Annotated in this window: 40 protein-coding genes and 1 tRNA gene; 32 read left to right on the forward strand and 9 right to left on the reverse strand. The window is 60.9% G+C overall.

From position 1 onward, the window contains the following. Positions 1-770, reverse strand: a 770-nt coding sequence (locus DW925_RS07020) for a GntR family transcriptional regulator (protein WP_199577054.1), incomplete at its 3' end; no start/stop codon positions are given. Positions 771-1,078: 308 nt separating this feature from the next. Here DW925_RS07020 and DW925_RS07025 point away from each other — a divergent pair. From DW925_RS07025 to DW925_RS07065, 9 genes are all read left to right on the forward strand, one after another. Beyond that, positions 1,079-1,513 carry a PTS sugar transporter subunit IIA gene (locus DW925_RS07025; protein ID WP_117735846.1) on the forward strand — a complete coding sequence of 145 codons (435 nt, stop codon included), beginning with the start codon at positions 1,079-1,081 and terminating at the stop codon, positions 1,511-1,513. 82 nt (positions 1,514-1,595) lie between these two features. Further along, positions 1,596-2,084: a PTS sugar transporter subunit IIB gene (locus tag DW925_RS07030; RefSeq protein ID WP_117716198.1), complete on the forward strand. Its 489-nt coding sequence runs from the start codon at positions 1,596-1,598 to the stop codon at positions 2,082-2,084. Between the two features lie 72 nt (positions 2,085-2,156). Then, entirely contained in the window at positions 2,157-3,014 is an 858-nt protein-coding gene (locus tag DW925_RS07035) for a PTS sugar transporter subunit IIC (protein WP_089572605.1), read from the forward strand. Continuing rightward, positions 3,014-3,841 (forward strand): PTS system mannose/fructose/sorbose family transporter subunit IID, encoded by an 828-nt coding sequence (locus DW925_RS07040; protein ID WP_117646152.1) that lies wholly within the window; start codon positions 3,014-3,016, stop codon positions 3,839-3,841. The genes DW925_RS07035 and DW925_RS07040 overlap by 1 nt, the downstream gene beginning before the upstream one ends. A 195-nt stretch (positions 3,842-4,036) precedes the next feature. Then, the gene (locus DW925_RS07045) at positions 4,037-4,363 is read left to right on the forward strand and encodes a hypothetical protein (protein WP_117646153.1); all 327 of its coding nucleotides are present in this window, start codon (positions 4,037-4,039) and stop codon (positions 4,361-4,363) included. Positions 4,364-4,467: 104 nt separating this feature from the next. Continuing rightward, the gene (locus tag DW925_RS07050; protein WP_158550938.1) at positions 4,468-4,908 is read left to right on the forward strand and encodes a MarR family winged helix-turn-helix transcriptional regulator; all 441 of its coding nucleotides are present in this window, start codon (positions 4,468-4,470) and stop codon (positions 4,906-4,908) included. 312 nt (positions 4,909-5,220) lie between these two features. Continuing rightward, positions 5,221-5,685, forward strand: coding sequence for a 5-(carboxyamino)imidazole ribonucleotide mutase (purE, locus tag DW925_RS07055; RefSeq protein ID WP_006235810.1), 465 nt, complete (start codon positions 5,221-5,223; stop codon positions 5,683-5,685). 36 nt (positions 5,686-5,721) lie between these two features. Continuing rightward, entirely contained in the window at positions 5,722-6,720 is a 999-nt protein-coding gene (locus DW925_RS07060) for a class B sortase (protein ID WP_117790685.1), read from the forward strand. A 65-nt stretch (positions 6,721-6,785) separates the two neighbouring features. Further along, the gene (locus DW925_RS07065; protein WP_233540254.1) at positions 6,786-7,205 is read left to right on the forward strand and encodes a molybdenum cofactor biosynthesis protein MoaE; all 420 of its coding nucleotides are present in this window, start codon (positions 6,786-6,788) and stop codon (positions 7,203-7,205) included. Positions 7,206-7,293: 88 nt separating this feature from the next. Here the strand turns inward: DW925_RS07065 and DW925_RS07070 are convergent, their stop codons facing one another. Continuing rightward, entirely contained in the window at positions 7,294-8,523 is a 1,230-nt protein-coding gene (locus DW925_RS07070; RefSeq protein ID WP_117790687.1) for a putative ABC transporter permease, read from the reverse strand. Positions 8,524-8,861: 338 nt separating this feature from the next. On the opposite strand from DW925_RS07070, the gene DW925_RS07075 reads away from it, so the two are divergent. The 13 genes from DW925_RS07075 (at position 8,862) to DW925_RS07135 (ending at position 19,815) form a co-directional block, all read left to right on the forward strand. Then, a complete protein-coding gene (locus DW925_RS07075) occupies positions 8,862-10,478 on the forward strand; it encodes an amidophosphoribosyltransferase (protein ID WP_369831923.1) in 1,617 nt (538 codons plus the stop codon). 157 nt (positions 10,479-10,635) lie between these two features. Further along, complete coding sequence (gene purM, locus DW925_RS07080; protein WP_117790689.1) at positions 10,636-11,739, forward strand: phosphoribosylformylglycinamidine cyclo-ligase; 1,104 nt, start codon at positions 10,636-10,638, stop codon at positions 11,737-11,739. Beyond that, positions 11,729-12,427 (forward strand): phosphoribosylglycinamide formyltransferase, encoded by a 699-nt coding sequence (gene purN / locus DW925_RS07085; RefSeq protein ID WP_117790690.1) that lies wholly within the window; start codon positions 11,729-11,731, stop codon positions 12,425-12,427. The genes purM and purN overlap by 11 nt, the downstream gene beginning before the upstream one ends. A 144-nt stretch (positions 12,428-12,571) precedes the next feature. Then, positions 12,572-12,916, forward strand: a complete 345-nt coding sequence (locus DW925_RS07090; protein ID WP_117776588.1) for a type II toxin-antitoxin system RelB/DinJ family antitoxin — start codon at positions 12,572-12,574, stop codon at positions 12,914-12,916. Beyond that, positions 12,913-13,380, forward strand: coding sequence for a PIN domain-containing protein (locus tag DW925_RS07095; RefSeq protein WP_199574312.1), 468 nt, complete (start codon positions 12,913-12,915; stop codon positions 13,378-13,380). The genes DW925_RS07090 and DW925_RS07095 overlap by 4 nt, the downstream gene beginning before the upstream one ends. 65 nt (positions 13,381-13,445) lie before the next feature. Continuing rightward, positions 13,446-13,910 (forward strand): PTS sugar transporter subunit IIA, encoded by a 465-nt coding sequence (locus DW925_RS07100; protein WP_117790691.1) that lies wholly within the window; start codon positions 13,446-13,448, stop codon positions 13,908-13,910. Positions 13,911-14,044: 134 nt separating this feature from the next. Further along, a complete protein-coding gene (locus DW925_RS07105; RefSeq protein ID WP_117790692.1) occupies positions 14,045-15,265 on the forward strand; it encodes a peptidylprolyl isomerase in 1,221 nt (406 codons plus the stop codon). A gap of 54 nt (positions 15,266-15,319) precedes the next feature. Further along, positions 15,320-15,763: a GatB/YqeY domain-containing protein gene (locus DW925_RS07110; RefSeq protein ID WP_117786186.1), complete on the forward strand. Its 444-nt coding sequence runs from the start codon at positions 15,320-15,322 to the stop codon at positions 15,761-15,763. A gap of 350 nt (positions 15,764-16,113) precedes the next feature. Next, positions 16,114-16,845: an amino acid ABC transporter ATP-binding protein gene (locus tag DW925_RS07115; RefSeq protein ID WP_055251548.1), complete on the forward strand. Its 732-nt coding sequence runs from the start codon at positions 16,114-16,116 to the stop codon at positions 16,843-16,845. An 8-nt stretch (positions 16,846-16,853) separates the two neighbouring features. Then, the gene (locus DW925_RS07120) at positions 16,854-17,729 is read left to right on the forward strand and encodes a transporter substrate-binding domain-containing protein (RefSeq protein WP_117583706.1); all 876 of its coding nucleotides are present in this window, start codon (positions 16,854-16,856) and stop codon (positions 17,727-17,729) included. A 25-nt stretch (positions 17,730-17,754) separates the two neighbouring features. Then, entirely contained in the window at positions 17,755-18,501 is a 747-nt protein-coding gene (locus tag DW925_RS07125; RefSeq protein WP_035136546.1) for an amino acid ABC transporter permease, read from the forward strand. Positions 18,502-18,504: 3 nt separating this feature from the next. Further along, the gene (locus tag DW925_RS07130) at positions 18,505-19,143 is read left to right on the forward strand and encodes an amino acid ABC transporter permease (RefSeq protein WP_006235796.1); all 639 of its coding nucleotides are present in this window, start codon (positions 18,505-18,507) and stop codon (positions 19,141-19,143) included. A 48-nt stretch (positions 19,144-19,191) separates the two neighbouring features. Further along, positions 19,192-19,815 carry an AAA family ATPase gene (locus tag DW925_RS07135; RefSeq protein WP_022094991.1) on the forward strand — a complete coding sequence of 208 codons (624 nt, stop codon included), beginning with the start codon at positions 19,192-19,194 and terminating at the stop codon, positions 19,813-19,815. Positions 19,816-20,276: 461 nt separating this feature from the next. On the opposite strand, the gene gltA is transcribed toward DW925_RS07135, so the two are convergent. From gltA to glmU, 5 genes are all read right to left on the reverse strand, one after another. Continuing rightward, positions 20,277-21,686 carry an NADPH-dependent glutamate synthase gene (gene gltA / locus DW925_RS07140; RefSeq protein ID WP_089572633.1) on the reverse strand — a complete coding sequence of 470 codons (1,410 nt, stop codon included), beginning with the start codon at positions 21,684-21,686 and terminating at the stop codon, positions 20,277-20,279. Then, the gene (locus DW925_RS07145; RefSeq protein WP_006235793.1) at positions 21,677-22,516 is read right to left on the reverse strand and encodes a sulfide/dihydroorotate dehydrogenase-like FAD/NAD-binding protein; all 840 of its coding nucleotides are present in this window, start codon (positions 22,514-22,516) and stop codon (positions 21,677-21,679) included. The genes gltA and DW925_RS07145 overlap by 10 nt, the downstream gene beginning before the upstream one ends. Before the next feature lie 372 nt (positions 22,517-22,888). Then, on the reverse strand, positions 22,889-23,518 hold the full coding sequence (gene pth / locus DW925_RS07150; protein WP_199577055.1) for an aminoacyl-tRNA hydrolase: 630 nt from the start codon (positions 23,516-23,518) through the stop codon (positions 22,889-22,891). Positions 23,519-23,743: 225 nt separating this feature from the next. Further along, entirely contained in the window at positions 23,744-24,730 is a 987-nt protein-coding gene (locus DW925_RS07155) for a ribose-phosphate pyrophosphokinase (RefSeq protein WP_089573682.1), read from the reverse strand. 192 nt (positions 24,731-24,922) lie between these two features. Continuing rightward, positions 24,923-26,335, reverse strand: a complete 1,413-nt coding sequence (gene glmU / locus DW925_RS07160) for a bifunctional UDP-N-acetylglucosamine diphosphorylase/glucosamine-1-phosphate N-acetyltransferase GlmU (RefSeq protein ID WP_117790693.1) — start codon at positions 26,333-26,335, stop codon at positions 24,923-24,925. Positions 26,336-26,534: 199 nt separating this feature from the next. Between glmU and DW925_RS07165 the strand changes: the two genes are divergently transcribed. From DW925_RS07165 to DW925_RS07175, 3 genes are read left to right on the forward strand one after another with little or no spacing between them, the layout of a single operon-like run. After that, complete coding sequence (locus DW925_RS07165; protein ID WP_233540255.1) at positions 26,535-27,422, forward strand: energy-coupling factor transporter transmembrane component T; 888 nt, start codon at positions 26,535-26,537, stop codon at positions 27,420-27,422. Continuing rightward, positions 27,422-28,876, forward strand: a complete 1,455-nt coding sequence (locus DW925_RS07170) for an ABC transporter ATP-binding protein (RefSeq protein WP_117790694.1) — start codon at positions 27,422-27,424, stop codon at positions 28,874-28,876. Before DW925_RS07165 ends, DW925_RS07170 begins: the two co-directional genes overlap by 1 nt. Before the next feature lie 4 nt (positions 28,877-28,880). Next, positions 28,881-29,594, forward strand: coding sequence for a DUF6580 family putative transport protein (locus tag DW925_RS07175; RefSeq protein WP_117790695.1), 714 nt, complete (start codon positions 28,881-28,883; stop codon positions 29,592-29,594). A 535-nt stretch (positions 29,595-30,129) separates the two neighbouring features. Here DW925_RS07175 and DW925_RS07180 read toward each other — a convergent pair. After that, positions 30,130-30,948 carry an exodeoxyribonuclease III gene (locus DW925_RS07180; RefSeq protein ID WP_117629805.1) on the reverse strand — a complete coding sequence of 273 codons (819 nt, stop codon included), beginning with the start codon at positions 30,946-30,948 and terminating at the stop codon, positions 30,130-30,132. 135 nt (positions 30,949-31,083) lie between these two features. Between DW925_RS07180 and DW925_RS07185 the strand changes: the two genes are divergently transcribed. From DW925_RS07185 to DW925_RS07200, 4 genes are all read left to right on the forward strand, one after another. Continuing rightward, entirely contained in the window at positions 31,084-31,641 is a 558-nt protein-coding gene (locus tag DW925_RS07185) for a Sir2 family NAD-dependent protein deacetylase (protein WP_233503825.1), read from the forward strand. Positions 31,642-31,736: 95 nt separating this feature from the next. Continuing rightward, a complete protein-coding gene (folK, locus tag DW925_RS07190; RefSeq protein ID WP_117629806.1) occupies positions 31,737-33,479 on the forward strand; it encodes a 2-amino-4-hydroxy-6-hydroxymethyldihydropteridine diphosphokinase in 1,743 nt (580 codons plus the stop codon). Further along, positions 33,480-34,181 (forward strand): hypothetical protein, encoded by a 702-nt coding sequence (locus DW925_RS07195; RefSeq protein WP_117583694.1) that lies wholly within the window; start codon positions 33,480-33,482, stop codon positions 34,179-34,181. A 253-nt stretch (positions 34,182-34,434) separates the two neighbouring features. Then, the gene (locus DW925_RS07200) at positions 34,435-35,631 is read left to right on the forward strand and encodes an ATP-binding protein (RefSeq protein ID WP_117583693.1); all 1,197 of its coding nucleotides are present in this window, start codon (positions 34,435-34,437) and stop codon (positions 35,629-35,631) included. Between the two features lie 110 nt (positions 35,632-35,741). On the opposite strand, the gene DW925_RS07205 is transcribed toward DW925_RS07200, so the two are convergent. After that, positions 35,742-36,515 carry a type III pantothenate kinase gene (locus tag DW925_RS07205; protein WP_158551682.1) on the reverse strand — a complete coding sequence of 258 codons (774 nt, stop codon included), beginning with the start codon at positions 36,513-36,515 and terminating at the stop codon, positions 35,742-35,744. Positions 36,516-36,711: 196 nt separating this feature from the next. On the opposite strand from DW925_RS07205, the gene DW925_RS07210 reads away from it, so the two are divergent. The 3 genes from DW925_RS07210 to DW925_RS07220 all read left to right on the forward strand — a co-directional run bounded on the left by DW925_RS07210 (position 36,712) and on the right by DW925_RS07220 (position 40,805). Next, positions 36,712-36,788 (forward strand) — tRNA-Met (locus DW925_RS07210). 446 nt (positions 36,789-37,234) lie between these two features. Further along, positions 37,235-39,265: a bilirubin reductase, long form gene (gene bilR / locus DW925_RS07215; protein WP_233505698.1), complete on the forward strand. Its 2,031-nt coding sequence runs from the start codon at positions 37,235-37,237 to the stop codon at positions 39,263-39,265. Between the two features lie 235 nt (positions 39,266-39,500). Further along, positions 39,501-40,805: an ATP-binding protein gene (locus tag DW925_RS07220; protein WP_117629808.1), complete on the forward strand. Its 1,305-nt coding sequence runs from the start codon at positions 39,501-39,503 to the stop codon at positions 40,803-40,805. The last annotated feature ends 151 nt before the right edge of the window (positions 40,806-40,956 follow it).

A 40,956-nucleotide genomic window follows, 5' to 3' on the forward strand; every position in this document is an offset into this window, starting at 1 on the left:
GCGGTGAAGGTTGTTTTGTCGGCGGCGATGTGCACGTGCAGCTTTGCCTGACCGTCGCAGCTGATGAGCACGCCTACCTCGAACGGGGTTCCCGTCTTGTCGTAGGTCGAACGCACGATGCGCATCGCCGCCTTGCCGGTGTTCTGTCCCAAAAGGCGCGCCTCATGCTTGTCGAGGTTGACCGTCTCGTAGACGGCATTAACGCTTGCGGGCAGGATGCCGGTCTTTTCCGCGATGTAGGCGTAGAGCGAGCCATCCACGTCTTTGCGTGTGAGCTCGGGGCAAAGTGACACGGGGATATAGACGTAGTTGAGCTCCATGGGTTTGTCGTTGGCGAGACGCAGGCGGCGAATCTCCCAGACGGGTGTCCCTTCGGGCACTTTGAGCCCGGAGGCGATGCCGCGGACGGCCGGTATGCTTGAAAAGGCGAGAATCTGTGAGCTCGGAATCCGTCCCGCTTCGCGCATCCGCGCGCTGAAATTCAGGGCCAGGTCGATGCCGGGTGCTGAGGTTTGGGGCTTGATGAACGTGCCCTGCCCACGTTTGCGCACCACGCGCCCCTCGATGACGAGATCTTGGAAACAACGGCGCACGGTCGCGCGCGATAACTCCAGCCGCTCACAGATTTCGAGCTCGCGCGGCAGCGGCGTCTTGGTGTCGAACGCCTGGCTGGCGATAAGCAGGGCGATTCGATGTTTAAGTTGGACATAGAGCGGCGTATCACCGCTGCGGTCGAAGGGTTCGGAGGCGAGAAACGAGATCATATCCATGGGGTACCTCTATGTCGTGGGCGTACGTGACATGGTCTGACACTGCGGGGCAAACCGGAGATGCCAGGCCCGATTCTTGCTGGTATGTATGGCGCATGAGGAACATAAAACATTTATCAGGCAATCTACCTGCTATTTTAAAAATAATTAGAAGAAAAAATAATTTAGGCACAAAAATAGTTGCTACCGTTAACCGATGAATAGTTACCGTTCGCAACTATTTTCTTGTACCGAACATGCCCCGGCGCAACAATAATCTCAGCAAAAAGCAAAGCCGTGCGACACACGGCAGGTCGAGAGGAGACCGCATGCGGTATCTGGTAATGGTCAGTCACGGAACGCTCGCTCCCGGACTGCACAGTGTCCTCAAGATGCTCGGCAATGACGCCCCGAACATCTTGTCGACGAGTCTCGTGGACGGCATGGGCGCTGACGAGTATGTCGAGAACGTCAAGGCGATGCTCGCTCCCGTTGCCGCCGATGACGAGGTTGTCCTGCTTGGTGACATCCTGGGCGGATCGCCGCTCACCAATGCCATGAACACGCTGGCCGAGAAGGGCCTGCTCGCCCACACCATTGCCTTCGGCGGTATGAATCTGCCCATGGCTATGACCGCCATGATGGGGCTTGCCACCATGGACCTGGATTCCCTCAAGCAGATGATGCTGCAGGAGGGCAAGAACGGTATGTCCGAGCTCGTTGTCCCGACCGATGACGCCGACGACGAGGACGACGACATCTAGGCCGCACCAAGGTTTCATCTAGCTGCAAACGTTAGGAAGAAGAGGCCGCGACCGCAGGCCTCATGAAGGAAAGGGAGAACGCATGATTTCGTTCATCCGTATTGACGACCGCATGATCCATGGACAGACCGTTACCCGTTGGGCCCTCGAGTATCCCTGCGACGGTCTTATCGCCGTCAACGACGCCGCGGCGTCCAATCCCGTGCTCAAGGAGGCCTACAAGAGCGCCTCGGGCAAGAAGACGTTCGTGTGGACCAAGGAGCACTTCAAGGAGGTCTCCGAGAAGGTTCTCAAGTCCAACACCAAATACTTCCTGATCACCAAGAACCCGCTGGACATGAAGGAACTTCTCGTCGATTTTGGCTTTAAGCCCGGCATGGACCGCATCATCGTCGGTCCCTGCAACGATCGTCCCGGCACCACCAAGCTCGGCAACAACCAGTCGATCACGCAAGAAGAGGCCCAGGCGCTCGAGGATCTCACCAACGCCGGCTACACGGTCGAGTTCGCCCTTATCAAGGAGAAATCCATCGGTGAGTGGCCCAAGTTCCGCGGTCAGTTTGGCTTCTAGTTAGACGCCAGCCACATTTTGGTATCTACAGCCCTTGGGGAAAGGGGCTGAGGAATAAAGAAAGGGGAAAGCATGGCAATCAATGCATTCCAAGCCGCGCTGTTCGGCCTGTTCGCCTGCCTGGCATCACTGCCTGGCATGGGCGGCACGACGATCGGCAACTACACTCTGGGTCGTCCTCTGGTCGCCGGCCTCATCGTCGGCATCATCATGGGCGATATGCAGACGGGCATCCTCGTCGGTGCTGCCATCCAGGTTGTCTACATCGCTCTCGTGACCCCTGGCGGAACCGTCTCCGCCGACGTCCGCGCCGTGTCCTATATCGGTATCCCGCTGGCGATCCTCGCCATCAAGAACTCGGGCATCGATCCCGCCTCCGCTGAGGCTGCCGGCATGGCCGCATCCCTCGGTGCCGCCGTCGGCACGCTCGGCACTGTGCTCTTCTATGGCACCGCCACCATCAACCTGGTGTGGCAGGGCATGGGGTGGAAGTGGCTCGAGAAGGGCGATCTCCACAAGCTCTACCTGGTCAACAACGTTCTGCCTTGGATTGGTCACATCGTCTGCTCGTTCCTCCCGACGTTCATCATCACCATGGGCGGCACCGCCATGGTCGACCTCATGAAGACCTACATGCCCATGGACGGCATCGCGATGAAGACGCTGTTCACCGTCGGCTCGCTGCTGCCTACCGTCGGTATCGCCATCCTGCTCAAGCAGGTCATCTCCAAGCCGACGGACTTCCTCACGTTCTTCTTCGGCTTCACCCTGTCCGCTGTCATGGGATGCAACCTGATTGCCGCCGCCGGCATCGGCTGCTTCTTCGCCCTGATCAACTATGAGATCGCTTCGCTCAAGATCGACCTCGCAAACGCTCCCAAGGCAGCTATCGCCTCGGGCTCCGATGATGAGGAAGAGGAGGACATATAATGGCAGAGAAGAAGAAACTCTCTAAGAAAACGCTTGCCAAGTCGTTCCGTAACTGGTCCTATGGCAACCTGACTTGCTTCTCGCAGGAGCACATGCAGACCTTCGGTTACCTGTGCGCCATGCTTCCGATCGTCGAGGAGCTCTACGACACGCCCGAGGAGCAGAAACAGGCCCTCCAGACCTACTCCGCGTTCTTCAACACCGAGCCGCAGATCGGCACCATGATTGTCGGCGTCACCGCCGGCCTCGAGGAGGCTCGCGCAAACGGCGAGGCCATCGATGACGACGCCATCAACGGCATCCGCGCCGGCCTCATGGGCCCGCTCGCCGGCCTTGGCGACTCGCTGATCGTCGGTACCCTGATCCCGATCCTGCTCGGTATCGCCCTCGGTCTCTCGACCGGCGGCTCTCCGCTCGGTGCCATCTTCTATATTGTCGTGTGGAACCTGCTCATGTTCCTTGGCATGCGCTTTGCCTACAACCAGGGCTATGAGCTCGGCGGCAAGGCGGTCGAGGCCCTCGTCGGCCCCAAGGCAAAGGCTCTTCGCGATTCCATCGTGATGGTTGGTACCATGGTCATCGGTGCAGTCGGTGCTACCTGGGTCTCCATCACCTGCAGCCCCAACCTGGTGCTGCCCGGCGGCGGTAAGTTCCAGGACACCCTCGATGGCATCTATCCGCACCTGCTGCCGATGATCTTCATCATCTTCTGCTGGTACATGATGACCAAGAAGAAGGTCAACCCCATCGTTATGATGCTGATTCTCGTCGTGATCGCATTTGTGGGCGTTCTCATTGGCTTCTTCGATCCAGCGCTGAGCTACTAGTCATCATCCTTTGACCCCCTGCAAGGCCGTGCGGCCTCAACCGCACGGCCTTCTGATTTTACGCCGCCCTTCAAGGGCAATATGGCCAGCGACCTCCATCGCCTACACGACACCCGCTATATTGCTCTTGAAAGATGACGTATTCGACAAACGATGCACTTGCGCATGATGCGCACTTTGCACGAGGAGGACCATATGCACGAGAAACATGGACACGACCTTTCGCGCGACGACTTGATTCGCGAGGCAAAGATGCAGACCGATGCTATTCAGCGGCTCAATGTTTGGCTGCGCCTGGGCTATTCGCTCGTGGCGATTGGCTTTTTGATGGGGATGTGGGGTATGCAGGGCGGCCCCGGCTGGGGTGTCCCCGTGGGCATCGTGTGCCTGGTGGTGGGCACTCCGCTTTCGATCGTGCTTAAGGTCGGCACGACCAACGCCAAAAAGAATGTCGAGCGCATGCTCGAGGCCGCTGGTGTCGACGTTGAGGAGCTTATGCGACGCAAGAAGGACGAGCAATAGACTTCCGCGTTGGGGTATCATAAATAATTGTTGCGAATGTTAACTAATGTACGGCAAATGACGGTTTTATGGCCCTTCTAGAGTTGCAAAGGACAATATCCCCAGTGGATTACGATGACGTTGCTCGAAAACTGATTGTGTACTCACGTTCCCTTGCCAAGGGATCCTTGAGTGCTGCCGGCGGCGCCAGTGTGGGCGAGGCACCGGTTTTACAGTATCTATCGGGTATTGACGGTGATGTCATTCCCTCCGAGATTGCCAAGAAGCTGAAATTCTCCCGTGCGCGCATGTCGCATATCTTGGATTCACTCGAGAGCAAGGGTTACGTTCAGCGCAGGACCGATCCAAACGATCGTCGGCGTGTGCTGGTGAGCATCACCGAGGAAGGCCGTGATTTCGCGGCGAAAAAAAATGCCGAGAGTGTGGCATCGCTCTCGAAACAACTCTCAGCGCTCGGCGAGCACGATGCCCAGGAGCTCGTGCGCATCCTGAATAAAGCCTACAGCCTTACCTATGATGCCGACGACTACCTGGACAATCTATAAGGATAAAGACAGACATTTAGGTGCATCTTGAAATGCATCCGGGCCAATTGTGCCCATCAGCCACCGTCAACATCTCATTCCAAACCAAATCAGCCAACGTACGTCATGGCAATCCCCGGTAGGTCGCAGGGCGCTTCGCGGGCGGGCCAGGCTTTATCTGAACGACTTTGCGAAGCAACCGGAGTGAAGATAAAGCCTGGCCCGCCCGCAAAGCGCCACAAAGACCGCAGGGACGGGAGCAGCTATACTACTCTCAGTAGTTAAGGGTCGCGGATTCGCCGCGTCACCGCTCTCAACAGGAGGTCTTTGTTTATGGCAGATCAGAAGCCGGTTGTCGGGATCATCATGGGCTCCAAGTCCGATCTGGGCGTTATGGAAGGTTGCACCGCCGAGCTCGAGGCGCTAGGCGTGCCCTATGAGCTCGTGATTGCAAGCGCGCACCGTACGCCGGCGAAGGTCCATGAGTGGGCCTCGACTGCTGCCGACCGCGGCATCAAGGTGATTATCGCTGCTGCCGGCAAGGCTGCTCACCTGGGCGGTGTCGTGGCTGCGTTTACACCGCTGCCGGTCATCGGCGTGCCTATGAAGACGAGCGATCTGGGTGGTATGGACTCGCTGCTGTCGATGGTGCAGATGCCTTCGGGCGTGCCCGTTGCCTGTGTGGCCATCAACGGTGCCAAGAACGCTGCCATTTACGCCACGCAGATTCTGGGCGCCTGCGACCCCGAGTACCGCAAGGTTATCGAGAAGATGAAGCAGGAGATGGCTGACGCCTAAGCGCTCTGCCAGTCCATTTGCAGCATAAGGAGAGCCATGTCCGACTATCAGGGAAAACGATTCAAGGCTTCTCAGATTCCCGATCCGTCGAAGCCGGGTGCTGCCCGTGCGGCACAGCAGGGTCGGGCATCCTCTCCTCAGCAGCCGCGCGCGCCGCGTCCCGTAACGCCAACGTCCCATCGCCGTCAGGATACTCCTGCTGCATATCGCCCTTCGTCATACAGTACGGCCAAGAAGTCACCTCGCTCTTCGGCGCATACCGCGCCATCGAGCTATACCGAGCCGCCGCGCAAAAAGCGCCGCTCCGTCATTCCCATTCTGCTCATCATCATTGGCATCGGCCTCATCGTTGCTGCGGCTGCCATCTTTATCAACGCGCAGATTGGCTACAAGCAGGCGAGCGAGTCGTATCAAAAAATCGAAAAGCAATATGTGAGCGACAAGGACGCCAGTGGCGTGCCGATTATCGACTTCAATGCGCTTGCCCAGACAAATCCCGAGGTTGTGGGTTGGATTTACGCGCCCGGCACCAACATCAACTACCCCGTGGTGCAGACCAACAACAACTCCAAGTACCTCAACACGCTGTTCGACGGTACGGCCAATGCCTCGGGTGCCATCTTCTTGGATAGCGACGACACCGCGCCGGGCATGGTGGATCAGCAGACCACGATTTACGGTCATCACATGAACGACGGTTCGATGTTCAACGTGATTTCGAACACGACCGATCAGGCGACGTTCGACAGCATGGAATACGTGTACTACATCACGCGCGATGCGACGTATAAGTTGCGTCCGCTGGCGACCAAGGTGGTCGAGGACACGTATGCCAAGGCGCGCACGCCCAACTTTGAGGGCGATGACGGACTGAAGAATTACCTGTCCGAGATGCTCGACGGTGCCTCTGCCGTGGCGAGCGATGCCACCGATCGTGCCGCTTCGGCAACCAAGGTCGTAACGCTTGTGACCTGCCGCTCGCTGTCATTTAGCAATACGCGCGCAGTCATGGTGCTCACGCCGGTCGAGGAATAAGTTGTTCGAGAGTAGCTAAAAAGCCCCGTCCCAAATGAGCTACTCGACGACGGTAAAAAGGAGAAATGATGCTTGAAAGTGGCAAATCGATGCCTTCGGTTGATGCTTGGCTGCGCGAAGTCAAGGCCGATGTTTCGGCGGCTGATTGTGGGATGTACCTGACACACAACGGCGTGGTGCGCGCGACGCCCAAGGCCGAGGTGCGCGGAGTCGAGACCGATGGCGTGGCGCCGGGCCACAAGGTGGGCGGCATGGCGTTTGGCTTCGATGCCGAAAAGGTGCAGGCCGCTATCGAGGCAACGCACGCGATGCCGGGTATCGGTTACGTGCGCGTGTGGTTGGCGAGTGGCGAGCTTACCGTGGGCGACGACATCATGCTCGTGCTCATTGGCGGGGACATTCGCCCACATGTGGTCGATGCGCTGCAGGCGCTCGTCGGTACCATCAAAAATGAGTGTGTGAGTGAGGTTGAGCGCGAGGCGTAGAGGCTTGCGTCGATAGAAGGCTCTTATAAAAATGCCCGCCGGTACGTGTGATACCGGCGGGCATTTTGCGTTTTGGGCGCGGTGGGCGTTACACGCGCGTCGCATCCTTGGGACTCATGGTCATGCTCTGGAAGCGGTTCTCCATGTAGTCGTTATCGAAATACTTGCCGTAGAACTGCGCGACGGGAATATCCGGCTCCGTGCCGTTGACGCGCTGGTACCAGTAGTCGAGCGACTGCAGCGTCATGACGCCGTCGACCAGCATAATGACGGTAAAGATGACGGTAGCCGAGTAGCGACTCTTCCACGGAATCATGTTGATGAGCTTGAGCAGCCTCGGCAACAGCAGCTTGATCCAGATAAGGCCACCCAGGCCCCACAGGCAGGCAAAGCCCGTGCAGGTGCGTCCGCCCGTAAGGACGGCGAGTGGGTCGGGCATGCCAAACAGCTTCATGTGCGAGTAGCTCCACGAGACCACGCCAAATGAGGTCTGCATAAACCAGCCCACGAACACCTCAAAGCTCGCGCCGAGCACAGCGCTTACCAGGAAAATGATGATGGGGTTCTTTTTATAGAAGCGGTTGAGCACCATGGTCATGAGTACGGCGCCAAAGCCATAGATGGGGCTGAAGGGACCAAACAGCATGCCGGCGCGGTTCTGGTAGACGCCCGGGTCGTCGACTGTCATATGCCAGATGTCCTCGGCGATCAGGCCGAGCACGCAGCAGACGAAGAATACCCAGAACAGGTTGAAGTAGTTGAGCTTGATGTAGCCCTCGCCGGTTTCATCGCGGCCGAGCATGCCCTCCGCCGCGGCGTCACGGTCGAGCATCTCCTGCAGGCGGCGCTGCAGTTCGCGCTCCTGGCGCAGCGTGGGGTCGACGGTTGCCGAAAGCGCGACGAGGATGCCGAGCTGAATGGCAGGACGCAGCAGGAAGGGCCCGATGCCCTGGAGCATCACGTCGACCAAAAGCTCGACGACGGTGAATGCAATAAGGATGTAGGACAGGCGGGCGGCGTTGCGGCGCTGGTTTTTGATAAGGTCCAGGCCAAAGATGATCAGGATGACGGCACTTGCCGCAGAGAGCATGATGCCGGCGACGATGAGTCCAACCGAGACCAGCATATTGTCGCCGAGCTTTTCGGCGGCGTTGCCGTTGATAAGCGCGGTGATGACCTGCCACATAAAGGCGGCGACCGACGGGAGCGTGCTCACGCCGGACAGGATGCACAGGACGGCGTACACCTTAATGATGAGCGGGATCTTCTTGACCTCCGTGGCGCTGGGGACGCTGGGGTCGAGTTCGTTTCGATCCATACAGAACCTTTCTCGCTTTGTTGTCGGTTATAAGGATACGCCGCCGACCTGCCAAAAGACAGGACGAACGTCCCAATTGCAACAATGCAACCCTCAACGGTGGACGCGGCGGCCATCTGGGGCGCGGGCGCTTGCACTGGACGGACCGATAAAATGTTTGGCCGCAAAACGGATTATTAGCTCGGTGGGCTTTTAAAAAGCGCTGCTCATGCGCTGGGGAGCGCGTCGCGCCGTGCGTATAATAAGGCGGGTAACGCCAAAATACGAGGCTCTGAGGGGATGCCATGTCTCAAGAAACCATCCGCGCGGTCGAGCGCGCCGCGGGACAGGTGAACGCCATGTCGACGTATGATCCGGACTCCGACCAGCTGCATGAGGAATGCGGCGTTTTTGGTGTTTGGGCGCCCGATCGCGACGTGGCTCGACTGACGTACTTTGGCCTGCGTGCACTGCAGCACCGTGGCCAAGAATCGGCGGGAATCGCCGTGGGTGACGGCGGTACGGTTATGGTCCGCAAGGATCTGGGCCTGCTCGACCGCGTGTTCTCCAATGCCGACCTGTCGACGCTCTCCGGTCAGCTGGCCGTGGGTCATGTGCGCTACGGCACCGCCGGTGCCAAGAGCTGGGAAGCCTCTCAGCCGCACCTCTCTACCATCAATAGCGTCATTATCGCGCTCGCGCACAACGGCACCCTCGTCAACACCGACGAGCTGCGCCGTCAGCTGATCGAGCTGGGCGTGCCGTTCCTCTCCAACTCGGATTCCGAGGTCGCGACCAAACTCATCGGCTACTTTACTCAGCGTACGGGCCACCTGCGCGAGGGCATTCGCAAGACCATGGAGCTCGTGCGCGGCGGCTACGCCATGACGCTCATTAATGAGCAGGCGCTCTACGCTTTCCGCGATCCGCACGGCATTCGCCCGCTGGTGTTGGGCAAGCTGGTGGACGAGGGCCTGGACCAGGCCGATGCCGCATCCGTTTCGCAGCTGCCGTCGCAGGACGGCGCCGCGACGGTTGACGTTGCCACCCATGTCACCCGCGCCGGCGGCTGGGTTGTTGCCTCCGAGACCTGTGCGCTCGATATCGTGGGCGCCGAGTACGTGCGCGATGTCCGTCCCGGCGAGATCTTGCGCATCAGCGCCGAGGGCCTTGTGTCCGAGCAGGGCGTGCCTGCCGCCGAGGAGCCTGCTAACTGCATCTTTGAGCAGGTCTACTTCGCTCGCCCCGACTCCATTATGAACGGCAAGAGCGTCTACGCCTGCCGTTATGACATGGGTCGTCAGCTGGCACATGAGGAGCCCGTCGAGGCCGACCTGGTCATCGGCGTGCCCGACTCCGGCCTGCCGCCCGCGGAGGGCTATTCGCACGAGAGTGGCATTCCCTTTGGTGAGGGTCTTATCAAGAACCGCTACGTGGGTCGTACGTTTATCGAGCCTACGCAGGAGCTGCGTGCCATGGGCGTGCGTATGAAACTCAACCCGCTGCGCGACAACATCGAGGGCAAGCGCCTGGTCGTCATCGACGACTCCATTGTGCGCGGCACCACCATGGTGCAGCTCGTCAAGATGCTGCGCAACGCCGGCGCCAAGGAGATTCACATTCGCATCAACTCGCCCGAGGTCATCTGGCCGTGCTTCTACGGTATCGATACCGACGTGCAGTCGCAGCTCATCAGTGCCAACAAGACGGTCGATGAGATCTGCGAGTACATTGGCGCCGATTCGCTGGCCTTCCTTTCGGTCGAGGGCCTGCTGAAGGTCATGCCCAAGGGCGGCTACTGCGACGCGTGCTTTACCGGCCGCTATCCCGTGGCGATTCCAGAGAGCTTTGGCCGTGACAAGTTCATGGAGGGCTTTAAGCCCCGCAACCTGGACAAGCCGCTGCACTTTGACGACGACGCCGTGGTCGAGAAATATGTCGACCGCAGCTGGGAAGAGGAGCACGGCGAGGCCTAAAACCTGCCATGTAGGGACAGGTTTATTTTGGTAGGTTTTACCTGCTGTTTTGTTGATATAACGGCGCGTGCTGTTATGGCACACGCCGAAATGAACGCAATTATGAGCACCGTTTGGCGCCCGCGCGGCGCCACGGTAGTGGGAGAGGAAGGCTCAGATGAGCGACAGCAAGCATGTGACGTACGAGGACGCCGGCGTCGATACCGCCGAGGGCGGTCGCGCCGTCGACGCGATTAAGCAGATGGTCAAGGACACCAATCGTCCCGAAGTTATCGGCGGCATCGGCGGCTTCGGTGGCCTGTTCTCGGCTGCCGCGCTTAAGGATATGGAAGACCCGATTCTGATTAGCGGTACCGACGGCGTGGGCACCAAGCTCGTGCTCGCCCAGATCATGGACCGTCACGAGACGGTGGGCCAGGACCTGGTCGCTATGTGCGTCAACGACATTTTGGCTTCGGGCGCCGAGCCGCTGTTCTTCCTGGACTACGTTGCCATCGGTCACATCGAGGCCGAGCACATGGCAAAGATCATCAAGGGCGTGGCCGATGGCTGCAAGCTCGCGGGCTGCGCGCTCGTGGGCGGCGAGATGGCCGAGCACCCCGGCGTCATGGCTCCCGCCGACTACGACCTCGCCGGCTTTACCGTGGGCGTCGTCGACCGTCCCAAGATGCTCGACCCCGCGAACGTTCGCCCCGGCGATGTGATCCTGGGTCTGCCTTCCACCGGCGTGCACTCCAACGGCTACTCGCTCGTGCGCAAGGTCATCGGCGTCGACGGCATCAAACCGGGCACGCCCGAGGCCGCCGCTAAGGCCGAGGAGCTGAGCCGTCCGCTCGAGGAGCTCGGCGGTGCTTCGCTGGCCGACGCTCTGCTGGCTCCCACGCGCATCTATGTGAAGCCGATTCTGGAGCTGCTGCGTGGCGACGTCAACGTGCACGCCATTGCTCACATCACCGGTGGCGGCATTACCGAGAACCTCAACCGCGCGCTCGCCGACGATGTCGATGCCGTGGTCACCCGCAACGGTGCCGAGATGGGCTGGGATATTCCGCCCGTCATCACCTACGTGTCGCGTCAGGCCGAGCTCGCGCCCAACGAGGCATGCAAGACCTTCAACATGGGCGTCGGCCTGTGCCTGATCGTTGCCCCCGAGGACGAGGCTACCGTGACCGAGGCCCTGGTCGCGCTGGGCGAGAAGCCGTTCCGCGTGGGCGAGTGCGTCGAGGGTTCCGGTAAGGTCGTGTACTCCGATGAGCGCTAGCGAGCAGATGGCTGCTGCCGAGGGCCTGGGCTTTGTGCCCTACACCCGTCCGACCGGCACCGATACGGCCGAGCCGCTCAAGATCGGCGTGCTCATCAGCGGCTCTGGCACCAACCTGCAGGCGCTGATTGACCTGATCGCTGCCAGCAAGCTCAATGCTTCGATTGAGCTGGTGGTGTCGAGCCGTCCTTCGGCCAAGGGGTTGCAGCGTGCCGAGCGTGCGGGTATCCAGACGCTGACGCTGTCCAAGGATGTCTATGCCGACCCCATCGCCGCCGACGAGATCATCGCGCACGAGCTGCTCGAGCGCGGCTGCGAGTATGTGGTCATGGCCGGCTACATGCGCATGGTGCACACGCCGCTGCTGGCGGCGTTTCCCAACCGCGTGGTGAACCTGCATCCGGCGCTGCTGCCGAGCTTTACCGGCGCGCATGCGATCGACGATGCCTTTGCGCGCGGCGTCAAGGTGACCGGCGTGACCGTGCACTTTGCCAACGAGGTCTACGACAACGGCCCCATCATCGCCCAGCGCGCGCTGGCTGTCGAGGAGGGCTGGGATGTCGACACGCTCGAGGAACACATCCACGCGATTGAGCACGTACTGTATCCCGAGGTCGTGCAGATGCTCGCCGACGGCCGCGTCCACGTGCTGGAGAGCGGCAAAGTGGCAATTGATGCGGCACGCTAGTCGCGTGTAAGAGAGTTCGCTGAGCGCTCTTTGGGACGCAAGCGATCGAAAAAAGTTGATAGGGCTCCGTCCGTACGCGGGCGGGGCTCTTTTTGTGTGGCCTCTCAAGTTTGCTATACTGCTAGCAAGCAGAGAGGAGTCGCCATGGCAACAGCAACAGTGCAGCTCAACACGCGAATCGACCCTATGCTCAAGGCTGGCGGCGATGCGGTCCTGACTCGCAATGGGCTGGGGCCGAGTGACGCTATTCGTGCGCTTTGGACCTACCTTGTCGAGCATCAGACGTTGCCAGGATTTATGGTGGAGGATAGGTGCGAGGCACCCCGTGCGGAGAGTCTGGCCGAGCAGGGATGCGGGCTGGCTTTTTTCTCATTGGGGTTGAGCGCGGCGGATTTTGCGCCAGCTGAATCATCGGCAGACAACTGGGGTGCCGTACGCGACGACATGTACGATGCGATGATCGCTGGCATAGAGGCGAATTGCCGATGATTGCGGCAAAACGACTCTTGGTAGACACAAACGTTTGGCTCGATTATTACCTGCAAGAGGGAGCGTTCGACGAGGCGAAAAGATTGATTGAGTTGGCCGAGGCGGGAAAGATTGACCTTCTGTACGCGCCAACGACGGCAAAGGACCTGTTCTACATTGTGCCGCGGCGTCTAGCTCAGCGGAATGTGAATGGGGTTAACGCTCCGTTCGGTCCGGCTGCATGGGCCTGTATCGAGCATATGATGCAGGTGGCAACGGCTTCTCCGCTTTCGTTGGCGGAATGCGAGATGGCGCGTATGCTTGGCAAGCGTATGCCGGACCTTGAGGACAATCTCATCATTGCATCGGGCGATACGGCGGATGTCGACTACGTAATCACGAGCGACCGACGCATGTTGGAGGCGATGCCCGAGGTATGCTTGACGCCCGCGCGCGCACTCGAGCTCATCGGGATCCTCGGCTAACCTTGCATACTCCGTTTCGCTATCATATTGAGCATTGTGGCCCTCATGCAACTTTGGAGGACGATATGGCGGATAACGAAGCGCTGTTTACGCCTGAGCTGGTGTTTTTTGATTGGGAGTGTGCGACGCCTGATGAGGTGTTTGCGCGACTCGAAGGCGAACTTGTTCCACGCGGCTACATTGGCACCGGTTGGCTCGACGCCGTCCGCACGCGCGAGGATGCCTATCCCACAGGGCTTGCCATGCCGGCGGCCAACATTGCCATCCCGCATACCGATCCGGGGTTTGTGGCTAAGCCCTACATCGCGGTGGTGAAGCCGGCCACGCCCGTGACATTCAATGCTATGGCGGGCATGGGTGCCCCTGTGCCGGCGCAGATCGTCATCAATTTGGGTATTGCCGAGCCGGGCGGCCAGGTCGAGGCCCTGCAAGCGCTCATGAACATCTTTATGGACGCGGACGTCGCAGCCGATGTGCTCGGCCAGACCACGCCCCAAGGCATGGTCGACGCCATCCGCCGCCACTTTTAAAGCCGGCACTTGGGGACTGTCCCTAACTGCCGGCAGAAAAGGAACGTCCCCAAGTGCCAGGGTTGCCCCTTTGTCGCGGGGGCTGCGTTGTGACACAATGGCGTTTGTTCGATTCGTGATGCGAAAGGCCAACTATGGCAAACAAGAAAAAGAACTCTGAGGCCGCGCCGACGCCCGAGCAGCAGACTCGTGCTGCCTCCAGCTCTCGTAAGAAGCAGCGCAAGACGTACGTGTCTAAGACCGTCAAGATCGTTCTGGTGGTCATCGGCGTGCTGGCGATGCTGCTTTCCGTCTCGGCCATGGCGTGCTCCGGCCTTATGTCGCAGGCAGAGGATGCCTCGGGCTACAAGCTTACCGGCGGTGTGGCTGCCACTATCAACGGCACCAACCTCACCGAGGACACCGTGACAAAGCAGATCATGAGCATGCGCACGTCTTACGGCTACACCAAGGACAAGGACTGGGCGCAGTATCTGGTCGACAACGACCTCACGCCCAAGAAGTACCGCAAGCAACTCATCGACTCCTACACGCAGCAGATTCTGCTTCAACAGGCACAGAAGGAGAACGGCGTGACGGTGTCGGACGAGGAGGTCGAGAAGGCTTGGAAGGACGCGTGCAAGAGCGCGGGCGGTGCCAAGGCCTTTAAGAAGACCCTCAAGACCTACGGCTACACCGAAGACACCTATAAGAGCTCGCTCAAGGAGAGCCTGGCGCAGCAAAAGCTCAAAGATGCCGTGGCGCCCACAAGCAAGCCCAAGGACAGCGAGATTGTCGATTACATCAACGAGAACCTGTCCAACTACAATGACGCCCGTCGCTCGTCGAATATTCTGATCAAGGTCGATTCCGACGCTTCCGACGAGGACAAGGCCGCCGCCAAGGCCAAAGCGCAGGAGTGCCTGGACAAGATCAACTCCGGTGAGCTGAGCTTTGAGGACGCCGTTGAGCAGTACTCCGAGGACACCGGTTCCAAGGAGAAGAAGGGCGATGTGGGCTGGGATAAGCTCACCACTTTCGTCGACAGCTACCAGACGGCACTCGAGGGGCTCAACAAGGGCGACGTGAGCGAAGTCGTCGAGTCGACCTATGGTTACCACATCATCAAGTGCACCGACTACTTCCATGTCGATAATCAGGTTGATGACATCAACCAGGTGCCCAAGGCCATCAAGAAGTATGTCTCCAACGTGGTGAAGACGCAGGCGGCCAGCACTGCATACAGTGAGTGGCTGGAGCAGTACAAGAAGGACGCCGACATTACCGTCAACCCCATGCCCAAGGACGTACCCTATAACGTGAGCCTGAAGGGCGTCACCAAGAGTTCGACCGACGATTCGTCGACGACTGAGTAATCATGGGGCGGTGCTCGCGCGAGTGCCGCCCACGCTATTGAGGAGGATTTGAAGATGACCAACGAAGAGCTGCAGAAGGAAATGATCGCGGCCATGAAGGCCAAGGACAAGGTTCGCCTGTCCATCATTCGCCAGGTCAAGGCCGAGGTGAAGAATATCGAGGTTAACGAGCGCCGCGATGTGACCGAGGAAGACGTCAACAGCATGATCAAGCGTCTGATCAAGCAGACGAGCGAGACGCTGGAGATGTCCATCAAGGCCGGCACCGACCAGGAGCGTACCGACAACCTGACCGAGCAGGTCAAGATTCTGGAGAGCCTGCTGCCCGCGCAGGTTTCGGGCGAGGAGCTCGAGGCCCTGATCGAGCAGGTTATCGCCGAGCTGGGCGCTACGTCCAAGAAGCAGATGGGCCAGGTCATGGGTGCACTCGGCAAGGCCACCGGCGGCAACTTCGACAAGCCTGCGGCGGCAAAGATCGTCGGCGGCAAACTCGCGTAATTTGTTACGCGGTTTTACCAAACCGCGTAACGGCTCGACGCTGCAAACCCGTACACACGGCAATCTGACGTTCAATTTCAAGGGCGCGACCATAAGGTCTGCGCCCTTTCATTTCACGTCACCTTGCTCGCGTGTACGGGTTTTCGCTGACTTATGCTCAACAAGGGCGGTTGAGCGCTCATTGGGGACAGACTTAAATGAGTGCCCAATGAGCAGGCACTCATTTAAGTCTGTCCCCAATGAGTGGGTGGAAGATTGCGGGTTCTTTACGGGAATGTAGTGTGGGCTGCGGAAACGTGGTTCTTTCCGTACAATAGTTCAACTCGTGTAAACGCAGGGAAGGGACATACATGGCAGACATGATCGAGATCAAGCATCTCAACAAGTACTTTGGCGACCTGCATGTGCTCAAAGATATCAACCTCACCGTCAAGCGCGGCGAGAAGCTCGTAATGATCGGGCCTTCCGGCTCGGGTAAGTCGACGCTCATCCGTTGCGTCGATTATCTGGAGGAGCCCACGTCGGGCGAGGTCATCATCGACGGTACGCCGCTTACCAAAAAGAACCACCTGGAGATGGCTCGCAAGTATAGTTCCATGGTGTTTCAGCAGTTCAACCTGTATCCCAACATGACGGTGCTCGGCAACCTGACGCTCGCGCCCATCAAGCTGCAAAAGAAGAGCAAGGAGGAGGCGACCGAGATCGCCATCGCCGCACTCAAGCGCGTCGGCATGGCGCATAAGGCCGGCGAGTATCCGCAGAATCTCTCGGGTGGTCAGCAGCAGCGCATCGCCATCGCCCGCGCCCTGTGCACCAAGCAGCCCATCATCCTGTTTGACGAGCCGACTTCGGCGCTCGACCCCGAGATGGTCCAGGAGGTTCTGGACGTTATGATTGAGCTCGCGCAGGAGGACATCACCATGATCTGCGTGACGCACGAGATGGGCTTTGCGCGCCAGGTGGCCGACCGCGTCATCTTTATGGAGGACGGCCGCATTCTGGAGGAGGGCACGCCCGAGCACTTCTTCGATAACCCCGAGAACCCGCGCTGCCGCGAGTTCCTGTCCAAGATTCTGCACTAGGCGCGGTGATGGACATGACGGATATGACGAGGGCGGCCGTGTCGCGCCGTCACTTTTTGCAGCTGGCGGGCGCCGGCATGCTTGCGCTGACGGGGACCGCGCTTACCGGTTGCGGCAACTCCACCCGCGGCGAGGGCTCCGACAAGGGGTCCAAGCTTGCGGCCATTAAGTCGCGTGGACATCTGAATGCCGGCGTCAAGAAGGACGTTCCCGGCTATGGCTATTACGACACCGCCAAGGGCCGCTTTGAGGGCATGGAAGTCGATTTGTGCTACCAGATCGCCGCTGCCGTCTTTGGCGTGAGCTACAAGGAGGCCCGCGCCCAGGAGCTTGTCGAGTTTACCGACGTAACGCCCAAGACGCGCGGCCCGCTGATCGATAACGGCCAACTCGACGTGGTCGCGGCGACCTACACCATCACCGACGAGCGCAAGAAGAGCTGGGATTTCTCGACGCCGTACCGCACCGACTACGTGGGACTCATGGTCAAGAAGCGTTCGGGCTTTACCTCGATTGAGGACTTGGACGGCAAGGTCATTGGCGTGAGCCAGGGTGCCACCACGCAGGGCCTGATCGAGCAGATGATCAAGGACAACGGCTTTAGCTGCAAGCCCGAGTTTAGGGCCTTTAGCGGCTACCCCATCATCAAGAGTTCGCTCGACGCCGGCAATATCGACGTCTTTGCCATGGACCGCTCCACGCTGGCCGGTTACATGAACGAGACCGTTGAGCTGCTGCAGCCCGAGGTCAAGTTTGGCGAGCAGGGCTACGGCGTGGCGACCAAGAAGGGCTGCGACCTTTCGGCCGTGGTCGATCAGGTGATTTGCGATCGCCTGGCCGACGGCTGGCTCGACCAAGAGGTCAAGACCTGGGGTCTTGTATAGACGCATCGTCCAAGGAAGGAATCAAATGCTCGAAGGATTATTTGACGCCGACCGTTGGTCGACGACATTTCAAAACATGGGGCCCTTCTGGGAGGGCTTTGGCGTGACGCTGCAGGTGGTCGTTGCCGGTCTGCTGCTGTCGCTGGTGCTGGGCACGCTGCTGGGTGTGTTCTCTACAACTCGCTCGCGCGTGCTGCGCGCCATAAGTCGCGTGTACGTGGAGTTTTACCAGAACACCCCGTTGCCCGTACAGGTGCTCTTTATGTACATGGCCGGTCCGCAGTTTTTGCAGGCCATAACCGGTGCCGACCAGCCGGTGCGTATCGCGCCGTTCGTGTTGGGCTTCTTGGGCGTGGGCCTGTATCACGCGGCCTACATTTCGGAGGTCATCCGCACCGGTATCGAGGCGGTTCCGCGCGGTCAGATGGAGGCGGCCCAGAGCCAGGGCTTCACCCGGGCGCAGGCGTACTGGTACATCGTGCTGCCCCAGACATTCAAGATCATTCTGCCGCCGCTGTGTAACCAGGCGCTCAACTTGGTCAAGAACACGTCGGTGCTGGCGCTTGTGGCCGGCGGCGACCTTATGTACCGTTCCGACAACTTTGTGAGTCTGTACGGTTACCTGCAGGGATACATCGTCTGCTGCCTTATGTACTTCATCATCTGCTTTCCGCTCGCCATGCTGGTGCAGTGGCTCGAGCGCCGCTCCAAGGAGCGTCCGCGTGGCGTGAGCCTGGCCGAGCTGGGGCTCGACAACGTAGAGGAGGCCTAGCGCATGGAAATCTTCAACGCGACCAACCTGCTCTACATTTGGGGCGGCTTTGTTAAGACAATCGAGATCTCGGCGCTGTCGATCTTTTTCTCGCTCATCTTTGGCACGGTGCTGGCGCTTGTTAAAAGCTATGCGCCCCGCCCGTTCCGTATTTTGGTGAGCGCCTATATCGAGCTGTTCCGTTGCACGCCGAACCTGCTGTGGATTCTGTTTATCTACTTTACGGTGCAGGGTTTGGACATTGTGATTTCGACCATCGCCTTTACGCTGTTTACCAGCGCCGTTATGGCCGAGATTGTGCGCGGCGGTCTCAACTCGATTCCGCGCGGCCAGTTTGAGGCAGCGCAGAGCCAGGGTTTTGGCTTCTTTGCCACCATGCGCTACATCATTCTGCCGCAGACGTTTAAGACGATCATTCCGGCGCTGTTTAGCCAGTGCACGACCGTCATCAAGGACAGCTCGTATCTTTCGGGTATTAACGTGGCCGAGCTCATGTACACGGCAAACGTCGTGATGGCCCATGCGATCGACCTGTCGCAGGTGCTTATGCTCTACGGCCTGGTGTTTGCGATGTACTTTGTGCTCAACTTTGGTATCTCGCTGCTGGTTCGCGCATATCAGAGGCGAATGGTGGCAGCGTAGAATGTGGCAAAGGGACAGCCCCTTTGTCACATAGAGAAAGGAATCGCGATGAGCGATCTGGAGAACAAGAAGAGTCCTGTGGTCATTACCATCGCGCGCGACTTTGGTGCCGAGGGCCACGAGATCGGACGCATCCTCGCCAACGAGTTGGGGATTCCTCTGTACGACAACGAGCTACTGGTGCGCGCGTCGCTGCGCGCGGGCGAGTCGCTCGACAAGATGGCCGCCTACGACGAGCGTCTGGCCGTGGAGAACATGGCGTTTCTGCCCGACCGCTACGATGCGCGTTCGTACTCGGACAAGTTGTTCCAAAAGATGAGCCAGGTGATTTTGGACCTGGGCGAGACCGAGAGCTGCATTATCGAAGGCCGTCTGTCCGATTACCTGCTGCGTAACAACCCCAACCATATTGCCGTGTTGGTGACCGCCCCCTTTGAGGACCGCGTCGAGATTGTCCGCAAGAAGCGTGGCCTTAACAAAAAGAAGGGCGCCAAGCTGGTCAAGCAGCAGCAGAAGGCGCGCGAGGCGTTCTATAAGCGCTATAGCGCCGGAAAGTGGAAGATGACGAGCGGCAAGGATATCGTCGTCAACCGCGCTAAGCTGGGACGCGAGGGCTGTAAAGACGTCATCGCCGCTGCCTACCGCTACAAAGTGGCTCAACTCGAAGGCTAGCCGACCAAAAACCACCACAAAGGGTACAGGCACCTTTGTGGTGGTTTTTGTTTTAGGCCGAGGGGAAGGCCTTGGCGGCAGTGCCTATCCTCGGCTTTTGCATAGTCTCGATCTGTAACACCAAGCCAGCGAAAATGGCTCTAACTGTTACAGATTTAGATGAACCGTTCGGCCGTCAGCCCAACGTCTTGATCTGTAACACCAGGCGGCATATTTGGTCTCTAACTGTTACAGATTGAGATGCGGCGTGGCCGGCCGGCACAATATCTCGATCTGTAACAACTGCAGGGCTCAACGGACTCCAACTGTTACAGATTGAGACAAAACGATCAGGCAAGTCCAAAACCACCACTAAGGTGCATGTCCCCTTTGTGGTGATGGGTTGGCCGGCATAGAAAAAGTCCCCGCCGAGCGTGTGCTCGACGGGGACTTTGCCGTTTGGTGGCTAGCGCTGCAGGTGATTACTCACCCAGCAGGCTCTTGGTGATCGAAGCGGCGGCCTTCTTGCCGGCGCCCATCGCCAGAATGACCGTAGCGGCACCGGTGACGATGTCGCCGCCAGCCCAGATGCGGGGATCGGTGGTCTGGCCGGTCTCCTCGTCGGCAACGATGTAGCCCCACTTGTTGAGCTCCATCTTGCCGCCGATCTTGGCAGCGAAGGGGTTGGCGTTGGTGCCGATAGCCGAGATCGCGACGTCGCAGGGGATCTCCTCGATGGCGCCCTCGATGGGCACCGGGCGACGACGGCCGGACTCGTCAGGCTCGCCGAGCTCCATCTTCTGGACCTTGACGGCGCACACGGAGCCGTCCTCGCCAGCGACAAACTCGAGCGGGGAGACGAGCGGCAGAACCTCGACGCCCTCGGCCTTAGCATGGTGCAGCTCGGCGCGACGGCAGGGCATCTCGTCCTCGGTACGGCGGTAAGCGATGATGGCGTGCTCGGCGCCCAGACGCTTGGCGGTACGGACGGCGTCCATAGCCACGTTGCCGCCGCCAAAGACGACGACGTTCTTGCCGTGCTTGGTGGGGGTGTCGTACTCGGGGAACTTGTTGGCCTTCATCAGGTTCACGCGGGTGAGGTACTCGTTCGCGAAGAAGACGTTGGGCAGGTTCTCGCCGGGGACGTTGAGGAACTTGGGCAGGCCTGCACCGGTCGCCACGTAGATGGCGTCGAAGCCCTGCTCAAACAGCTCCTCGGCCGTGGCCATGTTGCCCACGACGGAGTTGTACTCAAACTTGACGCCCATGTCCTCCAGGCCGTCAATCTCGCGCTTGACGACTGCCTTGGGCAGACGGAACTCGGGGATGCCGTAGACCAGCACGCCGCCGCCGGTGAAGAAGGCCTCGAAGACGGTGACGTCAAAGCCGTTGCGGGCGAGCTCGCCGGCGCAGGTGATGCCAGACGGGCCGGAGCCGACGACAGCGACCTTCTTGCCGTTCTTGGGAGCCATCTTGGGGGTGGAGGCGAGCTCGGGGCGGTCACCTAGGAAGCGCTCGAGCTGGCCGATGGCCACGGGCTCGGACTTCTTACCACGGATGCACTTGCCCTCGCACTGGTTCTCCTGCGGGCAGACGCGGCCGCAGATGGCGGGAAGCATGGAGTCCTCGCGGATGGTATCGAGAGCGCCGCCGAAGTCCTTCGCGCGGATCTGCTCGATAAAGCGGGGGATGTTGATGTTGACGGGGCAACCCTCAACACAGAACGGCTTCTTGCAGTTGAGGCAGCGCTCGGCCTCGGCCAGCGCCATCTCCTCGGTGAAGCCCTTGTCGACGGGGCGGAAGTCGCAGGCGCGCTCGGCAGCCGGCTCCTCGTTATCGGGGGTGCGGGGCGACTTCATATCGGCAACGAAACGACCGTTAACTAGTGGCATGCGCAGCTCTTTTCCTCATAGGCCTTGAGGGACTCGCCCTCTTCGGAACGGTAAGCGGCCTGGCGGGCACGAAGGTCATCCCAGTCGACCAGGGTGGCATCGAAGTCGGGGCCGTCGACGCAAGCGAACTTGGTCACGCCGCCCACCTCGACGCGGCAGCAGCCGCACATGCCGGTGCCGTCAACCATGATGGGGTTGAGTGACGCGGTGATGGGGGTGTCGTACTTCTGGGCGGTGAGGGTCGAGAACTTCATCATCGGAACGGGGCCGACGCAGAAGACCTGGCTCACGGCCTTGTCCTGCAGCAGGCGCTCCAGCGGAGCGGTGACAACGCCCTGCTCGCCGTAGGAGCCGTCGTCGGTGGTGATGTGGATGTGGTCCTCGTCGAGGAGCTCGCGGAACTGGTCCTCCATGAGCAGGAGGTCCTTGGTGCGGGCGCCCATGATGGCGTGCACCTCGTGGCCGGTCTCGACCAGGTGCTTGGCGACCGGGAAGGCAATTGCCAGGCCGACGCCGCCGCCAATGACGGCGCAGGGGCCCTCGGCCATCTCGGTGGGAACGCCCAACGGGCCCACGACGTCGCGCAGCGACTCGCCGGCCTCGTAGGTGGACAGCATCTCGGTGGTCTTGCCGATCACCATGAAGATGAACTCGACCCAGCCCTCGTCACCGTTCCAGCCGGCCAGGGTAAACGGGACGCGCTCGCCCGTCTCGTTGGCGCGGACCATGAGGAACTGTCCAGCGTGCGCATGCTTGGCGATTGCAGGCGCCTCAATGCGGAACTTGAACACCTTCTCCGAGAACTGCGTCTTCTCCAGGATCTTATACATAGAACCCCTCTCTTGTTAGGGCTGCCGAACCGTGCCTCCACGGAAATGGACGGTAGCCCGAATAAAACCGTACGCGCACAGGCGTTGTGCAGACATACGGTGCAAATTATACCCTCATGGACATGCTGTTTACGTGTGTCTTCGGCGGTTGGGAAAAGGGTTTATCCACTTCGACCTACCAAATAGGGATAGGTTTATTTTGGTCGGTTTTATCAGGCAAAACGGCAAAGGGGGCCGGCCTCGGGTTGTGATGAGGCCGGCCCCCTTTGGGGTGTTATGCGTGTATGGCAGCGCGGGGTTTATTGCGATGCGGCCACCGCGGCGTTTCCGCAGATAAAACCTGCCAAAATTAACATCCCTAAACGGTAGGTTTTAGTGCTTGCCGTTGGCGGAGGCGGCGCCGTTGACGTGGTCGCGGGCATAGATCACGCCGTGCACGATGGCCAGGCCGGCGGCGTCGGCGGCGCGGGCGCAGGTGTCCTGGAAGTCATCGGCCTCGCGGGCGCGCAGCTGTTTGAGCACATAGTCTGCCACGGCCATCTTGCCGGGAGGGTTGCCGATGCCGGTGCGGATACGGCTAAAGTCGCGGCTGCCCATCTTGTCGATGATGGAGCGCAGACCGTTGTGACCGGCATGGCCTCCGCCCGCCTTGACGCGCACGTCACCGGCGGGAATGTCGAGCTCGTCGTGAATCACGAGCAGCTCCTCGGCCTTGATCTTGTACTCGCGGCAGAGCTTGGAGATGGGGCCACCCGAGGTATTCATATACGACTGCGGCTTGACCAGCACGATCTGGCGCTTACCGCCCTCTTCCTCGGGATCGTTGATGTTGATGAGCGCGACCTCGGCGCCGGCCTGGTTTTTCCAGTACGTGACGCCGGCCTGACGGGCCAACTCGTCGATCGCCTTAAAGCCGGCGTTGTGGCGGGTTTCGGCATATTCCTCGCCCGGGTTGCCAAGCCCGGCAACCATGCGAATCTTAAGCGGCTGTGCGGCTGCCATATTTGTCCTTCCGTTACACATAAAAGTTTAATCAACGACAAAGGCTACCACGCCCGCCGAAGGCGAGACTTCGTTTCAGCGAAATCCCACCAGACAAAAGCGCGGCCGCGGCAGAGCGAGCCGTCGGAACAGAAGAAACCCCCGCGCGACCTTTGCGAAGCAAGGGGGAGCGCGGGGGTTTCTTCTGTTCCGACGGCGATGCGCCGGGTTGCAAGGACGATGCGATTACAGCGCGAAGTCGCCGCCGACGAGCGTGGAGACGGGCTCCTCGTGGTAAACGGCGGAGATGGCCTGAGCGAACTCCTCGGCGACCGAGATAGTCTTGATCTTGCCGCCGACCTCGACGGGGATGGCGTCGGTGACGACGCACTCGACGATGGGGGCATCGTTCAGGCGCTCGATGGCCGGACCGGAGAAGATGCCGTGGGTGGCGCAGACGTAGATGTCACCGGCGCCCATAGCCTTGAGCTCCTTGACGTTGGCGCACAGGGTGCCAGCGGTGTCGATCATGTCGTCGTTGATGATGCAGGTCTTGCCCTTGATGTCACCGATGATGCCCATGACCTCGGCGGCGTTGTGGCGCGGACGGCCCTTGTGGGCGATGGCCAGGTCGCAGCCGAGCATGTCGGACAGCTTCTTGGCGGCCTTGGCGCGACCCACGTCGGGGGAGACGACAACCAGGTTGTCGGTGTCGAAGTGCATGTCGTTGTAGTACTGGCCAAACAGCGGCAGTGCGGACAGGTGGTTAACCGGGATATCGAAGAAGCCCTGGATCTGGCCCTGGTGCAGGTCGAGGGTGATAATGCGGTTGACGCCGGCGCGCTCGAGCAGGTTGGCGACGAGGCGGGCGGTGATGGGCTCGCGCGGGCCGGCCTTGCGGTCCTGGCGGGCATAGCCGTAGTGGGTGATAACGGCGGTGATGGAGCGGGCGGATGCGCGCTTGGCAGCGTCGGTGGCGATGAGCAGCTCCATGAGCATGTCGTTGACGTTGCCGCCGGCCACGGACTGAATCAGGAAGACGTCGGCGCCGCGGACGGTCTCGTCGTAGCGGGCGTAAATCTCACCATTGGCGAACTGCTTTAGCGTAAGGCCCGAAAGCTCGACCCCAAGGTACTCAGCAATCTTCTGAGCGAGGGGACGGTTGGAGGAACCGGAATACACGCGGATGGACTTGCGCATATTCTCCGACTTCTCGGGATCATTAATCGGCATTACCCTTCTCCTTTATACATCGAATGCCATATAGATGCCTTGTTGCATTGTAACCGCGCGGCGGGGTTTATCGGGTCCTGATAACGTCTTTACCGCCAACGGACACGAACCGACCACTCATCCGGTTGCGCAGGTCACGATAGAAAAAGGAGCCGCCCCCATGGAGCAGCTCCTTTTGTGCTTGGTAAAACGTTATACCTCGTCGTCCTCGTGCAGGCGGCGGCGGTAATCGGCGGCCCAGCCCTCAATATTTACCTGACGGGCGCGGCCCAGACCGAGCGCGTCTGCCGGGACCGGCTCGGTGATGACGGAGCCAGCGGCCACGAGCGCGCCGTCGCCGATCTGGGCGGGCGCGACCATCATGGTGTCGGAGCCAATGAAGGCGTCCTTGCCGATGACGGTCTTGTGCTTGTGCACGCCATCGTAGTTGCAGGTGATGGAGCCCGCGCCCACGTTGACGCCGGAGCCCATGGTGGTGTCGCCGATGTAGGACAGGTGCGGCACCTTTGAGCCCTCGCCGATCGTGGACTTCTTGATCTCCACGTGCGTGCCGGCCTTGGATCCGTCGAGCATGTGGGTGCCCGGGCGCAGGTAGGCGCGCGGGCCGCAGTCGACGCCGTTCTCGATGACGGCCTCGATGGCGATGGTCTCGTCGATGACGCAGCCGCTGCCGACGGTGGTGTCGGTGAGGCGGCTGTTGGGGCCGAGCTGGCACTCCTCGCCCACGGTGACGTGGCCGATCAGGTGCGTCTGCGGCCAGACGACGGTGTCGCGGCCGATGGTGGCGTCGGGGCCGATCCAGGCCTGCGTGGGGTCGATGAAGGTAACGCCCTCTGCCATCCAGTGCTCGTTGATGCGGTCGCGCGCGATGGCGGTGAGCTGCGCGAGCTGGATGCGGCTGTTGACGCCCAGACCGTCGCGGTAGTCGTCGCAGTGGAAGATGGAGACTGCCTGGCCGTGACCCTTGAGGATTTCGAGCATGTCGGGCAGGTAGTACTCGGACTGCGCGTTGTCGTTGCCGATCTCGTTAATGTGGGCGGCGAGCTGCGCGCCGTCGAAGGCGTAGCAGCCGGCGTTGCACTCGAGTAGCTCGGCGGCCTGCTCGGGCGTGCAGTCCTTCTGCTCGATGATGCGCTCGATCTGACCATCGGCGCCCAGTTTGATGCGGCCGTAGCCAAAAGGATCGGGCGGGGTCATGGTCATGACGGTGCAGGCGAGCTCGCCGGTGGCGACGGTCTGTGCGAACTTGGCGACGGTGTCGGCGGTGATGAGCGGCAGGTCGCCGTTGAGCACGACGACGGGGCCTTGCGTGATGCCGCAGGCCTCGAGCGCGACCTTGACGGCGTGGCCGGTGCCCAGGCGCTCGGTCTGCTCGACGCACTCGACCTTGGTGGCGCTGTTGGCGTAGGCGCCATCGATGAGGGCACGCATCTCGTCGGCGTGGCTGCCGATGACGACCACGACGCGGCTGCAGCCGGCCTTGATGGTGGCGTCGACGATCCACTGAACCATGGGCTTGCCCAGGATCTTGTGCGAAACCTTGCAGTGGTTCGACTTCATGCGGGTGCCCTCGCCGGCAGCGAGGATAATTGCGGTTGCGTCCATGTGATCTCCTGTTACGTTATAGAGACGTGTGTTTGGAAACGATACACGGCGCAATATGATACCGCAGGCATATGATGAGCGCGTAACGATTGGTTTGCGGCGGTTGAGGCTTGCGCCGCCGGCGTGGCGTTTGCGCTGGTTGCGTGCGGCGTTGGCGGTGCTGCGGAGCTGTTGTTTGAGCGAGGGGACGGGGGTGCCCGTGGACAACATACGAGAGGAGTTTGGCGGCGAGCCCGTCGCGGCATTCTCGATGTCGCATCCGGCTGTGCCGGCACTCTATATAGTGCTGACGCTGGGGCTCACTATGTTCTCGATGCAGCCGGTACTGATTGCGCTGTCACTTGCGGGCGGGCTGGCGTATGGATTTGCGACGCGTGGGGCTGCCCGCACGCTGGGCGCGCTCCGCTGGCAGCTGCCGGTGATTTTGATCGTCGCGGTGCTCAATCCGCTGTTTAGCGCCTCGGGCTCGACGGAGCTGTTCCGTATTGGCATGCGCGCGGTGTATCTGGAGAGCATGGTATACGGCCTGTGCATGGGCGGGCTGTTTGTGGCGAGCGTGCTGTGGTTTGAGGCGGCGGCGTCGATGCTCGAATACGACAAGGTGCTCGCGCTGCTGGGCAATGCCGCACCGGTGATTGCGCTCATGATCTCGATGTGCATGAGGCTTATCCCGCAGTTTTTGCGCCGCGGCCGCACGGTGCTGGCGGTGCAGGACGCGATCGATGTGCCGGGCCGCGCGCCGGCCGACCCCGTGCGTTCGCGTTTGCGGGCATCGAGTGTGTTGATGGGCTGGGGTATGGAAGATTCGCTGGAGCGCGCGGACGCCATGCGCTCCCGTGGGTGGGGCGCCGCGACGCGTCGAACGACGTATGCGCGGTATCGACTGGGGCGCAGCGACGTTGCCGCGCTGGTTGGGCTTGCGTTGTTTGGCGTGGCCACGGCGGCAGTGGCGTGGACCGCGACGACGCAGTATTCGTTTTATTCGCAGCTCTCGGTGCCGGCGCCGTGGCCGGGCTATGTCGTGTACGCTGCCTGGATGGTGCTGCCTTGCGCGTTGCATGCGATTGATGAGAAGAGGTTTGGCTGATGGCTCGGTTTGATAGGAGCTCGGCGGCGGGTGTGGCATATGGCTCGGCCGCGCCGGCGATTGAGGTGCGAGGCCTTAGTTTTGCCTATCCCGGGGCCGAGGCACCGGTGCTCGAGGGACTTGATTGGCGTGTTTCCCAAGGTGCGTTTGCGCTGCTGGTGGGTGGTACTGGGTCGGGCAAATCGACGCTACTCTCGCTGCTCAAGCCCGAGATCGCTCCGGCGGGCGAGCGCACTGGTGATGCGCGCGTGCTGGGTGAGAACGTTGCCGATATGGACGTCCGGGCGTCCGCGGAGCGCGTGGGCTACGTGTTTCAGGATCCCGAGAACCAGATCGTGTGCGAGACCGTGTGGCACGAGATGGCGTTTGGCCTGGAAAATCTGGGTATGTCGCGCGACGAGATGCGCCGTCGCGTAGCCGAGACCAGCTATTTCTTTGGGCTGGAGGATTGGCTCCACCGCGATACCGATACGCTTTCGGGCGGACGCAAGCAGCTGCTGTCGTTGGCGGCCGTGCTGGCCTTGCGCCCGCGCGTGCTGCTGCTCGACGAGCCCACGTCCCAGCTCGATCCCGTTGCCGAGAAAAATTTTCTGCACGCGCTGTTTCGCGTGAACCGCGAGCTGGGTTGCACGGTTGTTGTGGCAACGCACCAGCCGCGCCCGATGCTCGAATATGCGACGTGTGCGTACCGGATTGAGGGCGGCCGCGTGCGCGAGGTGGTTGACCTGGCGAGTTTGGGTAGTCGCGAGGGACTTTTGGCTTTGGACTCTTGCCGGCCCGCGCAGGGGGCGGCGACGAGTGCGGCGGCAGCTATTCGCGAGGGCTGGTTTCGCTACGACCGAGCTACCGGCTGGGTGCTGTGCGGACTCGATGTGGCGTTTTCGACTGGCGCGGTGCATGCGATTGTGGGCGGAAACGGCTGCGGCAAGTCGACGATGCTCTCGGTACTGGCCAAAACGGTCAAGTTGCAGCGTGGTCGCATGGTGCGTGGGGCGGCATCGGCGACGCTGCTGCCCCAGAATCCCAAGGCGTTGTTGGTTGCCGAGACGGTGCGCGACGAGCTGATGGAATGGGCTTCGGCCTGCGGGTACGACGAGGCTATGGCGCGGGAGCGCGCGGCGAGTCTGGGGCTCGCGGACTTGGGGGAGCGCCACCCCTATGACCTTTCGGGCGGACAGTGTCAGCTGCTTGCGTTGGCAAAGCTGCTGTTGATCGGCCCCGAACTGCTATTGCTCGATGAGCCCACCAAGGGTTTGGACCTGGCCAGCCGCCGCATCATCGCCCGCGCCCTGCGCGACCATGCGCAGGCTGGCGGCACCGTCGTCATGGCGACGCACGACCTGGACTTTGCCGAGCAGGTTGCCGATGACATTTCCATGATGTTTGATGGCGAGATCGCCTGCATGGAGCCGCCGACCGACTTCTTTGCCGACAACGTGTTTTATAGGGCGTGATGGGATGGCGGATTATCGCATCGTGCGCCTACTCGCAAAACTGGAGATACCGCTGCTGCTGGCGGTGCCAGCCGTGATGGCTGCGGCGTTGCTGGCGGGCGTTGAACAGGCGGCGCTTGCCATGCTTGTCGTGGTGGCGCTGGTGCTCGCGCTGTTCTTTGCGGGCTACGAGGCGTCGCGCCCGGGCTTACGCCAGATTATGCCAACGCTGGTTCTGGCGGCGTTGGCTGCGGCGGGGCGCATTCTGTTTGGCCCCATTCCCGACTTTAAACCGGTGAGCGCCATCGCCATTATCGCGGGGGCGACGCTTAGTTGCCGCAATGGTTTTATGGTTGGCGCGCTGGCGGCGCTGACCAGCAATTTCTTTTTTGGACAGGGCATGTGGACGCCGTGGCAGATGTATGCCTGGGGGCTCGTGGGATACGTTGGCGGTGCGCTGGCGCATGCCGGCGCTTTTGATCGCGCCGATGGCACCGTGCGTATGCCGGCGCTGTTGATCTACGGCTTTGCTTCGGGTTTGCTGTACGGCGTTGTGATCAACGCGTATGACATCATTGGGTTTGTACAGCCGCTCACGTGGGCGGGTGCCATGGCGCGTCTTGCCACCGCCGTACCGTTCGATATCACGCACGGCCTTGCGACCTGCGTGTTTTTGGTCGCCCTGTACAAGCCTTGGTGTCGCCGCATCAACCGAGTCGTCGTGAAGTACGGACTGTAGGGCTGGTTGCGCCGGGGCGGGAATCAATACTGCCGAAGTGCCATTTTAAAACTATGCCGGTTTACGGGGCCAGATTGGCACAAGCAGACCATGCCGGCTATTTTTGAAATAGAGCAAGCCGTTTACCTGCGGTTTTATTATTTCGGAATTGCGTATGGTTGGGGGTTCGCGATTTAGCCCCGTAAACTGGCATAGTTTTGGAATGGCCGGCTGATATGACGGGCGTCGTGACCCTCAAGAGCCAAATTGATCCGTTTTCTTCCGTCTCCAGACGTCCCCGGGGAATCAGCTGAACTCGCCCGCCACGAAATCAGCCTATCTACTACGTTTGACCCGACACCCCCAAACACAACCGCGTTTTATGAAAAACCGCAGGCTTTCTACCTGCGGTTTTCTTTTTGCGTTGTTCGCTGTGGTTGAGGGTGGTGGCTTAAACGTAGCAGATGGGCGTGTTTCGTGGCGGATGGGTCACGTGGATACCACCACGAGGCCCAAAATGATTCGTTTTCCTCCGTCCCCAGGGGATCAGCTGGGGCTAGAGCTCTAGCGTGAGGGTGACGGGGCAGTGGTCGCTGCCGAAGATGTCGCCGCGGATGCCGGTGTCGCGTACGTTGTCGGCGATTGCGTCGCTTACCAGGAAGTAGTCGATGCGCCAGCCGGCGTTGTTCTTGCGGGCATTAAAGCGATAGCTCCACCAGCTGTAGACGCCCTCGACGTCGGGGTTTGCCGCGCGCCAGGTATCGGTAAAGCCGGCGTTGAGCAGCTCGGTAAACTTGCCGCGCTCCTCGTCCGAAAAGCCGGCGTTGCCGCGGTTGGACTTGGGGTTCTTAAGGTCGATCTCCTCGTGCGCCACGTTAAAGTCGCCGCAGGTCACGACGGGTTTGCCGGTCTCGCGCTCGAGCGCGTTCAAAAAGCCGCGGTAAGCATCGTCCCAGGCCATGCGCACGTCGATGCGGGCGAGTTCGTTTTGCGCGTTGGGAGTGTAGACATCCACAAACCAGAACTTGTCGAACTCCAGCGCGCAGACGCGGCCCTCGGTTGCGGCTTGGGCGACGAGTACGGCCGCCTCGTTCTCGCCGGCGTAGGGTAGCAGTGCGTCGGCGTGCAGCACGCGCAGCGGTTCCTGGCGGCTAAAGACCGCAGTGCCCGAATAGCCTTTACGCTCGGCGTAGCTCCAGGTTTGGTGATAGCCGGGCAGGTCAATATCGACCTGGCCTTCTTGCAACTTGGTCTCTTGCAGCGCCAGGATATCGACGTCGAGTTCTTGCGCGATCTGGATAAAGCTCGGGTCCTTTTTGAGCACGGCGCGCAGGCCGTTGACGTTCCACGAGGCGAAAGTGTAAGTCTGAGGCATGGTGTCCTTTCGACGGGGTTGGCAGGCTTAAGATTAGCGCAACAGGGGCGGGGTGGGCTCCGCGCATGCTGACTTAAAGGTCGCATGCTGGGACATCGCCCGACGCCGCCCGATCAACAAGGACGGAGGGCTCATATGACGCAGGCAATATCGGACCCCAGGCAGGCGTCCGCCGCGCTGGCGGATCTGTTTGACACCCACAAGCGCGTGGTCTTCTTTGGCGGCGCTGGTGTTTCCACGGCAAGTGGCATCCCCGATTTCCGCAGCGTGGACGGCCTGTATCACCAGCAGTTTGCCTACCCGCCCGAGACTATGCTCTCGCATAGCTTTTATGAGACACATCCGGCCGAGTTCTTCGACTTTTACCGCACCAAGATGATCGCGCTTAACGCTAAGCCCAACCGCTGTCACACCAAGCTGGCCGAGCTGGAGCGCGCCGGCAAGCTTGATGCCGTGGTGACGCAAAACATCGACGGCTTGCATCAGATGGCGGGCTCGCAGCGCGTGTTCGAGCTGCACGGATCGGTCCATCGCAACATTTGCCAGTCGTGCGGCGCGGTCTATAGCGCCGAGTGGATTTGCTCGCGCGAGCACGAGGACGCCGCGGGCGTGCCCGTGTGCCCCGCGTGCGGTGGTCGCATCAAGCCCGATGTGGTGCTTTCTTGCGACATCGCGGCCGCGTTTGCGTTCTAGCCCGTGTGCGCGGATACAATAGAAAGACTGAGTGCAAAGCGACCCCGCCGCCAGCTCCCCAAGCTCGGCGGCGTGGGCATTTTAGGAGGATGTTCATGGCGAACGACAGCAAGACATGGCGGTGCGGAAAGTATGAGCTCAGCTTTGACCGTCCGCGCATCATGGGCGTCCTCAACGTGACGCCCGATTCGTTTAGCGATGGCGGGGAGCACTTCGACCCGGATGCCGCCATCGAGTACGGCCTGGCGATGCTCGACGCCGGCGCCGACATCATCGACGTAGGCGGCGAGTCCACGCGCCCCGGCTTTACCCCGGTTAATCCCGACGAGGAGGCTCGCCGCGTGCTGCCCGTGGTGCGCGCGCTGGCCAAAGAGGGCGCCATCGTCTCGATCGACACGCGTCACGTGGCGGTTGCCAAGGCGGCCGTGCGCTGCGGCGCCTCGATCGTCAACGACGTGACCGGCTTCACCGATCTCAAGATGGTCGAGTTTGTTAAGACGAGCACCTGCGGCGTCATCGTGATGCATGCCGGCGAGGTCGCCGCGCCCACCCGCACGCACGCAACGGTGCAGCTCGATACCTCGGCAGCGGCGTTTGTTGCCGAGAAGGCGCGCGAGGCGGCTGCCGAGGCCGCGCGTGAGGCCGAGAAGCCGGCTCGCCGCCGTCGCGGCAAGTTGCTGGGCGAGCCTAAGCCGGAGGCCAAGCTTCCGGGCGGCGTGGTGCAGCCCTCGTTGCCGTTTGGCGAACCGGAGGCCACGTCCGAGCCTTCAAGCGAGCAGGAGACGCCGGCCGCCGAGCAGGCTGCTGCCGCCGAGACCGTCGCGCCCGCGCCCGAGGCCACGCCCGCAGCCACCGAGGCCGCATCGGAGTCCAATGACCGCCTGGCCGCCATGATGCGCCGCAGCGCCCGCCGCGAGGAAGCCTACGTGCCCACCTCGCAGCTCCGCCGCTTCACCCTGCCCGATTCGGCGCCCATCATGCGCCGCGTCATGGGCTTTCTGTCTGACCAAGCCCGCACGCTCATCCATGCCGGCGTGTCGCGCGACCGCATCTGCATCGATCCTGGCCCGGGCTTTGGTAAGTCGGCTAACGAGGACATCGTCATCCAGCGCGAGACTGCCAAGATGGCGTCACTGGGCTATCCGCTCATGTGCGCCGTGTCGCGCAAGCGCTTTGTGGGCGCCGTCTCGGGCGTGACCGAGGCCGCCGAGCGCGATGCCGCTACGTTTGGCGTGTGCCTGGGCGCCATCCAGGCCGGTGCCAACATCGTGCGCGTGCACGACGCCGCGGGTTTTGCGCAGTTCTTGAACGGCTACTGGGCGGTTGCCAAGCCGCAGCCGCGCCGCGCGTTTGTGGCCGTGGGATCCAACTTGGGACATCGTTGCGACAACATCCGCGCCGCGCGCGACATGATCGCCGAGATTCCACTTACCTGCGTGTCCAACTCCTCCAAGATCTACGAGAGCGAGCCGGCCTACGAGACGCGCCAGGACGCGTTTGCCAACGCCGTCATCGAGATCAAGACCGAGTTGGCGCCGCTGGTGCTGCTCGACGAGCTCATGAAGATCGAGGCCGAGCTGGGCCGCGACCGTTCTAAGAAGGCCAAGGTCAACGGCCCGCGCACCATCGACTTGGACCTGCTGTGGATGGACGGCGAGACCCACGGCGGCAAAAAGCTGCGCCTGCCGCATCCGCTGATCGGCGAGCGTGACTTTGTGCTGGTGCCGCTCGAGGATCTGATGCACGACCCGGCGCGGTTCTTCCGCTACAACGGCGTCGAGGTCAAGGAGCCCGAGGATCGCGTGGGCCATATCGTGGGCGAATTGGGGCGTATGTAGATGATCGAGATGAATGCTGTTGCCGCTGGCACCGAGCTCGACGCGGCGCGCGACGCGGGCCGCGAGGGTGCGTCCGCGGGCCGGTGCGCGTGGAGCGCGGGCGATGCATCGCTGACGTTTTCGCTGGTCGTGCGCCCCGATGTGAACATGCACGCCTTCCACGGTCTGCCGTTTGTGGCCGCAATGGGCATGATGGACGCGCTCGCGGGCACGGCCGCAACGCCGGGCCTGGGGCTTGCCGGCAAGGTGGGCATCCAGTGGCCGAGTGGCATCGTGTGCGGCGCGCCTGCGTTTGAGACGTCGCTCGCGCGCGTCGCCGTCAACGGCGGTGCCGGTGCCGCGGGCATGTTTGCCGCGGTGACGGTTGATATTGAGCGTGCGGCGCTGGGTGAGCTTGGCGTGGATATGGCAGATGAGGCGCTGATCGAGGCATTGGCCGCCGCTGTGCTGACCCGCGTGGACGCTTGGGCGGTTGTTGCCAACACGCCGCAGGGCGCCGCCGGCCCGCTGGCCCCGGTGCTGGGCGAGTACTTCGACATGGTGCCGCTGCTGGGTCGCCAGGTTGCGGCGGTGTCGCCCAACGGCTTGCCGCTTGCGGTCGGCGTGTTTGCGGGCCTGGACATCTGGGGCCGCGCGACCATCAAGACCGACGCCGGCGAGCAGGAGTTTCCGCCCGAGGCCGTACGAATTCGCGGGCTGTAACGAGAGGCGCCAGCGCTCAAAGATAACGATGACAACAAGACCCTCCTCGGCCTGTGCCGGGGAGGGTTTCGCCTATCTGGGGAATGGGTTGCCAGCGCCCTATTCCTCAAAACTGAAAAATTTTCGGTTTTGAGGAATAGGACCAAAGCAGATTGTTATTTGGCAAGGTATATTCGATGTAAGCGCTATTCCTCAAAACTGAAAATTTTTCGATTTTGAGGAATAGCAAACATCGGGTGTAGGGAGGATGCCAATGAAGCTCATCAATAGGACGTCGTATATGGATACGCTGACGAGTCTTATCGGTGTGCCCGACATCAAGGTCATCACGGGCATCCGGCGCAGCGGAAAATCCAAGCTGCTCGAGTCCCTCCGCGATTACGTGGAGACCAACCTGCCTGATTCAAATGTCATTCATATCAACTACAACCTCGATGAGTTCGAGGACCTGCTCGAATATCACGCTTTGCTTGCTTATGTAAAAGAGCGTCGGGTGTCCGGCACGCAAAACTTTCTGCTTATCGATGAGGTTCAGATGTGTAGCGGCTTTGAGCGCGCAATCAACAGCCTTCACGCATCCGAGCGGTATGACATCTTTATTACGGGGTCAAATGCATTTTTGTTATCGAGCGACCTATCGACGCTCTTTACGGGGCGCACGTTCGAAATCGAGGTGTTCCCGTTCTCGTTTGAGGAGTATCGCTCTTACGACGGTAAGGGCGAGGTCGACCATGATTTTGATGAATACGCACATGCCGGCGGCATGTCCGGTTCGTATCCTTACCGAACGCAGGAGCAACGCTATCAATATCTCTCCAACGTTTTTAAAACGTTGATCGTGAGGGATATCGTGCAGCGGCATAACGTCAGAAACGAATCGGCGCTGCTGCGTATTGCTGACTACATGATGGACAACGTCTCCAACATTACGTCGGCTCGCAATATAACGGATAGCCTGAATGCAGATGGGCTAAAGATCACGAACAAGACGGTGGGCACATATATGGGGTATCTGTGCGACGCATTTGCCTTCTATAAGGTTCGACGGTATGACATTCGCGGCAAGAAATACCTCAAGAGCGGCGAGAAGTACTATCTGGCGGACCATGCGTTTAAATATGCGCTGCTTGGTACGCGCGATATGGATTGGGGACGCGTATACGAGAACATGGTGGCAATCGAGCTGCTGCGGCGCGGATACGAAGTGTACGTCGGCGTGCTTTATAAAAAGGAAATTGACTTTGTAGCTATCAGGCGAAGCGAGAAGCTCTATATCCAGGTGAGCGATGACATTAGCTCGGACAAGACGTTTGAGCGGGAAATCTCGCCGCTCTTGAGCATTGCCGACGCGTATCCCAAGATGATTCTCGCCCGCACGCATCACGAGACTACGGATCGCGATGGGGTGCAGATAGTGGACCTGGCGAGGTGGCTTTGCGGCGAGGCGTAGCAGAAAGCCCTATTCCTCAAAACTGAAAATTTTCGATTTTGAGGAATAGGGCTGCCGCGTTGCCTGGTCCGCTGCTCGCGCTTGTGTCGCGCTCGGCTAAGGCCCCTGTCTTACCCCAGCTCCCGCATGCGGCGGTAGATTTCGCAGATACCCTTGATGGTGAGCTGTCCGTCGACCACGTCGAAGGCATCGGTCGAATCGGCGACGATGCTGGCGAGACCGCCCGTGGCGATAACGGTGGCATCCTCGCGGCCCAGCTCGCGCTTCATGCGCGCGACCAGGCCCTCAGCCATGGCGGCGGCGCCCGTTACGGCGCCGACCTTGATGCACTCCTCGGTATCGCGGCCGATGGCGTGCTCGGGCGCCTCGAGCGGCACGCTGGCGAGCTTGGCGGCACGGGCGGCAAGCGCGTCCATGGAGATGCGAATGCCCGGCGCGATCGCTCCGCCAATGTAATAACCGTCCTCATCGATGACGTCGATATTGGTCGCGGTGCCAAAGTCCACCACGATCGCCGGCGCGCCATAGAAGGTCTCGGCAGCGACGGCGTTGGCGATGCGGTCGGCACCAACGGCCTGGGGGCGCGCCGCCCGCAGCTTGGTTACGGCGGCCGTCTGCGGCCCGATGACGATGGCGTCCGCGGCAATGCGGTCGGCCACGGCGTGCCACTCGCGCGAGAGCTGCGGCACCACGCCCGCAAAGGCGATCGCGTCGACCGCATCGAGCGAAAGGCCGTACATCTTAAAGAAACCCATCAGGCGCACATGGATCTCGTCGGCGGTATAGGAGCGGTCGGTGGGCATGCGCCACGACTGCACCAGCTCGTCTCCGTCAAACAGGCCCATGGCCGTCTGCGTGTTTCCCATATCGATAGCGAGCAGCATGTCTACTCCCGGTGTCGGCATAAAAGGACGCGCACCATTGTATACGTGCCGTCGACGGCGCTCGGCTGCGATTCGTTTACGGTGATAGGGGCTGAGGGGTTTAAATATGAAGGAATTATGCTCTACGAGATTTTCCTTGCCGTTTACCGAACTCCCGCGTAATATTCTTTCTTGCGCACATGAGGCGCCCAGACATTGCGGGGTGGAGCAGTCTGGTAGCTCGCCGGGCTCATAACCCGGAGGTCGTAGGTTCAAATCCTGCCCCCGCGACCAAGAACTTGCAGCTCGTCGGCCTAGCCGGCGAGCTTTTTTGTTATTTCGGGACCGTGTTTTCGGTCCAATTCTCGGCCTCTCAAACAAAATCTCGATCTGTAACATCTAGACCCGATTTGGGCGGCTAGGTGTTACAGATTGAGATGTTTCGGCAGGACGGTCTTCGTTTGTCTAAATCTGTAACACGAGGGACGGTTTTTACTGAGTAACTGTTACAGATCTAGATCTTTCGGCAGGCTAGATTGGTTCGTCTCAATCTGTAACAGTTGCTCGGCAAAATAGGGCCTAACTGTTACAGATTGAGACAAACCGACGGGCCGTCCGCTCCATCCACCTGCCGCCACCTGATATTCGCCGATTTTCGTTGTGCCGCTGTACCTCCATGCCATATCCTCTAGACAACTACGCGGCAACATCGCCGCCGCGCCTACAAGAGAGGAATGTCCATGACCGCACCTGCCACTAAGCTGCTCCAGCCCATTACGGTTGGCCCCCTTGAGCTCAAGAACCGCATTATGTTCCCGCCGCTCACCACCGGCTACGAGGAGCGCGACGGTTCCATTGGCGAGCGCAGCCTGGCTTTTTACGAGCGCCTGGCCCGTGGCGGCGTGAGCTACATCGTCATCGGCGACGTCGCTCCCGTTATGACCGCGAGCCCCACGCCCAAGCTGGCGACCGATGCCCAGATCCCCACGTTTAAGGCGCTGGCCGACGCCGTCCACAAGCACGGTGCCAAGGTCGCGCTGCAGCTGTTCCATCCCGAGTACGACGTGCCCGGTGTCGGCCGCATGGTCATGGGTTCCATGGCCGCTGCGAAAGCTGCGCAGGAGGCCAAGGCCGCCGGCGACGAGGAGGCCTTTGCCGCCAAGATGGCCGAGTCCAACGAGATTCGCAAGCAGGCCTACGCCAAGCTGCACCACGACATGCAGCACTTTGTGAACGAGGCCACCGTGGAGCAACTCACCCAGATCAAGGAGGCCATCGCTGCCTCGGCCGCTCGCGCACAGCAGGCCGGGATCGACGCCATCGAGGTCCACGGCGACCGCCTGGTGGGTTCGCTGTGCTCGGCCATCCTCAACAAGCGCACCGACGAGTACGGCGGCTCGTTCGAGAACCGCGTTCGCTACGCGCTGGAGGTCGTCGCCGCCATTAAGGAAGCCGCACCGGAGCTGATGGTGGAGTACAAGCTCCCCGTGATCATGGAGAACCCCGACGGCACGCCGCGCGGCAAGGGCGGCCTGCAGCCCGATGAGGCCTGCGAGTTTGCCAAGCTGCTCGAGGGCGCGGGCATCGACATGATCCAGGTCGCGCAGGCCAACCACACCGGCAACATGGGAGACACCATTCCGCCCATGGGCGCCATGCCCTACAACTGGACGCTGCCGGTGGCCGAGCGCGTCAAGGCCCTGGTCTCCGTGCCGGTGGCAACCGTCGGCCGCGTTGTCTCGGTCGAGGCCGGTGAGAAGATTCTGGAAGACGGCGCGGCCGACATCATCGCCTACGGCCGCTCGCTCATGTGCGACCCCGACATTGCGCTGAAGGCCGCCACGGGTGAGCCCATCCGCGAGTGCCTCAACTGCAACAAGGGCTGCGTCGACGCGATTCAAAACCGCAAATACATCTCGTGCGTGCTCAATGCCGAGAACGGCGACGAGGCGACCATCGCCATTAAGCCGGGCGAGGGCGACAAGAAGATCGCCGTGGTGGGCGGCGGTATTGCCGGCCTGGAGGCCGCGCGCGTGGCGGCCAAGCGCGGCTACGACGTGACCGTCTATGAGGCGAGCGATCATCTGGGCGGCCAGATTGTGCTGGCGGCCGCGCCTCCGCGCAAGGACGAGATCATGCGCTCGGTGGAGTATTACGAGAAGATTCTGCCCGGCCTGGGCGTAAAGGTTGAGCTCAACCATGCCGCTACGGCCGAGGACCTCAACGCCGCCGACGCCGCGATTGTGGCTGTGGGCGCGCACGACGTGGTCATCCCCGTTCCGGGCGCCGATTCGGACAAGGTCGTCTCGAGCTGGGACGTGCTGGCCGGCAAGGCGGAGCTCGCGGGCTGCGTCGCCGTTATCGGCGGCGGCCTGGTGGGCACCGAGACTGCCGAGTACCTGCTGCAGAACGGCTGCGAGGTGGCGATTGTCGAGATGCTCGACAAGATTGCCGCAGGCGAGTCCGAGACCATTCTGCCGCTGATTATGAACGACTTTGCCGCCCACAACGTTGAGCAGCATGTTAAGACCCGCCTGACCGCCATTACCGACGAGGGCGTGGAGGCCGTTCGAACCACCGAGGACGGCGCCGAGGAGCCGGTGAAGATCGCCTGCGATTACGTGGTGATGGCCGTGGGCTCCAAGGCCAACGGGTTTGACCTGGACGGCGTAACGGTGCCCGTGACCTGCGTGGGCGACTGCTCGGGCGAGCGCACCGCCGACATTGCGAGCGCCATTCGCACGGCGTATCACGCGGCCAACGAGCTCTAAGTAAGAAAGCTATCGCGTATTGAGTGGGCGGGGAGTGCCGTATCGGCGCTCCCCGCCTTTTTTGCCAATGAGGGCGCCCCTGACCAGCGGGTTCAGAAAATCCGAATTTCATGCACCAGAAAATCCGACTCCTTAGAACATGAAAATCCGAATCGCAACCACCCGAAAATCCGAATTTGCTACAGTGGAATAGAGGAATCAGAAAGCAGGAACTGGAAATCTGCGGGGGTGGCTCATGGCGGGCGAAAGGCTACATCGGGACGGATACATCCCGCGTATCGTGGATGCGCAAATCGAACGCTACCTTCGCGTCTTTGGCGCGGTCGAGATTGCGGGCACCAAGTGGTGCGGCAAGACGTGGGCCGCGCTTGAGCACGGGGCGTCCGCCTCGTATGTCGACGAGAATCTCGACCTCGCGCGTGCCGACCCGGCGATGATGTTGCTGGGAGACCGTCCGCATATTATCCATGAGTGGCAGCGAGTTCCCCAGATTTGGGACTACGTTAGACACGAGGTTGACCGCACCCGGGGCACGCGCGGCGCCTATATCCTCACGGGTTCCGCCACGCCTGCGTTTGGCTCAAAGACGGAGGCACCCGCGCATAGTGGAGCCGGCCGCATCGGCCGCGTCCGCATGTACCCCATGACGCTTGCCGAGACAGGTGAGTCCAGCGGCAAGGTGAGCCTGGCGGGCTTGTTTGAGCATCGTTTTGAGCCCTGTCGGTGCAATGGCGATACACCGGGGCTTGTCGAAGCCGCCTGCCGCGGCGGCTGGCCCGAGGCGATCGATATGGTTTCGGCTGACGCCCAGCTCATCGCTCGCGAATATCTCAACACTACGTTTTCGAGCAGCTTCCCGGCGGTTGGTCTCGACCCCGATATTGCTCGTCGAGTCTCCGCATCGATCGCGCGCAATCTGGGACAGGCGACCACGTATAAAACGATTCTTATGGATATGTTCGGTGCCGAGGGGGAACCCGCAGCGTTTGCCGACGAGACCAAGGTGCGCAGGTACCTGGATGCCCTCAAAGGCATGTTCATTCTCGAGGAGGTCCCCGGTTGGGTTCCCGCCGCGCGCGACAAACGACGCTTTACCGTCAAGCCCAAGCGCTATCTGGCAGATCCGAGCCTTGCTTGCGCCTTGCTAGGTATGTCCTTGCAGGCGCTGCTTGCCGACTGGCAGACATTTGGTCTGGTGTTTGAGAATTTGGTCATACGCGATCTTTCGGTCTACGCACGTTCGCTCGACCTGCTGGATAGCACGCCCGTGCGCTATTATCGCGACGATTCGGGCCTTGAATGCGATGCCATCGTGCAGCTAGCCGATGGACGGTGGGCCGCCTTTGAGATTAAGGTGAGCGAAGATAAGGCGAGCGCCGGCGTTGAGAGCCTCAAGCGCGTTCGCAAGAAGGTCTGTGGAAATCTTCGTTCACGCACACGCGAACCGGAGTTTATGGCCGTGATTGTGGGGGTGGGTGAGTACGCCCGCGAGGTCGAGGACGGTATCTACGTGATACCCGTGCGCGCGTTGGGGTGTTAAGGGGCGGCACGCCGTGTGCCCGCTGCCCGGTGCTGCGGATTGGTGCAAGTGGTCAGGTTTGTTTGCACCATGTCCTTGGCATATGGAAGAAGCTGCTATTCGTAATCTTTAGGTTGATTTCCGATCTCAGCCGAACACATTGAGCAAATAG

The sequence above is a fragment of the Collinsella sp. AM43-1 genome, assembly GCF_003467925.1.
Classification (GTDB): domain Bacteria; phylum Actinomycetota; class Coriobacteriia; order Coriobacteriales; family Coriobacteriaceae; genus Collinsella.

Bases quoted from the DNA above. Each gene is read 5' to 3' on its own strand.
- DW925_RS07135 (WP_022094991.1), top strand. From the start codon at position 19,192: ATGAGCGATCTGGAGAACAAGAAGAGTCCTGTGGTCATTACCATCGCG.
- DW925_RS07035 (WP_089572605.1), top strand. From the start codon at position 2,157: ATGGCAATCAATGCATTCCAAGCCGCGCTGTTCGGCCTGTTCGCCTGC.
- DW925_RS07065 (WP_233540254.1), top strand. From the start codon at position 6,786: ATGATGCTTGAAAGTGGCAAATCGATGCCTTCGGTTGATGCTTGGCTG.
- DW925_RS07170 (WP_117790694.1), top strand. From the start codon at position 27,422: ATGGCTCGGTTTGATAGGAGCTCGGCGGCGGGTGTGGCATATGGCTCG.
- DW925_RS07100 (WP_117790691.1), top strand. From the start codon at position 13,446: ATGGCGGATAACGAAGCGCTGTTTACGCCTGAGCTGGTGTTTTTTGAT.
- DW925_RS07105 (WP_117790692.1), top strand. From the start codon at position 14,045: ATGGCAAACAAGAAAAAGAACTCTGAGGCCGCGCCGACGCCCGAGCAG.
- DW925_RS07155 (WP_089573682.1), bottom strand. From the start codon at position 24,730: ATGCCGATTAATGATCCCGAGAAGTCGGAGAATATGCGCAAGTCCATC.
- DW925_RS07120 (WP_117583706.1), top strand. From the start codon at position 16,854: ATGGACATGACGGATATGACGAGGGCGGCCGTGTCGCGCCGTCACTTT.
- folK (WP_117629806.1), top strand. From the start codon at position 31,737: ATGGCGAACGACAGCAAGACATGGCGGTGCGGAAAGTATGAGCTCAGC.
- DW925_RS07040 (WP_117646152.1), top strand. From the start codon at position 3,014: ATGGCAGAGAAGAAGAAACTCTCTAAGAAAACGCTTGCCAAGTCGTTC.
- DW925_RS07090 (WP_117776588.1), top strand. From the start codon at position 12,572: ATGGCAACAGCAACAGTGCAGCTCAACACGCGAATCGACCCTATGCTC.
- DW925_RS07200 (WP_117583693.1), top strand. From the start codon at position 34,435: ATGAAGCTCATCAATAGGACGTCGTATATGGATACGCTGACGAGTCTT.
- gltA (WP_089572633.1), bottom strand. From the start codon at position 21,686: ATGCCACTAGTTAACGGTCGTTTCGTTGCCGATATGAAGTCGCCCCGC.
- purE (WP_006235810.1), top strand. From the start codon at position 5,221: ATGGCAGATCAGAAGCCGGTTGTCGGGATCATCATGGGCTCCAAGTCC.
- DW925_RS07095 (WP_199574312.1), top strand. From the start codon at position 12,913: ATGATTGCGGCAAAACGACTCTTGGTAGACACAAACGTTTGGCTCGAT.
- DW925_RS07025 (WP_117735846.1), top strand. From the start codon at position 1,079: ATGCGGTATCTGGTAATGGTCAGTCACGGAACGCTCGCTCCCGGACTG.
- DW925_RS07075 (WP_369831923.1), top strand. From the start codon at position 8,862: ATGTCGACGTATGATCCGGACTCCGACCAGCTGCATGAGGAATGCGGC.
- DW925_RS07030 (WP_117716198.1), top strand. From the start codon at position 1,596: ATGATTTCGTTCATCCGTATTGACGACCGCATGATCCATGGACAGACC.
- DW925_RS07180 (WP_117629805.1), bottom strand. From the start codon at position 30,948: ATGCCTCAGACTTACACTTTCGCCTCGTGGAACGTCAACGGCCTGCGC.
- bilR (WP_233505698.1), top strand. From the start codon at position 37,235: ATGACCGCACCTGCCACTAAGCTGCTCCAGCCCATTACGGTTGGCCCC.
- DW925_RS07175 (WP_117790695.1), top strand. From the start codon at position 28,881: ATGGCGGATTATCGCATCGTGCGCCTACTCGCAAAACTGGAGATACCG.
- DW925_RS07145 (WP_006235793.1), bottom strand. From the start codon at position 22,516: ATGTATAAGATCCTGGAGAAGACGCAGTTCTCGGAGAAGGTGTTCAAG.
- pth (WP_199577055.1), bottom strand. From the start codon at position 23,518: ATGGCAGCCGCACAGCCGCTTAAGATTCGCATGGTTGCCGGGCTTGGC.
- DW925_RS07195 (WP_117583694.1), top strand. From the start codon at position 33,480: ATGATCGAGATGAATGCTGTTGCCGCTGGCACCGAGCTCGACGCGGCG.
- DW925_RS07205 (WP_158551682.1), bottom strand. From the start codon at position 36,515: ATGCTGCTCGCTATCGATATGGGAAACACGCAGACGGCCATGGGCCTG.
- DW925_RS07220 (WP_117629808.1), top strand. From the start codon at position 39,501: ATGGCGGGCGAAAGGCTACATCGGGACGGATACATCCCGCGTATCGTG.
- DW925_RS07110 (WP_117786186.1), top strand. From the start codon at position 15,320: ATGACCAACGAAGAGCTGCAGAAGGAAATGATCGCGGCCATGAAGGCC.
- glmU (WP_117790693.1), bottom strand. From the start codon at position 26,335: ATGGACGCAACCGCAATTATCCTCGCTGCCGGCGAGGGCACCCGCATG.
- DW925_RS07070 (WP_117790687.1), bottom strand. From the start codon at position 8,523: ATGGATCGAAACGAACTCGACCCCAGCGTCCCCAGCGCCACGGAGGTC.
- DW925_RS07045 (WP_117646153.1), top strand. From the start codon at position 4,037: ATGCACGAGAAACATGGACACGACCTTTCGCGCGACGACTTGATTCGC.
- DW925_RS07060 (WP_117790685.1), top strand. From the start codon at position 5,722: ATGTCCGACTATCAGGGAAAACGATTCAAGGCTTCTCAGATTCCCGAT.
- purM (WP_117790689.1), top strand. From the start codon at position 10,636: ATGAGCGACAGCAAGCATGTGACGTACGAGGACGCCGGCGTCGATACC.
- DW925_RS07115 (WP_055251548.1), top strand. From the start codon at position 16,114: ATGGCAGACATGATCGAGATCAAGCATCTCAACAAGTACTTTGGCGAC.
- purN (WP_117790690.1), top strand. From the start codon at position 11,729: ATGAGCGCTAGCGAGCAGATGGCTGCTGCCGAGGGCCTGGGCTTTGTG.
- DW925_RS07125 (WP_035136546.1), top strand. From the start codon at position 17,755: ATGCTCGAAGGATTATTTGACGCCGACCGTTGGTCGACGACATTTCAA.
- DW925_RS07185 (WP_233503825.1), top strand. From the start codon at position 31,084: ATGACGCAGGCAATATCGGACCCCAGGCAGGCGTCCGCCGCGCTGGCG.
- DW925_RS07130 (WP_006235796.1), top strand. From the start codon at position 18,505: ATGGAAATCTTCAACGCGACCAACCTGCTCTACATTTGGGGCGGCTTT.